The organism is Deltaproteobacteria bacterium (assembly GCA_016235345.1).
GTDB lineage: Bacteria > Desulfobacterota > Desulfobacteria > Desulfobacterales > Desulfatibacillaceae > JACRLG01.
Window position 1 is genome coordinate 1 of the sequence record JACRLG010000029.1, and the last position, 57,671, is coordinate 57,671.

Annotated in this window: 30 protein-coding genes, 1 tRNA gene and 1 pseudogene (1 of these 32 running past the window's edge); 7 read left to right on the forward strand and 25 right to left on the reverse strand. The window is 56.4% G+C overall.

What is annotated here, in order from left to right:
- The 9 genes from HZB23_15360 to HZB23_15400 form a co-directional block, all read right to left on the reverse strand.
- Nucleotides 1-1,526, reverse strand: a 1,526-nt coding sequence (locus HZB23_15360) for a hypothetical protein (protein MBI5846036.1), incomplete at its 3' end; no start/stop codon positions are given.
- 19 nt (nt 1,527-1,545) lie between these two features.
- A complete protein-coding gene (locus HZB23_15365; GenBank protein ID MBI5846037.1) occupies nt 1,546-3,645 on the reverse strand; it encodes a 6-phosphofructokinase in 2,100 nt (699 codons plus the stop codon).
- 27 nt (nt 3,646-3,672) lie between these two features.
- Nucleotides 3,673-6,024: a DUF1566 domain-containing protein gene (locus tag HZB23_15370; GenBank protein MBI5846038.1), complete on the reverse strand. Its 2,352-nt coding sequence runs from the start codon at nt 6,022-6,024 to the stop codon at nt 3,673-3,675.
- 385 nt (nt 6,025-6,409) lie between these two features.
- Complete coding sequence (gene mutL / locus HZB23_15375) at nt 6,410-8,338, reverse strand: DNA mismatch repair endonuclease MutL (protein ID MBI5846039.1); 1,929 nt, start codon at nt 8,336-8,338, stop codon at nt 6,410-6,412.
- Between the two features lie 3 nt (nt 8,339-8,341).
- Nucleotides 8,342-8,527: a hypothetical protein gene (locus tag HZB23_15380; protein ID MBI5846040.1), complete on the reverse strand. Its 186-nt coding sequence runs from the start codon at nt 8,525-8,527 to the stop codon at nt 8,342-8,344.
- Between the two features lie 217 nt (nt 8,528-8,744).
- Nucleotides 8,745-10,205 carry an Asp-tRNA(Asn)/Glu-tRNA(Gln) amidotransferase subunit GatA gene (gatA, locus tag HZB23_15385; GenBank protein ID MBI5846041.1) on the reverse strand — a complete coding sequence of 487 codons (1,461 nt, stop codon included), beginning with the start codon at nt 10,203-10,205 and terminating at the stop codon, nt 8,745-8,747.
- 22 nt (nt 10,206-10,227) lie between these two features.
- The gene (gene gatC, locus HZB23_15390; GenBank protein MBI5846042.1) at nt 10,228-10,527 is read right to left on the reverse strand and encodes an Asp-tRNA(Asn)/Glu-tRNA(Gln) amidotransferase subunit GatC; all 300 of its coding nucleotides are present in this window, start codon (nt 10,525-10,527) and stop codon (nt 10,228-10,230) included.
- A 136-nt stretch (nt 10,528-10,663) separates the two neighbouring features.
- Nucleotides 10,664-11,419, reverse strand: coding sequence for an SPOR domain-containing protein (locus HZB23_15395; protein ID MBI5846043.1), 756 nt, complete (start codon nt 11,417-11,419; stop codon nt 10,664-10,666).
- Nucleotides 11,420-11,423: 4 nt separating this feature from the next.
- On the reverse strand, nt 11,424-13,076 hold the full coding sequence (locus HZB23_15400) for an arginine--tRNA ligase (GenBank protein ID MBI5846044.1): 1,653 nt from the start codon (nt 13,074-13,076) through the stop codon (nt 11,424-11,426).
- Between the two features lie 308 nt (nt 13,077-13,384).
- Here HZB23_15400 and HZB23_15405 point away from each other — a divergent pair, with 308 nt between their 5' ends.
- On the forward strand, nt 13,385-14,770 hold the full coding sequence (locus tag HZB23_15405; protein MBI5846045.1) for a sigma-54-dependent Fis family transcriptional regulator: 1,386 nt from the start codon (nt 13,385-13,387) through the stop codon (nt 14,768-14,770).
- Nucleotides 14,771-14,821: 51 nt separating this feature from the next.
- Here the strand turns inward: HZB23_15405 and HZB23_15410 are convergent, their stop codons facing one another.
- On the reverse strand, nt 14,822-19,393 hold the full coding sequence (locus HZB23_15410; GenBank protein ID MBI5846046.1) for a response regulator: 4,572 nt from the start codon (nt 19,391-19,393) through the stop codon (nt 14,822-14,824).
- 304 nt (nt 19,394-19,697) lie between these two features.
- Between HZB23_15410 and HZB23_15415 the strand changes: the two genes are divergently transcribed.
- Nucleotides 19,698-20,126 (forward strand): DUF3783 domain-containing protein, encoded by a 429-nt coding sequence (locus HZB23_15415; protein MBI5846047.1) that lies wholly within the window; start codon nt 19,698-19,700, stop codon nt 20,124-20,126.
- 144 nt (nt 20,127-20,270) lie between these two features.
- Here the strand turns inward: HZB23_15415 and HZB23_15420 are convergent, their stop codons facing one another.
- The 3 genes from HZB23_15420 to HZB23_15430 all read right to left on the reverse strand — a co-directional run bounded on the left by HZB23_15420 (nt 20,271) and on the right by HZB23_15430 (nt 25,233).
- Nucleotides 20,271-20,678, reverse strand: a complete 408-nt coding sequence (locus tag HZB23_15420; GenBank protein MBI5846048.1) for a hypothetical protein — start codon at nt 20,676-20,678, stop codon at nt 20,271-20,273.
- 403 nt (nt 20,679-21,081) lie between these two features.
- Nucleotides 21,082-22,446, reverse strand: coding sequence for a YihY/virulence factor BrkB family protein (locus HZB23_15425; GenBank protein MBI5846049.1), 1,365 nt, complete (start codon nt 22,444-22,446; stop codon nt 21,082-21,084).
- 42 nt (nt 22,447-22,488) lie between these two features.
- A complete protein-coding gene (locus tag HZB23_15430; GenBank protein ID MBI5846050.1) occupies nt 22,489-25,233 on the reverse strand; it encodes a PAS domain S-box protein in 2,745 nt (914 codons plus the stop codon).
- Between the two features lie 917 nt (nt 25,234-26,150).
- On the opposite strand from HZB23_15430, the gene HZB23_15435 reads away from it, so the two are divergent.
- Nucleotides 26,151-26,226: transfer RNA gene (locus HZB23_15435), tRNA-Arg, on the forward strand.
- Between the two features lie 233 nt (nt 26,227-26,459).
- Here HZB23_15435 and HZB23_15440 read toward each other — a convergent pair.
- From HZB23_15440 to HZB23_15455, 4 genes are all read right to left on the reverse strand, one after another.
- Nucleotides 26,460-27,509: a site-specific integrase gene (locus tag HZB23_15440; GenBank protein ID MBI5846051.1), complete on the reverse strand. Its 1,050-nt coding sequence runs from the start codon at nt 27,507-27,509 to the stop codon at nt 26,460-26,462.
- A 375-nt stretch (nt 27,510-27,884) separates the two neighbouring features.
- The gene (locus tag HZB23_15445) at nt 27,885-29,255 is read right to left on the reverse strand and encodes a hypothetical protein (protein ID MBI5846052.1); all 1,371 of its coding nucleotides are present in this window, start codon (nt 29,253-29,255) and stop codon (nt 27,885-27,887) included.
- Between the two features lie 437 nt (nt 29,256-29,692).
- The gene (locus HZB23_15450) at nt 29,693-31,183 is read right to left on the reverse strand and encodes a hypothetical protein (protein ID MBI5846053.1); all 1,491 of its coding nucleotides are present in this window, start codon (nt 31,181-31,183) and stop codon (nt 29,693-29,695) included.
- An 81-nt stretch (nt 31,184-31,264) separates the two neighbouring features.
- Nucleotides 31,265-32,473, reverse strand: a complete 1,209-nt coding sequence (locus HZB23_15455) for a DEAD/DEAH box helicase (GenBank protein ID MBI5846054.1) — start codon at nt 32,471-32,473, stop codon at nt 31,265-31,267.
- Nucleotides 32,474-33,393: 920 nt separating this feature from the next.
- Here HZB23_15455 and HZB23_15460 point away from each other — a divergent pair.
- A pseudogene (locus HZB23_15460) lies at nt 33,394-34,556 on the forward strand (IS4 family transposase).
- Between the two features lie 67 nt (nt 34,557-34,623).
- Here HZB23_15460 and HZB23_15465 read toward each other — a convergent pair.
- The 5 genes from HZB23_15465 to HZB23_15485 form a co-directional block, all read right to left on the reverse strand.
- The gene (locus HZB23_15465; GenBank protein ID MBI5846055.1) at nt 34,624-35,208 is read right to left on the reverse strand and encodes a hypothetical protein; all 585 of its coding nucleotides are present in this window, start codon (nt 35,206-35,208) and stop codon (nt 34,624-34,626) included.
- 865 nt (nt 35,209-36,073) lie between these two features.
- Complete coding sequence (locus HZB23_15470) at nt 36,074-36,607, reverse strand: hypothetical protein (protein ID MBI5846056.1); 534 nt, start codon at nt 36,605-36,607, stop codon at nt 36,074-36,076.
- A gap of 444 nt (nt 36,608-37,051) precedes the next feature.
- Nucleotides 37,052-43,642, reverse strand: a complete 6,591-nt coding sequence (locus HZB23_15475; GenBank protein ID MBI5846057.1) for a hypothetical protein — start codon at nt 43,640-43,642, stop codon at nt 37,052-37,054.
- A 69-nt stretch (nt 43,643-43,711) separates the two neighbouring features.
- Complete coding sequence (locus HZB23_15480; GenBank protein ID MBI5846058.1) at nt 43,712-48,451, reverse strand: hypothetical protein; 4,740 nt, start codon at nt 48,449-48,451, stop codon at nt 43,712-43,714.
- Nucleotides 48,452-49,599: 1,148 nt separating this feature from the next.
- Complete coding sequence (locus tag HZB23_15485) at nt 49,600-51,690, reverse strand: hypothetical protein (GenBank protein ID MBI5846059.1); 2,091 nt, start codon at nt 51,688-51,690, stop codon at nt 49,600-49,602.
- 407 nt (nt 51,691-52,097) lie between these two features.
- Between HZB23_15485 and HZB23_15490 the strand changes: the two genes are divergently transcribed.
- Nucleotides 52,098-52,682 (forward strand): hypothetical protein, encoded by a 585-nt coding sequence (locus HZB23_15490; protein MBI5846060.1) that lies wholly within the window; start codon nt 52,098-52,100, stop codon nt 52,680-52,682.
- Between the two features lie 81 nt (nt 52,683-52,763).
- Here HZB23_15490 and HZB23_15495 read toward each other — a convergent pair whose 3' ends face one another.
- The 3 genes from HZB23_15495 to HZB23_15505 are packed head-to-tail and all read right to left on the reverse strand — an operon-like array spanning nt 52,764 to nt 53,916.
- Entirely contained in the window at nt 52,764-53,033 is a 270-nt protein-coding gene (locus HZB23_15495; protein ID MBI5846061.1) for a hypothetical protein, read from the reverse strand.
- Nucleotides 53,034-53,063: 30 nt separating this feature from the next.
- Complete coding sequence (locus HZB23_15500; protein MBI5846062.1) at nt 53,064-53,357, reverse strand: hypothetical protein; 294 nt, start codon at nt 53,355-53,357, stop codon at nt 53,064-53,066.
- Nucleotides 53,329-53,916: a site-specific integrase gene (locus tag HZB23_15505; protein MBI5846063.1), complete on the reverse strand. Its 588-nt coding sequence runs from the start codon at nt 53,914-53,916 to the stop codon at nt 53,329-53,331. Before HZB23_15505 ends, HZB23_15500 begins: the two co-directional genes overlap by 29 nt.
- A 587-nt stretch (nt 53,917-54,503) precedes the next feature.
- Here HZB23_15505 and HZB23_15510 point away from each other — a divergent pair.
- Together HZB23_15510 and HZB23_15515 are read left to right on the forward strand one after the other, a co-directional pair.
- Nucleotides 54,504-55,871, forward strand: coding sequence for an AAA family ATPase (locus tag HZB23_15510; GenBank protein MBI5846064.1), 1,368 nt, complete (start codon nt 54,504-54,506; stop codon nt 55,869-55,871).
- Nucleotides 55,871-57,671: the 5' portion of a tetratricopeptide repeat protein gene (locus HZB23_15515; protein ID MBI5846065.1), read on the forward strand. Its footprint extends 701 nt past the window's final position; the window shows 1,801 of its 2,502 coding nt (coding positions 1-1,801); it begins with the start codon at nt 55,871-55,873; its stop codon lies off the right edge, out of view. Before HZB23_15510 ends, HZB23_15515 begins: the two co-directional genes overlap by 1 nt.

A 57,671-nucleotide genomic window follows, 5' to 3' on the forward strand; every position in this document is an offset into this window, starting at 1 on the left:
CGGCGGGGTGCGGATGAATCGCGGTCCCGTCCACGGTCGTCACCTTCGCGGGGAGGCCCGAAGGATTTCTTCTCCCATGGCTTCTTGTCGCCGAAGTCCCGGCGCGGTGCGGATGAATCGCGGTCCCGTCCACGGTCGTCACCTTCGCGGGGAGGCCCGAAGGATTTCTTCTCCCATGGCTTCTTGTCGCCGAAGTCCCGGCGGGGGCGGTAAGGGGTATCACCCGTTTCCCTTACCCTGCCGGGCCTGTGATCGTCGCGGCGGTCCCTTTCCGGCTCACCGGAAAAATCCCGGCGCGGGCGGAATTCGGCCTCCGGCTCGCGCACCCTTGGCACAAATGTTTCCGGCGCGGGCGGCTCGAAAAAATTAGCCTCGGCGATTTTCAGATGCAGGAGCTTGCAGGGGATGGGGCCGTTATACAAATCCTCCTGCTTGTGGGCCGTTATGCCCAGAAACCGGCCAAGGGTGGGGTTGCCGGTGAACACCCCGGCGGAAAAACCCGGAAAATGCGCGCGCAAAAGCTCGCCAAGGCGGGCATGGAGGGAAGCGAGCTCGCTTTCCTCGCCCATGCGCTCGCCGTAGGGCGGGTTTACCACCAAAAGGCCCTTGTCGCTTCTTGGGTTTTCGGGCGGGCGCAGCTCGGAGAAATCCCTTGCCCGCACCCTTATCAGATCGGCGAATCCGGCCCTTATGATGTTGCCGGAAGCGGACCTTGCGGCCCTTGGGGAAATGTCGCAGCCCACCATGGGGCCGAGTCTTTCTCTGCCCTTTGACGCCCGCTCCAGGGCCTCGGCCCGGAGCATGTCCCACAGGCCCTGGTCGTGTCCCTTCCAGCCAAATGCCGCGTAGTATTCCCTTAAAAGCCCCGGAGCCGTATCCGTGGCCATTAAGGCTCCTTCCACCAGAAAGGTCCCGCTTCCGGCCATGGGGTCCACGAGGCTTGCGCCTTCCGCCGCCAGTCCGGGCCAGCCCAGGGCCATCAGAATCGCGGCGGCCAGGTTCTCCTTCAAGGGGGCCTCGCCGCCTTCCTCCCTGTAGCCCCTTTTATGAAGGCCCTCTCCTGCAAGGTCTATGGACATGACGCCCTGGTCCTGGGAGAGATAGAGATTGAGCCTCACCCTTGGGCGGATAAGCTCCACCGTGGGCCTTACCCGGAATTTGTCCCGGAACTGGTCGCAAACCGCGTCCTTCACCCGAAGGGCCGCGAAATGCGAGTTTGAGATGGAAGTCTCCATGGTTACGGCGTCCACCGCCATGGTGGATGCCTTGGACATGTGATCCGCCCAGTTGACTGATTTTACGCCTTCGTAGAGGCTGTCCGAATCGAAGGCCGGGAATTTTCCCACAATGAGAAGTATGCGGCTTGCGGTCCTGGACCACAAAAGCGCGCGGTAAGCCGTTTCAAGGGTTCCTCTAAAATGAACGCCGCCAGCCGACTCCACGGGGGATTGGGCTCCAAGGGCCTTCAATTCTTCCGCAAGAAGCGCGGACACGCCCTTCGGGGCTGAAGCGAAAAATTCATGCATCGTGTTATCCATGGAGTGATCAGCTAACCTTTCCTGCTGCTGTTGCATTGAGCGCTAAAGTGATGGGCATGGGTTCCGCCGCATCCCGGTTGAATACTATTGGGCCCGGTATGCGGAAATGATCCCCGCCCGAATCGGCGGCCAGCCATTTTTCCCTGAAGGCGGCGGCTGTTTTGAAGGCTTGGGAATTTACGTTCACAACTGTTCTTTCTATGACCAACTCCAGTTTTCCGCCCCGCTCCTCAAGGCGCATCAGGGGCGCTATGGGAATGCCTATGGGCTCCCATTTGTCGAATCCGTGTTCAAGGTTGCGGATGGCCGCCATCTGGCCGGTCGCGTTGTTGGCGATGAGTGAAAACGCCGTCATTCCAAGGTTGTAGGTGTAAACGGCGTCAAACCAGGTGGGGTCCGTGCCCCTTCCGTCGTAACCGAAAAAATGGACCTGGGTCTTGAAATCCGGCGTGGCCTTTTTGTGGACCTTGGCCACTGCGGGCGGAATTTGCATATCCGGCTGGATGAGGCCGCGTTTTTCCAGGGCCGCGCGCAGGGATTTGGGCGAGGAGATTTGCTTGTGGGTAAGGTAGAAAGGCCCTTTCGGGTAATTTTCAAAAAGCACAGGCCCGTAGACGTCGGGGGACAGGCCGGCCTTTCTAAGTGTTTTCGTGAAGTATTCGGGGCGGATGCCCACCTTGTAAAGGCCCTGTTGTTTCAGGGTTTTGAGGTAATCCTTCACAAGGCCGTCCAGCACCTTTTCCGTTTCCACCTGGCTGAAGGGAAAGTTGCCGTGGCTGTCCCGCTCCATCAAAAGCCCCTCCTGGAAAAAGGCGGGGATGTCGGAAAAAAGGTCGTCGTCCCGGGTGTTCCACAGGGTGAAGGCCTTGTCCTCCCGGCTGCGCCTGGCCAGGCGGGCCAGATAGGCCCTCTTTTCGCCAAGGGACGGGAAATCGATGTGGAAACCTGCGTCGTAGATGCGGTTGTACTCGGCTATGATGGCGTTCAGCTTGATTATGAACACCTGGATTTCATTGATGAACTCCAGTATCCCTTCGGGAAGGACGATGATGCCGAAGGCCTTGCCCACTGCGGCCCGGCGCACGATGGCGTCGCAGACCACCCGCGAGAGGTGCCGGAGGGTCATTCCATAGGCGGTGTAATCAGTCCCGGCCCCCGCCGCCTCGGCGGCCTCCAGGCGACGGTTGTCGATGTAATGGGCGAGGTCTTCGCCGACAAGGGTCATGCTGGCGTGGGTCTGCAAGCCCACCTCCAGCGCAAGATGGCTGGCCACCCTGCCCATGACCTTGCAAAGGTGCCAGTACTTGGCCCCGCTGCTGGCGTCCGAGCAGAGGCTGGATATCGAGTTGGCAAAGGCCCGTGCGGCGGAATGGAACCCGAAGGACATGGCGCACAGGGTGTTGCCGTCCCTGTCCCTCACCTGGATGTCGCCGTCTATTGTCTTGGGGACCCCGATCACCTGGACGGATTCGCTGTAAAGCTCCTCCGCCAGAAAGGCCGCGTTGGTGTTGGAGTCGTCCCCCCCCACCACAACCAGGGCGTCAAGGCCCAGCTCCTTCACCGTCTGGCGGGAGCAGCGCATTTTTTCACTGGTGTCGATCTTGGTGCGGCCGGTGCGTATCATGCCGAAACCGCCAAGGTTGCGATAGCGGTTGACCAGCTCGTCCGTAAGGATCACGGCCTCGTTTTCTATGACCCCGTCCGGCCCCATGAGAAAGCCGTAAACCTTGTTTTCCGGGTTCGCCTTTTTGGCCCCGTCGTAAAGACCCGCCACCACGTTGTGTCCGCCGGGGGCCGGTCCGCCGGAAAACACAACGCCTATGGTCCTCTTTTTCCCGAAACGAGCCGCAGCCTCCGGCTCTGATTCAACTGGGGCGGTGATGGCCACCACAGGGTTGTTGATTATTCTGGGAAGTTTTTCAGCCGCTTCCTTGTCAACGTCGAAACGGTATTCGGGCCTTGCCGAAAGGACCGTGTGGCAGGCATCAAAAACCGGGCACACGGGGATAACCGCGTTTCGCCTGTGCCTTGTATCGGGGCTTTCGTCATCGGTAAGGGCCGCTATGCGGGGATGCGACGCAAGGTTCGCATAGGTTTCGAGATCAATTCCGCTCACGCCTTCCTCCTTTCCTGGTCAGCGCCTGACGGCATGCACGAGGCCGCAGCGGTTGGATTCCCGCGTCTCCTCGGAGGATCCGCCCGCCACCGGGCTCACCACCTCCACCACGTTCACCCACTGGTCGGTGAAGGCGCGGTAGGACTTGGAGGACCAGTAGAACATGTCCGTGTTCCATGACGGAAAGGCGGGCTGGGCCTTGTATATGCCCTTCAGTTCAGCCGGGGTGGGCAGCCTCCAGTTGGAGAACCCTCCGGTGGTGAGTTCCTCGGCGTATTGTTTCGCGGTGGGGTAGTCCATGCACGGGCGGCCTTCCATGGCCGAGTCCAGAATGGTCCAGGTCAGGCCGGTCCTGCGGTCGGTTACGGTGCCGTTTCTGCCCGGAACGAACCTCGATCCGTTAAGCTGGCTCCTCACCTGGGCCTGGGTTGCCGCGTCCTTTCTGCCTTCCTTTTTTGCTGCAATTTCCTTCAGCCTGTCCTCGATTTTTTTCTGTACGCTGGTTCCGGGATAGGCTTCGAGAAATTCCCTGTAAACGGCCTCGGCGGCGTCGAGATCGCCGCCCTTTGCCTGGGCGTCGGCCAGAAGGCGCTGATAATGAAGGGCCTCTTTCTGGTAGGTGCGGTAGCTGTCCGCCAGTTTTCCAAGCTCAACGGCCCTTGGATTGTCGAAAAGCCCCACATAGGTCTCGCACAGGGTTATGGCCTCGCCCCATTTTTCGGCTTCGGCAAAAGCGTCGATATTCTTTTTCACCGAAAGGTAAAATTCCTCGGCGGTATCGGATATGAGCTTTTTAACCTCCTCAAGGTGCGCGCCCTTGGGATATTTCTTTATGTATCCGACATAGGCCACCATCCGGTCGTCGACGTTTCTGTTCACCATTGAAATCAGGGTGTTGAAATCACGGTCGTCGGTGGCTGCCCTCAAGCGGGCAAGCTCGGCCTGGGCGCTGCCGATCATCTGGCCGCCCTTGTATTTGGCGAGGAAAGCCTCCATAGTCTGGGCCGCCTTTTCAAACTCCTTTTTTCCCGAAAAGGCGTCCGCGCTTTTTTTGGCCTCGTCGAAGGCGGCCTTTTCAATGCGCACCGAAAGCGCGGCTATTTCCTCCCCGGCCTTCTGGGTGTGCTTGTTTTCCCCGGCGGCGTTTACGTATTGCTTGAGAACGGCGAGCTGCTTTTCGGGCGACTTTTCGGCATGGGCTGCTTCGATGGCGGTGTTGTATTCCTTTTCAAGCCTGTTGGCCTTAAGGAACATTAAAAGCGCGATGACAGCCGCAAGGACAAGAACAAGGCCGATACCGCCCAAAATCGCGTATTTTTTCAGGTCACGGGCCAGGGCCGCCCGCTTGGCCTTCTTCTCCTCGCCCTCTATGGTCCACCCTTTTTCCTTGACGTACTGGTGGATGTAGGCCAGGGCCTCCTCTTCGTCCATGCCGAAACGGGCGGCGGAGGAGATGAGGGTTTTCATGTACTCGGAGCGAAGGGTGCCGTCCATTCCGGCTATTTCGATGTCGTTGTCCAGGTCCTTCAGCTGGCTTCTGGCGCGGGATATGTCGTAGGAGGACCGTGATTCCTCGGTCTTGAAAATGGCGATGCAGTGGCCCACCAGGATGGTGCTGGCGGTTACGATGGCGTCCTTTTTGGATATCTTGCTTATTTCCGTCTGTTTGAACTGGGCCTTTTTCTGCAGGAGTTTCAGGCTGGCGTTGTGCTCCACCTCCAGAAACTCGTACAGGGAGGCGAGGCCCAGAACGGCCAGGTTGTCCTCTATGCCCCTTGCTATGGTGGATTCCAGGCTTTTTCCGGCAGGCCCTGCGCTTTCGCCTTCCTTCACCACCGGGCCGGTGATCCGGCGGCGTATGACATCGACTTCCAGGCCGTGCATCTTGGCGAGTTTCGCCACCTCTTCTTCGGTGACGTAGCCCTTGGCCAGCCTGACGCCGATCTGCTTATCGATCTCGGCGAATTTTTCGGCTTCCTTGTGGGCTATGCGATCCCGGATGTCCTTTTCGGCCAGCCCGTGGAGTTCGGCGAGCTTGGCGACTTCCTCGTCCGTGATGTAGCCCTTGGACATCTGTATGGAAAGATGCCTGTCAACGCTTACGAATTTCTCCTCGGCCTTTGCGGACTGCTGGATGGCGGCGTGCCTGGCTTCTTCCTTGCGGAGTTCCGGGTCCATCATGATGCGCCGTATTTCCGGCAGAAAGCCGATGAATTTTTTCGCCTGGATGCCCTTGGTGGGATGGTTCCTGAAACGGCTCCACTGGGCCTGCTTTTTCTTGATGGCCTCTTCGATTACCCTGGGATCCTCCTCAAGAGGATCCACGGAAAGTTCGAGAAGATCGTAGAAATTTTCCCTGTCGAGCGCCATATCCGTTCCTCGTTCGGTTCCCTTGTGTTAGATTTGTACTGAAACCGGCGGCCCGTTCAACGTTTCTCCGCCGGTTTAGCGCGAAAACAGTTGTCCACCGAAACACGAATACTGTTCCATCAGAAGATTTCTGTCAATGGTAAGTTGCGGACAGCACTAGCCGAATGCGTGTGAAAGCCAGTTGCAGACGGCCTGCGGCCCGCAGCCGGAAGTTTTGAAAATGAAGGTTTTCTGCCAGCTTGTGAGTCCGACGGAGATGATTTTCCCCCGATAAGGGGCGCTCCGCACGCTTTCCCCGGTAAAAAAAGCATGTTATCAGGGTCGCTGGCGCGTTTGTAAAACTATGGGCCAGGCGATTTTCCCTCTACCGCCCACCGCCCCTTGCTCACTTTCTTTTGAAATCCCTCTCGATTTCTGCGTTCGTCCATAAAATCCAGGTGGGGCGTCCATGAGGGCAGTGGGCGGGGTCGGGGCAGGACGAAAGGTCCGAGACGAGCCTTTTCATCTCTTCAAGGGACAGGTTCTGGTTGGCCCGCACAGCGCCGTGGCAGGCGGTGAGAGCAACGACCTCGTCCATTATGCGGGGCATGTCGTTTGCGGATTCGATTTCAAGGGCCTTTTCAGCCAACTGCCTCACAAGCTGCGCAAGGGGCCTTCCGCCCAGAAAGGACGGTGCCGCCTTGATAACGAAGGCGTTTCCGGAAAACGGCTCTATTTCGAGCCCCAGCCCTGAAATTTCGGGAAGGATGCCGACAAGGGCGTCGGCCTCCGCGTGGGAGAGGGTGAGGGTTTCGGGAAAGAGCAGGATTTCCGCCTCGATCCGCCCGGCCATAAGCTGCGCTTTGAATTTCTCGAACATCACCCGCTCGTGGGCCGCGTGCTGGTCTATTATCATCAGGCCCTGGCCGGACTCGCAGACTATGTAGGACGAGCGCATCTGGCCAATGACCCGAAACTGTTCGGGTCCGGCCGCCTTTTGCGGGAAAACGGAAGCCTGGACCAGGGAGGCGGGCGGCGCGATCCTGCATGGGGCCTCAAAGGCTCCCTCCCGTTCGATCAAAAAGGCCGCCACAGGCTCGGCCACCGATGCGCCTGATAGGGCGGGGGCCTGCTGCCGGTGGGTGTCCGTCGGGGCCTCGGCCTCTATTTTGCGGGCATGTGAGGGCAGGGGGGCTCTTGCCGGAAATTGCCCCAGGCCAAGGTCGCGTGCTATGGCTGCGGCCCCGGAGGCGCTTTCCGGGCCGCGCCCGCCGGACCCTGAAAAGGCCGGGCCGGAAGGCTGGGGAGGCGGGGCAGGGGAGGCCTCCCAGGGAACGCGGGCGGCCTCGGACTCCGAAAGCGCCTTGGACACCGCCCGAACCAGGGTGGCGTGGACCTCCTTCGATCTGGCGAACCTCACCTGGGCCTTGGCCGGGTGAACGTTGACGTCCACCTCGGCGTGGGGCGCGTCCACGGAGATCACGGCCACCGGATAGCGCCCCCTTGTGAGCCGCCCGGAAAAGCCCTCCATCACCGCGTGCATAAGAAGCCGGTCAGCCACCACCCTTTTGTTGACAAAAAGGTACAGGGATCGTGATGTGGAGCGCGAGAGTTCGGGAGGGGCCAGTACGCCGGAAATGGAGGCGGCGTCCGTCCCGAAGAAAACTGGAATCAGGTCCCGGCCCGTTTCGTAGCCCAGCACCGCGTGAAAGCGGGCCTCAGGGTTTTTTGCCGCTGGCCAGGAAAAGACCTCGCGCCCGTTGTGGATGAGGGTGAAGGAGACATCCGGGCGGCAGAGGGCAGCGGACGTGACGGTTTCCGCCACGTGGCCCATTTCGGTGGCCGCGCTTTTGAGGAATTTTTTTCTTGCCGGGACATTGTGAAAAAGGCGTGAAACGCTCACCACCGTGCCGACCGGAGCGCCGGTTTCGGCCACGTCCAGCATCCGGCCCGCCTCCACTCTTATTACGGATGCGCACTCGCCTTCTGCGCTGCGGCTAATCAGGGTGAGGGCGGAAACCGAGGCTATGGATGGCAGGGCCTCCCCCCGAAAGCCTAACGTATGGATTTCAAAGAGGTCTTCGTCGGTTTTGATCTTGCTTGTGGCGTAGCGCTCAAGGCAGAGGAGGGCGTCGTCCCGGTCCATGCCACAGCCGTTGTCCGACACCCGTATCAGGCTTTTGCCGCCATCCGAAACCTCTATGGAAATCCTGTCCGCGCCCGCGTCCAGGGCGTTTTCCAGAAGTTCCTTCACCACCGAGCCGGGGCGCTCCACCACCTCCCCGGCGGCGATCTTGTTGGTGAGGATTTCCGGCAGGATTCGGATTTCGGACACGGGTCATTTATCCGGCATGGATTTCATGTGGCGGCAGAGAAATTCCTCGTCCAAAGGCTTCAAGTCGTATTTGACGCAGGCCTCCTCGATGAGTTTTTCGGGGTCGGCGGCCGGGTCCGCAAGTTTCATTTCGCTTATCCACTTGACGGCCCGGCGTAAGTCTTCACCTTCAGGCATGATGGTGGTCATGAAAGCCTTCCTTTCAACAGCCCGTCTAAAAACGCGATACTTTAGTGTCACGCTTCAAAGCCAATTCCGCCACGTACGAACATCCTGATTTAGCCCAAGAACTCTGCGATTTCTTGGGCGGGTACGCTTGCTCATTGGCTTCTCGCGAACCTTAGCATTTCATCGCCAATATTCAAACTGTTATACGGGCTTCTTGGCCAGCCTTTTCAATATACTGTCAAAGGGCTGGTTTTTGTTGATATACGTTCAGGGCCTTTTCAAGATGTTGGGCCACGGTGAGGATGGTCTCCTCCGCAAACTGGTCGGCCATGATCTGAAGGCCTATGGGAAGGCCGCCTTCCGAAAAGCCGCAGGGCACCGAGATGCCCGGAAGCCCGGCCAGGTTCGCCGGAACCGTGAAGATGTCGGAAAGATACATGGTCAAGGGGTCGGAGCATTTTTCGCCCATGAGAAAGGCCGGGGTGGGGCACACCGGGGCCACTATGGCGTCGCAGGCGGCGAAGGCCCTGGCGAAGTCCCTCATGATCAGGGTGCGGACAGCAGAAGCCTTGCCGTAGTAGGCGTCGTAATAACCGGATGAAAGGGCGTAGGTGCCCAGAATTATTCGCCTTCTGACTTCCGGCCCGAATCCTTTGGAGCGCGTGTTGGTGTACATCTCCAAAAGATTCGACGGGTCCGGGTCCCGGAACCCGTATTTCACGCCGTCGTAGCGGGCGAGATTGGACGAGGCTTCGGCTGTTGCGATGAGGTAGTAGGCGGCCACGGCGTATTCGGTGTGGGGAAGGCTCACCGAAACAACTTCGGCCCCAAGGCCTTCCAGGGTTTTGACAGCCTTATACACGCACCTGGAAACGTCCGGTTCAAGCCCCTCGCTGTTGAAATACTCCCCGGGAAGGCCCAGAACCAGGCCCTTCACGTCCCGGCCAAGAGCTTCCGTATAGTCCGGGACCGGCTTGGGCATGGAAGTGGAGTCTTTATGGTCGTGACCGGCCAGCACGTTCATCAAAAGCGCTGCGTCCTCCACGGTTTTGGTGAGGGGTCCCACCTGGTCCAGAGAGGATGCGTAGGCCACCAGCCCGTAACGCGAAACCCGTCCGTAGGAGGGCTTCAATCCAACCACCCCGCAGTGGGAGGCGGGCTGCCGTATGGATCCGCCCGTGTCCGAGCCTACGGAGCCAAGCCCCATGTCGGCGGCCACGGCTGCTGCAGAGCCGCCAGACGAGCCTCCGGGGATGCGCGAAAGGTCCCAGGGGTTTTTGGTGGGCTTATAGGCGGAGTTTTCCGTGGACGAACCCATGGCGAACTCGTCCATGTTGTTCTTGCCCACTATCACCGCCCCCGCGTCCCGGAGTTTCTGCACCACCGTGGCGTCGTAGGGGGGAATGAAGTTTTCAAGGATCTTCGAGCCGCAGGTGGTGCGAAGGCCCTTGGTACACAATACATCCTTCACGCTTATGGGAACGCCGCAAAGTGGGCCGCCCCCGCCACTTTTAAGGGCCTGGTCGCAAAGCTCGGCCTCCTGCATGGCCCGGTCGCGGAAAATGCTCAAAAAGGCGTCAACCTTGGGTTCCACGTCATCTATGCGGGAAAGGATCGAGCCGGTCAGCTCGCAGGACGTAAGCTTTCCCTCGGCCAGAAGCCGGGCCGCCTGGGATATTGTGAGGCGAAATGGTTCCATGATGGCTTTCTTAAAATAAGCTCTAAATTACGCGGGGCACCAGAAAATTGGTTCCATCCTGCATGGGGGCGTTTGCCAGGGCGCTTTCCCGGTCTATGGATGGCCTTGCCTCGTCCTCGCGCAGGGCGTTGCAGATGGGCAGGACGTGGGACGCAGCGGGCACGTCTCCGGTGTCGGCGTTGTCCAGTTTTTTCACGTAGGAAAGTATCTCCCCCAACTGCCGGGCAAAGTCCCCGACCTCGTCCGGCAAAAGGTGAAGCCGGGCCAGCTTGGCCACGTAGAGGACCTCCTCCGGGGTGATCCTTTGTTTTTCTTCGCTCATCCGATTATTGCCGGGCTCAATGTCTTGTTCCATTTTTCGCTTTTCGGAAAAAGTTCAAAAAGTGGGATCGGGGAGTTTCTTCCGTGGCCGGATCCTCTTGAAAAAGGGATGAGAACCACGCCCCGAATAAGTTCTTTCACTCGATTTTCACCACGAGGCTTTCGGCGGAGGTCTCCGAAAGGGCCTTGCGCACCATTTCAGCCTTGGGGCGGTTGCCGTAGCGGCCCACCCTGACCCTGTGGATGTCGTCCTTGCCGGGCCTTTTGATCACCATGGCCCAGGCCGGGTAGCCCTTTTTCAAAAGCAGGCCGACGAGCCTGTCCGCTTCGTCCGCGCTTGTGACCGCCGCCACCTGCACCGTCCAGGTCGCCAGGCTTTCCGCCGCGCCCGGCGTGACAGAAGCTGCGTCCGCCCTGGCCGTGTCGGATTCGGCCTTTTCATCTTCGGGCTTCGATGCGCCAGGCTTATCTTTTGACTTTATCATTTCAGACAGGAACTTCAAAGCTGGCTGCGCCACGCTGCTCACGGACCGGGGGGTGTAATCCCGCGCGGCGGCCTCGGAGGGGGTGTATAAAAGGTGATCACCGGTGTTGTCCCCGGCTTCCTTTGTGAGGTCGGTGGGCCGGCTCCTCTGTTGCCCCTTTCGGAGTTCAATGGTTGAAAGGGCCTGCTTTATATCCGAGAACTGGCCCCGCATGTCCTGGTAATCGTACATGATGGGCCCCTGACGCCTTCCGGCGTAATGCCCCAGGCCGAACATGGCCGCCATGCCGACAAACACGATTGCGGTCAAGATCACAATGGATGACCTGCCAAGGGTCACCTGCTTTCCGGGCGGCTTTTTGACCGGTTTTTTGGACGAATTTTTGGCCGAATTTTTTACCGGGGGCATGGCTTCACATGGTTTCGGGTGCGTTTACTCCAAGAAGGCCAAGCCCGTTCCGGATGACCTTGCGGATGGCGGCCACCAGGGCGAGCCTGGCCTGCGAAAGGCCGGTGTCTTCGGATATTACCCTGTGCCGATTGTAATAGGGATGGAAAAGCGAGGCAAGCTCCAAAAGATAATAGGTGATCCTGTGGGGCTCCAGAAGCCTTGCCGCCTCTCCCACCGCCTCCGGGAAAAGGTTGAGCTTTTTCAGGAGCTTCAACTCTTCGGGCTCCAGAAGGGAGGCTGCTTCGGGGTCTGCCGCAAGCCCGGCCTCGGCGGCCTTTTTCTCTATGGACGAAATCCGGGCGTGAACGTACTGGACGTAATAGACCGGGTTGTCCGAGCTTTTCTGCTTGGCGAGCTCCAGGTCGAAATCCAGCGGGCTTTCGTGGTGCCGGGTGAGGAAGATGAAGCGGGCGGCGTCCGCGCCCACCTCGTCCACCACCTCGGAAAGGGTGATGAACTCCCCGCTCCGGGTGGACATGGCCACGGGGCTTCCGGCCCTTAAAAGGTTGACCAGGGTGACCAGGACCGCCCGGAAGCTCTCTTTCGGCTTTCCGACCGCTTCAACCGCTGCGGTGACGCGGTCCACGTAGCCGTGGTGATCGGCTCCCCAGACGTCGATGACCCTGTTGAACCCGCGCGAGAATTTTTCCGCGTGGTAGGCGATGTCAGCCGCGAAATAGGTGTTCAAGCCGTTCTGGCGCACCACCACCCTGTCTTTCTCGTCGCCGTAGGAGGAGCTTTTGAACCACCAGGCCCCGTCCAGCTCGTAGATCAGGCTGCGGGCCTTCATATCGCCAAGGGTCTTGTCCACGAAGCCCGAATCGTAGAGGGACTGCTCGGAAAACCAGTTGTCGTGTATCACCCCGAAATTTTTCAGATCGGCCCGGATGCCGTCCAGAATGATCCGGGCGGCCTTTCTGGCGCACAGGGCCACGGCCTCTTCTCCGGGAAGGGCCGCCAGTTCCGCGCCGTGTTCCTCGCTTATCCGCCTTGCGATGTCCCTTATGTAAGGCCCCTGGTAGGCGTCTTCGGGAAAATCGATGCTTTCGCCCTTCTCCTCCTGCATCCGAAGCCACACGGAAAGGCCTAAGGTGCGGATCTGGCGGCCCGAATCGTTTATGTAGTATTCCCGTGTCACGTCGTGCCCGGTGAAGGCCAGAAGGCTCGCCAGGCAGTCGCCCACAGCCGCCCCCCTGCCGTGGCCAACGTGAAGGGGGCCGGTGGGGTTGGCGCTCACGAACTCCACCATGACCTTTTCGCCCCTGCCGATGTTCGAGGACCCGTAGAGCGAGTCCCTGCCGTGGACCACGGAGAGGACCTTGCGCCATCCTTCGGGGCGGATGAAAAAGTTGATGAATCCGGGACCGGCGATTTCCGAACGGGCCAGGATGTTTTCCGGGTCTTCAATGTGATCGAGGATCGCAGCCGCGATTTTTTTCGGGGCCTTTTTCTCGTCCCTTGCCATGGTCATGGCGAGGTTGGTGGCGAAATCGCCGTGGGCCTCCTGCCTTGGTTCATCCAGAAGAACGGGTGAGGCCAGGGGGCAGGTGAGTTCGCCTGCGTTTACCGCGTTGTTCCAGGCGTTTGAAATTATTGCCGCCAGGGCTTCCTTCATGGTCAACTTTCGTTAAGCATTTTACAACATGCTGATTTGAAATGGGTTATCGGTTCGCATACCAAGCATCGGCATCCTTTTACTCATAATTGGTTTTGGGATTTTAGTCAAGAAATCGAGTTTGCCCGCCATTTGAACCGGCGCACCCGGAGTGTGAAACCCAAACTTTACTTTTATCAGGTCATTTAAAATGGTATAATTAAGAATACACATGCCCTGTCTTAAGGTGAAGGAGTTCTTGGCCCGCCGGTACAGGCTAAGACAAGCCGCCTCTACAAGGGCTGTATTTTTCCATGCAAGGCAAGACCATGAAAGACGGATTTGAAATTCGCGGGGAAACCATTCTGGTTGTGGATGACGAGGACGTCACCCTCTTGATGATGGACCTGTTGCTGACAGGCGCTGGTTTTGCAGTGAAAAAGGCGAAAAGCGCCGTGAAGGCCCTGGAAATGATAGGGGCGGAGCAGGTGGACCTGGTTCTCACCGACCAGGAAATGCCCGAAATGGACGGCCTGGAGCTTCTGGAGCGGGTCAAGGCCATCCGTCCCAATTTGCCGGTCATCATCTTCACCGCCCACGGAAGCCTGCCCAAGGCCGTGGCCAGCATCAAGAAGGGGGCGGACGATTACCTTAACAAGCTGGTGAACCAGGAAGAAATCCTGGCTGTGATCAGGCGCTCCCTGGAGTTCAGCCGGATGAGCGAGGCCAACTTAAGGCTCAAGGCCCACCTGACGGAACTCTACAGCTTTCACGTGATCCAGACCCAGTCGCCCCTCATGAAGGAATGCCTGGAACTCGCCGAAAAGGTGGCCAAAAGCGCCATGACCACCGTCTGCCTTTCCGGGGAGAGCGGAACCGGCAAGGAGGTCCTGGCCCGTGCCATTCATTTTTCCGGGGAGCGCATGGACGCGCCCTTCGTTGCCGTAAATTGCGCGGGAATTCCGGCGGGGCTTCTTGAAAGCGAGCTTTTCGGCCATGTGAAGGGGGCATTCACAGGGGCTGACAGGGATCACGCCGGACGCTTCGCCACCGCCGCCAACGGCACCCTGCTTCTGGACGAGATTGCGGACATGCCGCTGGGGCTCCAGGCCAAGCTCTTGAGGGTTCTCCAGGAGCGGGTTTACGAGCCGGTGGGGTCCAACAAATCCTTGCGCGCGAATTGCCGGGTAATAACCTCCACAAACAGAAAACTCTGGGACATGGTAAAGGCGGGCGCCTTCCGGGAGGACCTCTATCACCGCATAAACGCCTTTCCCATAATCCTGCCGCCCCTGCGCCAGCGCCGGGAGGACATCCCCCTTCTTGCCGGGCATTTTCTCTCAAGGCTGAGCGACGAGCTGGGCAGGCCGGTTTTCAGCCTTGCCCCGGACGCCCTGGCCACGCTTTCGGATAATTTCTGGCCCGGCAACATAAGGGAGCTTAAAAACTGCCTGGAACGCGCCGCCATAATATCGGACGGAAGCGTCATCCAAATCGGGCATCTTGGCATAAGTCCGGCCAAATCAGGGCCCAAGGAGGTGCAGACCGGCCGGGACGGAAGGATAATTCTTACCGTTTCGGTGGAAAAGGAGGACTTCGGGCTGGACGCCCTGGTGGGAAGGATTCTTGAAATAGCCCTGGAAAAATTCGGCAAAAACAAGAGCCGGGCAGCGGCCTGGCTCAAGGTGGACCGGAAAATGTTCTACAGAAGATAGGGACGCCTGCCCAAAAACGCGAACTGCTGTATTGTATGGAGCCACAATCTCCTATTCGTTTGCCGCCGCAATTTCGTCTATCAGCTCGGCCAGGGCCAGGGCCAGGGCGGGATGGAGCCGACCGGCAAGGGCCGAATCGCCTTCCTCAGCCGCCCTTTCCAGGCGTTCGGCTGCGTCTTTGGTGCGGCTTGCCCCCATCTGCATGGAAAGGCCCTTTATGGAATGGGCCATGCGCCTCAAATCCTCCAGGCTGCCCGTTTCAGCCGCCCGGTTCAATGCGTCAAGCCTTGCGGGAACCGTTTTCAGGAAAAGCTCGGTCACCTTTTTAAGCGAGTCGAGGTTGCGGCCCAGCCTTTCGAGAAGCCACTCGCGGTCAAGAATCGCGCCCGGCGCGGGGAGAACCCGGTCATCGGCATATTCGGAAAATTGCTGGGAGCCGGGCTCGCCAAGGCGCTCTTTCATAACCTTGGCTATGGTTTTCATCAGAATCGGCACGTCAACGGGCTTGGCCACGTAATCGTCCAGCCCCGCCTCAAGGAATCGCTCCCGGTCGCCTTTCAGCGAATGTGCGGTGAGTGCGATCACGGGAACGTCGTGAGGAGTGGCCCAGCCTTGGGCCATGCGCAGCCTTCGGGTGGTTTCCATTCCGTCCATGCCCGGCATCTGTATGTCCATCAACACCAGCTCAACCCGGTTTTCTTCCAGGAAGCGCAGGGCCGCTTCGCCGTCCTCCGCCGTGGACGGCCTGTAACCCGCCCTTGCGAGAAACAGGCAGATCATCTGGCTTATGACCGGGTTGTCCTCCACCACCAGAATATCCAGGCCTTCCTGCATCCTTGTTTCTGTAAGCGGCATTCTGTTTTCAGTCTCCCTGCCCGGCGTGAACCGCGATGTGAAAAAGAAGGTGCTTCCAAGGCCGGGAGCGCTTTCAATCCATATGGCCCCGCCCATCAGTTCAACCAGTTTCCTTGAAATGGAAAGGCCCAGACCGGTGCCGCTGTGCCTCCTGGTGAGAAATTCCTCCGCCTGGGTGAACTGGTTGAATATGAATTCGTGCTTCTCAGGGGCGATGCCGATGCCCGTGTCCCTTACGGAAAAAAGCAGGCTGAGGGTTTCGATGGGGGCCTGAGACGGATCGCCTCCGTTTTCGCCGCCAACGGGTGCGGGTCTGACCGACAGTTCGATCGAGCCGACTGCTGTGAACTTAACGGCGTTTCCAAGCAGGTTCACGAGCACCTGGCGAAGCCGGTAGGGGTCGCCCGACAGGATTGCGGGAATTTTCCGATCGATGGAGTACGACAGTCCAAGTCCCTTTTTATCAGCCACCACCCTGAAGGATTTGACCGTGCTTTCAAGAAGTTCCGGCAGCGAAAAATCCAGTTGCCGGATTTCCAGCTTGTTGGCCTCGATCTTGCTCATGTCCAGTATGTCGTTTAGCAGATTCAACAGGCTTCTGGCCGAATCCAGGACAGGCTCAAGGCATTCCCTCTGGCGAGGGTCGAGTTCCGACTCAAGGGCCAACTGGGTCATGCCCATGATGATGGTCATGGGGGTTCTTATCTCGTGGCTCATGTTGGCCAGGAACCTGGATTTTTCCTTGCTGGCCTCCTCGGCCTTCTCCTTTGCCAGCCGCAGCATATCCTGGGCGGTCTTGCTCTCATGGATGTCCACCGCCATCTCGTAGCGCACCATGCGCCCGTCGGGCCAGCGTATGGCCTTGTCAAAGCACCTGTACCAGCGCCCGGCCACCGGGTTCAGCATCTCCCACGTGTGGCTCCTGCCTAAATTTTCCCCGAATATCATTGGGTTTGTGCAAAAATCGCAGGGCGTCTCCCTGTTTTGAAACACCCTGTGGCATATCATCCCCTTGGCGTCGCCCATGACATCGCGCAAGGTCTTGTTCATATAAAGGATTTCATATGTGTCGGGATCGGAGACGTAGATTATTTCGTTTGAGGCGTCGAATATGGAGAGGAACTGCTGGCGCTCGAAATCGAGGGCCTGGCTTGTTTTCTTGTGGTTGTCGATTTCCAGGGTGAGCTTGGTGTTGACGCTGACCAAGTCCCTTGTCCGTTCGTCCACCTTTTTCGCCAGAGTCCTGTTCCGGCTTTCAACAGCCCTGACCCTTGCCTTGTATCCGCCGTAAAGGAACAAGCAGAACAATATCGCAATCACCAGCCTGAACTGCCAGGTCCCCCACCAGGGAGGGGTGATTACAATGGAGAGGGAGGCCCCGTTCCTGTTCCACATCCCGTCGTTGTTGGACCCCCTTACCCGGAAAACGTATTTGCCGGGATGAAGGCTGGTGTAAGTGGCCAGCCTGTTCTGGCTGTCGGTGTTTATCCAGCGGGAGTCGTAACCTTCCAGGATGTAGGCGAAGCGGTTTTTTTCAGGCACGGCGTAGTTCAAGGCTGAAAACTCGATGCTGAAAACCGACTGGTCGTGGCTGAGCACGATTTTTTCCGTAAGGCCGACGGGTGATGAAAGTACGCTGTCCCTGCCGGGCCCGACGCTCTTGTGGAACAGGAGAAAATCCGTGAATACGACGGGCGGCGCTGTTTCGTTGTGGCGTATGGCAGCCGGGTCGAAGCGGTTCAGGCCCGCGTTGCCGCCGAAATAAAGCTCGCCGTTTCTGGTCTTCAGATAGGAAAGGGGAGCGAAGGCTGAGGCCTGAAGCCCGTCCCTCCGGTCGTAGGTCTTGAAGTAGCCGGTTTTTGGGTTGTAGCAAGTCAGCCCCGAGTTGCCGGAAAGCCAAAGGTTGCCAGCATCGTCTTCCAGGATGCCGAAAATGGGCCCGTTCAAGGCGGGTTCCGCCGAATCGGGGCGAGAGAACCTGCATGTCCTGGGGTCATACCGGTCAAGGCCTCCCACGGTTCCGAACCAGATGATCCCGGATGAGTCCTGGTGCATGCAGTAAATGGTGTTGGCCCTTATGGACGCCGGATCGTTTTCCCGGTGTTCGAAATGATCGAATACGCCGGATTCCGGGATGAACCTGTCGACCCCCTTTCCGATGACGCTCACCCAGAGGAAGCCCCCGGTATCCGACAGTATGGCCAGCAACCTGTCGTCAGCGAGGCTTGCCGGGATCATGGGGTCGTGGCCGTACCGGATGAAAATCCCCGAACTTCTGTCATACCTGAAAAGCCCGCTGCCGAAGGTCCCCACCCAAAGATCGCCCCTTGGGTCCTGGTGAAGGAACAGTATCAGTTCCTTTCCGGCTGGCGCTCCGCTCCTTATGTCAAGGGGAACCTGCCTGAAGGCGCCTTTCTCCCTGTCAAGGATAAGAAGCCCCGCGTCCCACGATCCCACCCACAGCGTTCCTGTGCGGTCCTCCAGCACCGACGTGGCCATTCCGGCCCTGACTCCACCCTGGGATGCCAGGCGCCGTCCGTAGTTGGTGAATCTGCCGGTCTTCGGATCAAGGCGGTCCAGCCCGCCGTCTGCCGAGGTTATCCACACCATGCCGGAGGAATCCTCGAACATTCCCCGCATCTTGTTGCCGCCCAGTCCCTGGGTTACCGCCGGATTGTAGCGGTAGGGTATGAATTTTATGGCGTTGGGGTCGATCTTGTTGACGCCGTCCGTCATGGTGCCGACCCACAGGGCCCCGGTCCGGTCCTCGCATATGCTGATTACGGAGTTTTCCGTGAGGGAATAAGGATTCGCCGGATCGTTTAAGTAGCGCCTGAAGGTTCCAGAGGCCCGGTCCATATGGTTGAGGCCGCCGCCCCTTGCGCCCACCCAGAGCCGACCCGTCCGGTCTTCGTGTATGAAAGATATGGTGTCGTTGCTTATGCTTGCAGGATTGCCGGGATCGTGTCTGAACCTCTTGAATTTTTTAGTTTTATTGTCGAAGCGGCAAAGCCCGCCGAGCTGGGTGCCCGCCCACAGGACGCCCGCGCTGTCCGCAAAAAGTGCGACCACCGTGTTGTTGGAAAGGCTTTCGGGGTCTTCGGGATCATGCCTGAAGGTTTCAAAGGCGCGTTTTTCCGGGTCGAAACGGCAAAGACCTTCATTGGTTCCAGCCCACAAGCGCCCGTCTTTGTCCCTGCCCAGGGACCTCACCTGGTCGTTGGGCAGGCTCGCCGGGTCATCGGACCTGTGAGTGAAAACCGTGAACCTGCCTGTTTTGGGGTCGAGAAGAGCCAGGCCTCCAAGCGTGGCCACCCAGAACCGTCCGTCCTTTTCTTCCGCAAGGGCCTGGACGCGGTTTTCGGGAAGACTTTGCGGGTTTTTCGGGTCGTTTAAAAAGCTGATGAATTTTTCGGTTTTGGGATTGAACAGGCTGAGTCCGCGCCCTGTCCCTATCCACAAAAGCCCGGCCTTGCTTTCCGTTATGCAGTTGATTACGTTGTAGCTGATGGAGGATTCGTCGTCCGCCCGGTGGGAAAAACTTTTGAACCTGTATCCGTCGTACCTGTAAAGGCCGCTTTCTGTGCCGAACCACATGTAGCCGTAGCTGTCCTGGAAAACAGAGGAAACCTGCTGGCCGGGCAGCCCGTTTTCGGCGTTTATGCGCTCGAAGGCCAGGTTGAACTCGTCGGGCTGGCCGGCCGCCAAGGTCAGGGAGGGCGAAAACAGAAAGGCGGCTATGGCAAGGACTGTCAGAACCTTACGCATAAGGTTTTTCCTGAAAACATGGATCGGGGTTACGAAATTTAACGGCCTGTACCATAAACGAACATAAAAAAGAATATCATAAAATCAATGAATTAAGAAACAAATTTTTTAAGCATGGCCCAAAAAGGTACAGAGGCGGTTTTCTGGAGCCTTATGGAAAAGCGCAAGCCCTGCCTGTGGCCGAGCTCAGGGGGACGGGTGCGTAATTTTTCTGACTGGCGGCCAGCCCGCCAACTACGCCTGCGTGGGCGAATGGTTTTTCGACAAATCCGCCATACGGTTTACGCAGTGAAAGGAAAAAACCATGACGGACGCAAAGATGACCAGGGTGGGCAGTTCGGAATGCATAATGCACGGGCCACGCAAGCTTTTCGTGTGCGGCTGTCAGCCCCTGGAACAGGAGGCTGTCTGCGAGATGCTCGAACACGAGGGCGTTATTGGAGTGGATGTGGTGTTTTGCCTGCCTTCGGACGCTGAAACCAAAATGAGCGAACTTTTCGCCCTTAAACACAAGAGCGGGATGGGAGACGAGAGCCGGATGCCCCGCGCCACAATCATGGGCGGGATCACGGAGAAAGAGCTTCACCAGATTATGGGCGCATGGCGGGAGTTGGGCCTGCCTTCCCAGTTATGGGCGGTGCTCACCCCCACGTCCGAGGCGTGGACCTTAAGGCAGCTCATCACCGAGCTTCAGCGGGAGAAAAGGGAAATGGACAGGCGGCCCCGGCAGTGACCGCGAGAAAAACTCAATATCCTCCAGGGCGGTCAGCACTCCTTATTAAGAGGCATCCCCGACCAGTAGGGAGAAGCAAAAAGGGCCTGTCGGCAAAAACCGGCGGGCCCCGCACAAGCACTCGGACTTTTCTATGAACCGGACTTATTCTTCATCCAGGCGGACGCAATGCTCCATTACCATGTCCAGGCGCTGGGCGAAGTATTCCGGCAGGCCGATGAACTCAACCCCGCAGTGGCGCAGGCAGTAACCGTAGGCGAGGGAATCTGGCTGATCTGCTGCCTGATCGTGAACCGTCCGGCAGGCGACGTCCCGTAAAAGAAAACCCTGGCCTGCCAGAAAAATCGTTATGCGCCCTTCGGGCGGCTCCGTATCTCTTTCGATATGAACGCCTTCGTCAGCCAGATATTGAAACATCAGACCCCCGCGACTGATGTTGCAGATGGGCCCCACCCTTTCGGCGGAGTCGGGCATGGCGGCATAAACGCCTTCGGGTGCGCGGTAACGGGCATAGCGGCGTCTTTCTCGTCCGGCTGAGTCCCCCCGAAACATGGATACCTCCACAGGCCCAAGCGTCATGGAATTTTTTGATTTTTTAATGGGAGTATTGTCTTTTAAAAATGACATAAATTTTATATCTTAGCAAGACTAAATTCTCACCCATGAAAGAAAAGCTCCACGCAAAACACCCCGAAAACCGCATAAAGGCCCAAATTGCTTGTAATATTACGTATTGTAAACGGAACCCCCTTCTTCCGCCAAGACATGTATTAAGCGAAGCATGGTTCTTTTCCATTTTTAAAAAACCGGCAAAGGGAAGAAATGCCCCGATCTTCCTCCCTCCGCCATTTTCGGGAAAACAAAAATGGAAATAATTTGCGCTCCTGGTAATAATGGGATGCGCCCTCCTGTCGCTATAGTCGCCTTGCCCCAAAAGAGGTTACAGGCTTGGAGATTATCCGTCCTGACCGGAACCGGGCGGCAGATCTCCAAGGCGCAGGTTCGATCCGGCCCCCCGCCACAGGCCCTCCAGATCGTCAAGAAGTCTTCTGATCTCGCGCTCCGCCGTTATTTCGCGATGGGGCGGCAGGTTCTTCACGCCTTCGAGTTCAAGGGCCAGCAGGACCGAAACGATGGTCAGCCTGTCGGGGGCCGTGGCCGGGATATAGCTGCAATGGCCGTCCTTTCCAGGCCGGGTGGCGGCGAGCACCCCGGCTGCGGCAAGTTGCTCAAGGACATCGGCCACGCTCCGCCAGGGAAGGTCAAAAGCGTCCGCCATTGAAACGGCGTTTTCCGGCGAAAGTCCACGGGAAAACCGGTCCATGGCGCGATGAACCAGGCAAAGGGCCAGCACGGTTCTCTCGCGGGTGCAGAGCCTTTCAAACAGAGGCTCGAAGGCGTAGGTGCCAGCGTGTCGGATGGCGAAAGCGAATTCCGCGCCGAACAAAATGATCATCCAGGAGGTCTGGACCCACAAGAGGAGGAGGGGCAGGGCGGCGAAACTGCCGTAAACCGCGTTGATGCGGGTGACTCCCACCTGCAATCCGATGTAAAAGAACTGGAACATGAGATAGAGAGTGCCCGCCACGATGCCGGCAAGCACCCCGGAAAACCACGGGATCCGACCGTTGGGCATGAAGATGTAGATGAATGACAGAAGCACCCAGATCACGCAGTATGGCAGAAAACCCAGATAATAGAGGATGAACGGGCTTATCTCGCTTATGGCATCCACCGACATGAGCAGGTTTTTTACGTGGGTGGAAAAGACCACGGCAGAGGTTGACGCGGCAAGCCACAGGATGGGCGCGAGTATTCCGGCAGCGACGTAGTCGGTGGCCATTCTTACCAGCCTGCGGGTTTTCCTGATTCCCCACACGGTGTTGAAGGCGATTTCCATGTTCCAGAACACCCGGAAGGCGCTCCAAAAAAGGATGAGGAGCCCGGTGCCCGCTATGATGCCGCCCTGGGCGCTTTTGAGCGTCTCAAGGGACATGCGGATGACTTCCGCCACCACCTCCCTCTGGCCGGTAAACCAGCCGTAAAGCTGGCCCTCCACCGCTTCCTCGAAGCCGAAGCCCTTGGCTATGCCCAAAACAAGGGCCAGCATGGGCACCAGAGACATGACGGTATAATAGGTGAGCACCAGGGCGCGTTCCGAACACCGGTTTTCCATGTAGCCGCGCACCGCAAGCGCCGGCACCCTCAAAAGATGCAGCGCAACGGCCCGCCCCACGGAAAGGTCCCGTGCCCTTATCTCCCATATGCCCTGGGCGAGAAATCGCCATGCCTTTCCGGGTGCGGATGAACCCTTGACCATATAATGATTCCCCTGTCGCAGCGGAGTTCCGTTTTACGGACTCTAAGGCCGATCCTCATCAAGAGCTTCCCGCACCTTTGCGGCAAGGTCTTTGACGGAAAAGGGCTTCTGTATGAATTTCACGCCTTCTTCCAGCACGCCCTGGTTGGCAATGACGTCGTCCGTATATCCCGACATGAACAGGCACTTCAAGTCCGGATACAGGCGTTTCAGCTTGTTTGCCAGGTCCAGCCCGTTCATTTCGGGCATCACGATGTCGGTAAGGATCAGGTGGATCGGTCCGGCATGTTCTGCGGCGATGCGCATGGAATCATTGGGTGTGCCAGCCGAAAGCACTGTGTAGCCTTGCTTTTCCAGCATAATCCTGGCGACCTTGGCCATGCCGGGTTCGTCCTCGACAATCAGTATGGTTTCCTGTCCTTTAAGCGCCGGCGACGCAAAGCCCTCCTCCCCCTCCCGGCGGTCCTTGCCCCCGTATCGGGGGAGATAAATCCTGAAAGCGGACCCCTGGCCCGGTTCGCTACGGACATCGATGAAGCCGTTATTCTGTTGCACGATGCCATAAACCGTGGCCAGGCCCAGGCCAGTGCCCTTGCCCACCTCCTTGGTGGTGAAAAACGGCTCGAAAAGCTTTTCCAGGGTTTTCCCGTCCATGCCGCAACCATCGTCGCTGACGCTCAGCATGACATATTCCCCGGGCGCGGCCCCCTCGTGTTCGGCGCAAAAGTCCTTATCGATCGCGGCCTTTCCGGTTTCAATGGTCACCCTGCCGATGCCTGAAATGGCGTCCCTGGAATTGACGCACAGGTTGGCCAGCACCTGGTCTATCTGTGAGGGGTCCACCCTTACCGGCCACAGGTTGGAGCCGGGGCTCCAGATCAGGGTTATGTCCTCGCCCATGAGCCTCCGGAGCATCTTCAGCATCCCCTCCAGGACCTCGTTCAGGTCCAGCACCTTTGGGGCCACCGTCTGCTTGCGGGCGAAGGCCAGAAGCTGCCTGGTCAGGTCAGTCGAACGGCTTCCGGCCTTTTGGATTTCCTTGAGATCGTTATAAAGAGGAGAAGCCGGGTCAACCACTTCCAGGGCCAATTCAGTGTGTCCGAGGATCACCCCCAGCATGTTGTTGAAATCATGGGCCACTCCGCCGGCCAGCCTGCCCACGGATTCCATTTTCTGGGCCTGGTTCAACTGCGCTACAAGTTTTTGCCGTTCATCTTCCGCCCTTTTGCGCTCGGTGATGTCCCGGCAGATGCTCATAATGGCGGGCTGGCCATCCCAGTTGATCACTCGCGCGCTGACTTCGACTGGGATGGGCGAGCCGTCCTTGCGCAGATGCTCGGTCTCAAAAGAAAGATGTCCGTGTCCCATCAACCGGGCCATCCGTTCCGGCACCTGCCGGGCGTGCGCCGGTGAGTCAACCTGATTTATCGTCATGGAAATCAGCTCTTCGCGGGTGTAGCCGAGCATTTTGCAGGCTTCGGGGTTGGCCTCCAGTATCCGCGCTTCCGTGTCGTGGATGAAGATGGTGTCTCCCGCGCTCTCGAACAGGAGCCTGTGCTTTTGTTCGCTCTGTTTAAGCGCCTCCTCTGCACGCTTGTTTTCGGTGACGTCCCGGATGATGCCGCGATAACTGGAAATCACTCCCTGCTCATTTTCCACCGCCGTCAGGGCGCAGTGCGTGATCATGTGTTCGCCGTTCTTTTTCTTTACCACAACCTCGTATTGGGCCGTTCCTTGTTCGTGGACCATGGCCAGTATACGCGTTCTGTCCGGCGGATGCGCGTAGACATCCCGCTCCAGATCGAGGCTCAATATCTCCTCTTTGGTGTCATAGCCGAACATCCTGACACCCTTTTTGTTCATGTCGAGAATTTTTCCCTCGGGGGATGTAACGAAAAGCCCGTCGAAGGATTCCTCAAAAATAGCGCGGTATTTTTCCTCGCTCTTCCGCAAGGCGTCCTCGGCTTCCTTGCGTTCGGTGATGTCCAGGGTGATGCCCTGGTAGTGGGAGACTTGGCCGTCCGCGCCCTTGCGCACCCACGTGCGGTCGTCTATCCAGCGCGCCTGGCCTTGGGCCGTGATTATGCGGTACTCCTGGGTGAACTCGTCGCGGCCCAGAGAGGTGAAGCGCTTTACCTCGCAGGTGATCCTGGCCAGGTCATCGGGGTGAACGATGGAGGCAAAATCCACCCGCCCGCTCGTGAAATCCTCCGCAGTGTAGCCGAAAGCCGAAACGTTTTCCGAGACAAACTCCACCGGCCAGCCGGGGACCGCTTTCCAGAGCCAGGCCGTTGCCGGGCTGCGGTTGACGATGAACTCCATCTCGCGGCGGGCGTCCTCGGCCAGCTTGCGGACGGTGACGTCCAGGAGCACGCCGTTCCAGAGAGCGCCGCCCTCGGGAAGCCTCCCGGGGTTGGATGAGCCGCTAACCCATATAATCCCTCCATCGGGTTTTACTAAACGGAATTCGCAGGCCCAGCGTTCCACCCGTTCCACCGCCAGTGCCACGGACTGACTGAACATGGCCCTGTCATCGGGATGAATGTTTTCCAACAGGCGGTCCATGTCGGTCAGCTCGGCAAGCGGCCTCCCCAGCAATCCCTCGGCCCCGGAGCTTAAGTATGGCAGGGAAAAAGACCCGTCCGGGCTTACCAGAAACTGATAAACCACCCCCGGTATATTGGCCGTGATGTCCATCAGGTGCAACTCGCTCTCCCGGCGCGCCGCATCGGCAGGGCTGTCCCCTTTGGCGTCATTGGCCGGCATCGCAAATTCATTGTTTTCCATTGGGCACCTCGGCCGGGGGTTTTCGCAAAAAAATCTCCATCAAATCCACGCTCTGAAAACGGCCCGATATCACTCCCGAATCATATGCGAAAAGGCAACGGGCAAATGCAACTGTTAAGCGGAGCATGGTTCTTTTCCGTTTTAATGGAACCTGGCCGAGGGGCGAAACACTAGAAGCCTGCTCCTACGCCGTTTTTGGGAGTTCAAAAAATGGAATTAAACCCTGCTCCCAGTAATATCGCCGGGAAATGGATCGGGTATGATTTTGGCGTTTCCGAAAAAGCCGGAGGAGGAAGGCCGGGACATTTCCCGCCTAGCCGGATCGCCTCAGTAAGGGAAAAGAACCTTGCCTCGTGTAACAGCGCGCCGGAAGGAACCGGCCTTGAAGCGCAACGCCCGGTTTTGCCTTTGCCGGTGGGTAGGGAACTGCATTTTTCCATCATGGCTGTGAATTGTTTTCGGCAAGGCGGTTTTTCCCGGGAGCGCAGGGTGAAAGGCCCCTTTTACTTTTTCGCTCATGCTGAAAATTGTTGCGCTCCGTATTTTTCATTATAGCATACGGGACAGAAGCGAAACTTGTGGAAATTGAAACACGAAAAATCATACATAACTTAATTGTGGACTTACAAGGCCTTTATGGCCGCCTCAAGACGGCCAATGCGGCCCGCAGTTAAAAAATATATGTGGCTTGAACTATTTACAGCTCGGTCAAGCTCCCTCACCCGGCCTTCGTCCACCCTCTCCCAGAGGGCGAGGGTAGGGTTAGCTATGGTAACTCAACTCTCCCTCTCCCTCTGGGAGAGGGCCGGGGTGAGGGAAAAATCGGCCCGACGTGCTGAGAATAGTATAGAGTCACAAAAATATATGAATTTTTGTTGATTCTCCGCCCGACATTGCCTATAAGCCACGAAACGAACGCGCTCGTAGCTCAGGGGATAGAGCACCAGCCTCCGGCGCTGGGGGTCGCAAGTTCGAATCTTGCCGGGCGCACCAAAAAATGCAGTGAAATGAAGGGGTTACGGAGTCGGTCCGTAACCCCTTCGCCTTTGTAAAACCAATCGTGCGGGACTTTATGCGGGACTTTTTTCAAATGCTGTGTTTCCGGGCCTCCGTTGGCAGTGGTCGCAAGGATACGGTTTATTTTCGAGTGGTTGAAAAGGCCAAACCCGAAAATATCCGAAAACGACCATCCAACAAAAAGAGTTCCAGAACCGTCCAGCATTTATCTATCCCTTGTGGTTTGCAGCCGCCTCGAAAACGTCCATCGCGTCCCGTTCGGACTGCCCCAAGCTGTGAAGGTAAATCTCTGTCGTCAAGCGGTTCTCGTGGCCCAGGATGCGCTGGATCGAGCTGACGGGGACGTTATTCCCCTCCATCAGTGACGCCCCTGAGTGCCGGAAGGCGTGGAACCGGAAGTACGGAACCCCTGCCTTTTTACAAAGCCCCTGCATGATCCGCTTCCGATCCAGAAACGGGCCTTTGATAATCTCACCCGACTTCTTCTCCCGGTAGGTGTGCCAGAACACCCAAGGAACGCTTTGATCCCGCAAGACCTTCCGACGGGCCATGATTACATAGAGCCGACTCGTCAACGGGACTTTGCGGGGCGTCCGGTGGCCGCCCTTCTTCTTCCGGGTGTAAAGCACCAGGAACCGCTTCTCCAGGTCCACGTCTTCCCAGATCAGGCCATTGATCTCGCTGACGCGGGCCATGGTGTCCCGAAGGGTCCAAAGATAATCCTGGTCGTCGGGGGAAGCTACGGCAATGACTTTGTCCAGGTCTTCGGAGTTGGGGACGTACCGGATCGACTTTTCAGCCGGGAAGAAATCAATCCCATCGGTGGGGTTCACCTTTATAATGCTTCGTTTCTTGGCGAAGTTGAAGGTCGCCCGAAGGCTGCGAAGGTCTTTGTTCGCGGCGGAAGCAGATACGGCTGACAACCTATTTAAAAGGTAGTCTTCCACCATGTCCCGGTCAATTTCGTCGGCCTCGAAATCACCCCATGCCCGCCCCCACCTTTTGGCTATGTACAAATATTCCTGATAATGCCGGGGGCAGTTATAGGCCTTGACGTGATCAAGCCTTAGATTGACCATCTCCAAAAATGCCGTGCCGGTTGATGGGTTTTCCTGGGCGGGGTTCAGGGCCTCCTCTCTTTGTTTTGCCTCGGCTTTTGAGGCTTGACCCTTTGTCCCGTACCAGGGGCTTGTGTAACGAATCCCCTTCAGGACAAAGTCGAATCTCCATCCCTTCTTTTTGTCCGAATAAACGCTCATATAGGTTCTCCTTTGATGGAAATACCAGAGAACCCCCAAGCCTTCTGCCGCCCACTTCCTGCCAGTGTTCATAAACCCAACTGGTGCTTTTCTTCAGGAAAAGGGCGACCTCCCTGGGAGTCATTATTTCCAAGTCGGTTTTATTGTCAACTTTTTGATTTTCTGGTTCGTTTTTGTACAATGTGTTCATGGTTCAAGCTTTTTCTTAGTTTTTGTCTGACAGAAACTGATAAAGCTATTCCTGCCAGACAATGTGCTAAGATAAGCTTTTACATGTCAACCCGAGGTGTGGAATGATGGCATAACAAGCTTAATTAATTATAATTATAGATATCTATTCTGAATATTCCTACGAAAATCAAACATATCACCCTCCTACAAATGGCAGGTCAGACAGCCATAAACGCCCTTGTCCCATTCATCCCAGTCGCCCATGGAATACCTGGAGCGGGCGAGGTCGGTCATCAGCGTCGCGCAACCAGCCTTGGGGCCGTTCCGGTTCTTTCCGACGTACAACCGCTGGACTCCGGTTCCCCGGCCAGTTGAATCGCGCATGGCCAATTCTTCTTTGGTCTGGGACATCCCGACGACGTAATCGGCGGTGAAGGCTTTCGAGAAGTCTTCGGACAAAGCATCCAGGTCGACGTTCTTTTTCCAGAGGTTCGCCCGGTTCGCCTGGGAAGCGGTGAAAACGGAAACCTCGAACTCCTTGGCGATACTGCGGTCGTCCACGTAAATGTCGCCGGTGTCGAGACGCTTATCGTCGTTCTTCCTGTCCGACGCCTGGATGTCCGCGTAATCAATAATGACGACGGAAACGGGTTTGAGGCCCATCTTCACCCTGGTTTCGTTGATGCGGTGCAGGTCGGCGCGGATATGGGAAGGCTTCAGGGTCATGGGGAGCTTGTCCAGCAGGATCAGCTCTCCGACAGGCGGAACGCGGCGGTAAATGTCCCACTGGGCTTTGGCCTTCATGAAGTCCATGGCCAGATTGTCGAAAGCGATCCCGGTTACGCAGGCGTCGGAGCGGGCCATGACGATTTTCCGGTCTACTTCCAAGGTGTAATACAGAACGACCTCTCCGGCGTGGGTTGCCCGCAAACCGATGTTTCCCAACAGGATGGACTTTCCGCGACCGGCTGCACCACAGAAAACGATCATTTCCTTGGGCGCGACACCACGGCTGAACAGCATATTGTCCAGTTCCCGAACTGAGGTGCTGACTCCTTCGGCAAAAGCGGTACCGGCTTCATACTCGGCGATGCGGTCTTCTATCCCGGCAATCAGGTAGAATTCCTCATGGACGGCACACGCCGAAGTCTTAGCCTGGGCTGAATTGATGCGCCGGACGATTTCGTCGTACTGGCCCTTCTTGAGCAGGTCCACCGAATTGATGATCTCGGTTTCCAAAATCTTGTGGGTTGCGAAAGCCTGGAATTCTTTTCGGATGTAGGGTTCGGAGGCAATGGGGACTCCGAACAGCTTGATGATGTCGAGGACTCCGGGCAGGTCCGCCTTGTCCATCTCCTTTTTGGCTGCGAGCTTCTTGACCTCGTTGACGACGACGGCCTGGGTGATGACAATGCCAGGATAGGTTTTCGAAAAGTTGATCAGGATGCCAGCGATCTTGGCTTCGACCTTGCCGTCGAAAAGCGGCGGGGCAATAATGGCCGAGGCCATGTCCCGGAAACTGGTGTCCTGAAACATGAGGGCGATCAGGCTTCTTTGAAAGGCGGTCGGGAACATTCAATACTTCCTTTGTGACGAAGTGAGAGGGGTCAAGGACCGTTCAAAAGGGCTTGAAACGTGTCCGAGTGAGTTTCAGGGTTTGGACGCCAAATTGAGGCTCGTTGGCAAAGCTCCGACACGCGGAAACGGGTTAAGGCTTCAAAACTACATCTTGTGGTGGCAGTTCTGTTTTTTCCTTTGCCAATTTTGGATTTTCAGGCCACAAGATGTAGTGTCGGGCCAAAAGGTGAGGGGTTCATTTTCGGATGCCAAATCCCGTTTTCCGGGGTTTGGAAAGCTGTGGGTCAAATCGCGTGTTAATAAAAAGTTTCGGATATGGTTTCTCGGAGCTGAGAGGGGTCAAGGATCGTTTCCAATGGGTAAAGTGGTAATTGGATGAAAGGAAAACGCTTCCAGGCCGTTTAGGGGGCTTAGAAGCGTTTTCCGGGAAAGATTCACACAATTGGCTTGAACCGCATTTCGGACAGGGGCGGGAGTTTGTAAAATCGAAGGTCTTCTCGCATGTGCATCCCGCCCGGCCCCCAACCTTCGACGTATTCGAGGGCCAAGAGGCCATCCAAAATGGCGTTGGTGACAGCTTGGGGGCCGCCGAAGGTGTTGAGCCGCGCGCCAGGGTTTGATTCGCTAATGTAGCGGAGCAGTTCGGGGATGAGGTATTCTTCGTACATCTTGATTCGCAGGGAGTTGGCTTTCCTGGTTTCCGCAACCCAGTTGGGGTCGGTCCGTGGAATGGTGATCCAGTTCTCCGGGCAAAGCCTTGGCGAGTCTTCGATGTCGGCCCGGACGATAAGGACTTTCATATTCCCGCCTTCGCTGACCCATCTGGCGTAGGCTGAGTCATCGTTCGGAGCGAGGTTCTGGAGCGGGGGCCATTGTTGCTCGCGCCAGCCGCCTTTTTCGGGGACCATGATTCCTTTGCTTCTGTAATACTTGAACATCATGTCCAGGTGGGTTTCGTAGGTGTAGGCTTGTTTATCGGCATATTCGCGGGCTCTGGTATAATCACGTCGGGTTTTGGCCGGAAGCGACCTCATCTCGGCTTTTGTCGGGAACAGCGCGTTCTTGAAATGCTTCAGCCCGAACTCCCCAGGTTTGACGGTGAGAAGCTGCTTCAGGTAGGCTTTGAGGAACTCGTAATCCCGTTGCGCGGGTATCATCCTCCAATACTTCGGGTGGCCGCTGTACAGGGCTTCGTCGAAGGCTTCGTCTTCTCTGAACATATCCTCGATTTCGGTATCACCTGGAGATGCGGGCTTGCGAAACGGAAGCGAGATTCCCTTTTTCGGGGATTTGGAAGGTTTCGAGCTGGCTCCCTTTTTTGGGGGTTCGGGTGACTTAACTTTTACTACTTCACTCGGAATCAAAACGGGGAACCTTTTTATCGGGGGTGAAAGTAAAGCCATGTTAAACACCAAGTGTTCGGGAACTGTTTCTTCGTTCCCGAACTTGGATTTGAAAAGGATGGATTCGGAGGTGATTTCTTCTGGAGAAAATGGAGATGGAATTTCTCCCAAAACCTTTCTTTTAAGATTAAATAAATATAGGTTTTTGGAGGAACCTAATTCTGAATTAGGTTCGGGAGAATTAGGTTCTGAATTAGGTTCTGAACCTAAGTTAGCCACCTTCGCCGCAAATACCTCCGAAGTTATGATAAACCTCCGAAATTGCATGATTTCATGTTTAAACGACGGCGGAATCGGGTTTTTCAGGCTGTAGAGGATTTCCCGACCGGTTCCGGCTCCTTCTCGAACAATAAATGACTTCCAACCAGTGTTTTGAGATAAATCATTCAGCCGTTCTTTTACGGCTGAGATAGTCGTTTTCGGCCTCAGCACCTTCACCATTTTTGTTGCATCTTTTGCTGTGACCAGATAAGGTGCTTCGTGAAACAGAGTTAAAAGAAGTGCGCCAAGTTTCAAGCTCATATTGTGGTTCCTTTCCGACGGGAAGGGGAAGCGGCAGTCACCGAGTGGGTCGGTGACTGCCGCATTTTTATTGGGGGTGATTCAGAAAAACGGGTCAAAGGTTCCGACAAGCTGGAAAGCTGGCTCGTCGCGGATGATTTTGATACGGGCCAGGGAATGTTTGGCCAGATACCGGTTGGTCAGGTCCGCAAAATCCACGATAAAAACTCGATTTTCCTTCCCTTCCCCTTTTGGACGCATACCTCGCCCGATTCTCTGAAAATGCCGAATCTGTGACATCCAACCGCCTGCCAGGACAATCGCCGAAAGGGCCGGGATGTCGACACCCTCGTCGGTGATCGTCGAACTCACCAAAATGTCGAGGTTGCCGTTCTGGATGTCTGCAAGGGCCTTCTGGCGGGTTTCGATGTCTTTTTTCCCGTGGATGTAAGTCGAGCGGAATCCGCCATCAATAAACGCTTTCTGTAAAATCTCCCCGTGACGAATTTCATTCACCAAAACCAGAACCTGACACCCTTTCCGAACCAAGTCGGCGGTTTCGGCTATAATCAGGGCGTTGCGGTGAGGGTTTTCAACGACGCCGTCGCGGTAGGCACTCTGCCACGTCATTGACCGTTTCATGGCGGCTTGGGTTTCAGATACCCGAACGAACTTGATGAAGGGTTGCGCCAACAATCCCCGGTCGATCAATTCCTGCAAAGTGATTCGGAAGATCACCCCGCCTGTAACGGCCATGAGCTGCATATCCTCGATCTCGCCCTTCATCATCGGGGTGGCGGTCAAACCAATCCGATAAAAAGCGTCACAGGCATTACAGACGGCCTGGAATGATGCAGTGTCTCCGTGGTGCGCTTCGTCGATGATGAGCATGTCGACGTTATTAAGAAGGTGAAGGACGGCGGGGTCTTTTTTTGCAAGTCGCCCGGAAAGGGTCTGGATCATCCCGATGTTTGCAGGCTTCATCAGCGGGGATTCTCCGTCACCGAAAATGGCGGCCTCGATCCCAGTGGATTCCCGGAGCGACTTTTCGGTCTGGTATAGAAGCTCCTGCTTGTGGGTCAGTAAGAGGGTCTTCAACCCTTTGGTGCGGATCGCCCAGTTCATGGCGGCAACGGCGATCTTGGTCTTACCCGATCCAGTGGGGGCCTGGACGATTCCGCGAGTGCTGTCGAAAATGGCCTGGACTGCGGCGATTTGATAATCACGAAGGACCGTCCCGATCAGGCTTTTCTCGATAACAGCATCGGGCGGGGCCGGGGCGGTGTTTGAGTGGTTCCGAATGTCACGCACGGGGACTGAAAACTTCTTCTTCGCCAGGGCGGTCTGGACGTGGGGGGACAAGCCCGGCAGGGAAGGTCCAGCCGGGGCCGGTGAGGAAGCACTTTTTTCCGTCCCATCTTCCGGCTTTATATAATGGTGAATATTTGGCGCCTGGAACTGCGAAGGTGAGGCTCTTTCTTACTGTGTCGTAAACGAGCCTATCACCAGTTGTCAGGCTCGCTGTTTTGTTCTGGAAAGTGATTTCATTCATTTCCTACCTTTCTGGTGTGAATTTGCTTGGAAAAGACCTGTCGGGGATAATGGGATTCAATTCTCTGTATTTTTTGGGTTGGAGGACAAAGGGGATGCCTCCGGCGGGAACTACCGACAAGGATTGCCTGTAAACCTGACCCCAGCCTTTGAACTGGACCCTAAAGTGGGTGCGGGCGGGGAACTTTTCAGGTCAATTTCCTTGAAAACCAAACAATCAGCACAGCAATCCTTAAGGGTTCAATTTCTCAGGTCACCAAGGGGCAGTCTCGAATGTCGATTGTTAAGGCGGGCGGCTGTTGCAGGATCACGTTGGAGTTTTAATGGCTCTTGGTTGTCTGAGCGGGGGGCGTTACCATCCACTATCCCATTTAATATATTGCGTACGACGGTGCAAAGCCCCCGGCCCATCTCGAACCCATTGATTAATAACATTTATACATGGGTGTAATCCCTGCTTTATCAAGTAGTTCCAAGTCTGCAGATTCCTTTTTAGATCTGTTCTTATTGGCCAGCCAATCAGACACGTGCCATTTTTGAACTTCATCATATTGGCTACGGACAGGATCATATTGTATCACTGCTGTCCGGTTAAGAAATCAAAAAAATGGGCCTGAATCATCGAATTGTGTTATAGTGAGTTCACGACAACGCACTGAACACAAAGGAGATTCAGACCCATGGCGCACCATAGCACAATCCTTTCGCAACTGCTACAACTTGTTGACAGACATGATTTTCGCCAAATCGAGCAAGCCGGGTTCGCCCCGAAGCGCAAGTACCGCACCCTTTCCAGGTGGAGCCAGTTCGTCGCAATGATGTTCGCCCAACTCGGCAACCGCCAGAGCCTGCGGGACATCGAAGGGCATTTCGACGCCCATTCGGCGAGGCTTTATCACGCAGGCGCAGGCGCGGTCCGTCGTTCGACGCTGGCCGACGCCAACAACGACCGCCCGGCTGAGTATTTCCAGGCCATTTTCGACCGCACCTACGCGCGATGCGCCGCCGTGGCCCCCAAAAAGCGGTTCCACTTCAAAAACAAGCTCTATTCATTCGATTCCACCGTGATCGACCTGTGCCTCAGCGTCTTTCCCTGGGCGTCTTTTCGCAGCACCAAGGGCGGCATCAAGGCCCACACCTTGCTGGACCACGACGGCCTGATCCCGGCCTTCGTCGAAGTCTCGGACGCCAAAACAAGCGACATCGAAATCGCGCGCACGCTTTGCCTGCCGCCAGGCTCAATCGTGGCGGTCGACCGCGCCTACACCGACTTCAAATAGTTTGCGCAGATGGAAAAAAACCACTGTTTTTTCGTCACCCGCCTGAAACGCAACGTCAGTTACCGGATCGTCGAACGCCGCGCCGTCCGCAAAGAAACGGGCCTTACGAGCGATCAGACGATCATGCTGGACGGTCCGAAATCGGGGGACTGCCCGATCCCCCTTCGCCGCGTGGGCTATCGCGATCCGCAGACCGGCAAACACTATGTTTTCCTGACCAACATCTTCCACCTCTGCGCCAAGACCGTGGCGGACATTTACAAGCAACGCTGGCAGGTGGAGCTTTTTTCAAGTGGATCAAGCAGAACTTGCGCATAAAGAGCTTTCTCGGAACCAGCAAAAACGCGGTTCTGACGCAAATCTGGATCGCGATGATCACGGTCCTGCTCCTGGCCTTCTACAAATGGCGCGCCAAACTCGGACAGTCCATCACCGAGATCTTCAAGTTGCTGCAACTGACCCTGTTCGAACGCCGGAATCTTTATGAACTTTTCGAACCGCCGCCGACTCGACAAACCATGGCAACTTGTGGCCAATTATCTTTTGATTTCAACAACTTTTAACCGGACAGCAGTGACCTCGAAACCATTGTATAACACGCTTGCTGCGGAGACAGCGTCAACGCATCAATCATTTAGATAGCAACTTTTCTTTTGTATGCTGAATAATAGTCGATATAAGGTCAGCAATCATAATTAAGCCTTTGCTGCCACCTGCAATAAGCCCTGCAGTGATGACTATATCAGCAGTATAATAAAAGCAGCGTTGGAAAGCAGTTACTGTAAGTTTAGGTGTATCTATAAGTAGAAGGCTTCCAAGTGTCCGAACACCCACGGCACTAACAGCCAAGGCCATAAACAGCGAAAGATATAACCTCATTTTGCTTTTCTTGGCCCGCCAAGTAGCCAAGTTCATAGACGAGTCACTAAGTTTGTTGAGCCGTTCGGTATCTTCAGGCTTATCTTTTAGTGCCTTCCGAGCGCTGTTTTCTTCTGCCGATGCTTTGTCGATATCATCATCGAACCATATTGAGCCTATAACAGCTGTAGTGCGCTCGACGAAAGCTGTAATCACGATGAGTGCTCCAACTAGCTTAGTTGCTACGTCAAATATGTTTTCTGCGAATGGTATGCCAATCAACATGTTATATCCAGCCAGTGCGGCCAAAGTTACAAATATGATAAAGCCAATTGCGTCTCGCCAATTCAGCTTCATATACCCCTCCATTCGTTAAGAGTAAAATCAAATGCGATGATTTCCGAGAAGATGTGGTCGTGCAGATCAGAAGCAAGCATCGTAACATTTTCACCAACACGCAGGCGTGTTGATACATCTACAACATCAGCCGTTCCAGGTAGTTTTTCGTTTTTTTCAAAACGAAGTTTTCAGCCTCTTGCTCTCCTCCATTACGTAACTTGATTTCGGTGAGAAGGGATAAGAGGTTTGCAAGACCCTTAAGCATGACATTCTCCCAGGATAGCGACCCTCCGGCCTCAAGGTCCACGCAAGGCTGATCTGCCGGCTGTAACGAGCCTTCCAAGAACTTAGACAACTCTGCCTGTAGCGACCATCAATGTGATCGGAATCCATCAGCCTTGCCTCGCGCAGGGGCGATTCGAGAAAGGCACCTATACAAATTAAGCTGAAAAGGGCTCAACCCTCGTTACTCCACATGAATGCCCCGTTGTGCGGCAGCCTGGAGGCGATATGACAGCTCCTGGCCAGATTGGCGCCGGCAAAGGCTGCGTCTTTGGCCAGAACGTGTGTACGTGCAAAACGTCGCCTTCTGGGACTGGGGCTCCCTCTCAAATCATGACGGTTGCTTCTCTGAAGTCTCCTTTCCGGCAGGTGCAGCCTCCAATAGTTTCGCCAAAAACAGTACTTGCAGGATGGATAAGCCCCGAGGCCTGTATGATGAAGTGAGCCTTATCGATATATTACGGGGCAACTTCGATTTCCATGTGCCCAGGCATGGAAGCGGGCTCAACACTTGACTTCCTCCGGCTGCCAACAAGCCCACGGAAATATTTTCCGCTCCCGGTAATATGGGGCATTCTTTTCGCTTAACCCCGCACAATCTCTATTTAACAATTATCAAATTCTTTTTTACCAATTCCTCTATAGGGAATTGTTTACCACCTGTAACAATTACGTCGACACTCCTGGGCGGCTTATCTAGGTTCCAAAGGTAATTCATTATTTTTCCCGAGCGATCACAAACGCATCCATGGGTCCAGTCCCCTGCTCTTTCCTTTCCATGAAGGTAGTACCCGTGATCGGTGCCGCTTTGCGGATTCAGTCTGGCGCGGATACTTCCCCATTCTAATCGGGGATACCCGGTAGTGCCATTACAATTGGCTATTTCCTCAGGCAAGTTTTGTATGCCATAGTAAGGTTTGAGGGCACCTTCATTATCACACACGGCAGTACCTTCATCGCCTCGAATATCGAGATGAATACGATAGTTGCCATCATCAAGCGGGTGGTTGCCGTTTCCGCCTGAAAATGCGGTAACCGTATGAACGACCTTTGTTCCGTTAAAAAGAGTTAGGTCACCAATTAATGCACTTTCGGAGTTCGCTCCTGTTTTATGAAATGTAATTTTTAATGCCATCTTCTAACTCCTTTGCCGCGCCCAGTTGTTAGGGCACAAGTTGTTTGTTCATGCGGACTTTTGGTTAGGGTCGGAGAGCCCTCTATGCAGGCCTGCCAGGGACTCAGAAAGCCGACTTTTCGTTACCAGCCTCTCTTAATTCCGGTGCTCCATGGTGCTTATGATCCAGACATGTCCGGCACCGACAGTGAATGCCTTCATGTCGCCCATCCCCCATATTGATTCGCCCTGGTTGTTATCGTGCCTACGTTTGATCGTGGCTGCGACCACGATCGACAGCTCCCTTCGCTGTATATGCCTTGGCGATGCTCAACTATGTAAGGCCCGCCTCGTAAGGTATTTGGGTGAAGGAAATTTCAGCGTTTTCCATCATGCGGAATAGGTGGGAAGGCTCATCCCGCCCGGCCCCTCCTATGCCAGGATATGTTATGCCTCTATCTGGCTTCAATCTTGATTCCAATCCAGTTCCCAATTTTTAACCTCCATGATGACGTCGCCTGAGGCCTCAGCTTTTTCACCTTCATCCCGGGCCAGCGGCGGCGCCTCCCATCGTATGGTAACTGCAACCGAGGTCGTGGGGATGTGCGCTTTGATCACGCCCTGAAAGAGCTTGTGGGACTCATTCGCGGGCACGCTCCGATTCGTTCCCAGGGCCCGGCTCATGTACTGGTCCCGCGTGACGTCCGGACGGGCTTGTCCCGATTCAGTGCCCATGGCGATGGGATGGGTGTCCCTGTCCAGGCGGGAGTATACGATGTTGACCCTGATAGTTTTTTCGGACTCGATCCCACGCTGGCCTTGCAGCAAAGGGCTCCAGAGGTGGACCCCTTTGTCGGGCTCGCCCGGGGGCTGCATGAAGGGCATGCTGAAGGCCTTTCCCAGCCGGTCTCCCAAGTCCCTTGCGGTGAGGTCCTCGGGCCCGGCGGCCGCCCATTGCGTAAGCGAGCAGGAGACCTCTCCGTTGATCATGGGGGCGTGGGGCAGCCGCTTGAGGCCTTCGGGCATGCTCGCGGCCGTATGGGTCACCTTGACGTTCTTGAACTCGGCCCACGCAGAATAGGCGCTCTCCATGAGAAAGCAGGGGTTGATGTCCGAGTCGCCGTCGTGGTCGATATCCCTGTAGTTGCGAAGGGTGCGAAGCCGCACCCGGTAGTTGAAGGCTGCGTCCAGAAGAAAGGTGAGCCTGAGGACGAAAAGGGGCTTTTTCCCGAACCCCGTGCCGGACGCCGCCGGCGCCTCGGGCTTCGCTTCCATGAAGCTTGCGCCGATGACGCTCCCGAAGTAGTTATTGGGGGCCTCCCGCGTGTCCAGGACCAGGTCGCCCTTGTAGCCATCCACGCCCTTGATGAGGGTGTAAATTTGGCGGATCTTGCGCGGCTCCCTGCCATCGGCGGCCAGCTTTTGCCCTCCGCCCTTCGTTGCCGGAAAAAGTTCGGCGCAGGCGGATCTAAGGCCCTTTTCCAGATCCTCAAGCTTGACCTCGGGCTTTTCGCCAGCTTGGTCCTGGGTGTCGACCTGTGTTTGCCGCCAGTACTGGAAGGCCGAAACGAGATCCTTCCAGGGCTCGTCCTTGCCATCTCCTGGCCCTGGGGCTGGGGCCTTTCCCCCGGTATTTTTTTCCCCAATCCACCCATCCCTGGGGTGCTCCTCCACCTCGATGATGAAGCGATCGTTGACGAAGCTTTCAAGCCCTCCACCGGCGGCAGCCTCCTCGTCGGGCTCCACCAGGAAGTGGCAATGCCCCATGTAGGCATGGCGCTTGATGGAGGCCTCCGCGAGAAAAGCCATGCTGTCCGACCCAATGAGGGCCGTGGGCACCGTCACGTCGCTTTTTCGCAAAACCCGGCTCACGCCTTCCAGCCTGGGCGGGAGGCCACTGTCGCCGCCCTCCATCGAGCGCTTGATAATGTCGTCGATATGGTTCTTGAAATATTCGGTCACGTCATCGTGCCTGGAGTCTTCCGTCCATCCCTTCAGGGAGTGGTAGTCGGCAGGAAAAAGCTCCACGTTGGTGTTGTCCGGCCTTTCCACGGATTGGGAAGGAGTGCTTTGGGCCACGAGGTTCACGTGCACGGGCGCGCTGGGGGGCAGCCGGGAAGGCAGGAGGTAAAACTCTTCCCTGGTGTTGGTCGTGGGGTCCTTTATCACCCACTCGGGGTTATGGTGCAGGATTTTCACCCGCATGTCCCTTTCCTCTGCCTCGGCTGATGGGATCAGTCGGGCGGCTTTTTCGTCCCAGGCCGGGTAGAAGTTCGCCTGCTCCAGGATATCCTCGCCCGAGCGTCCCAGCACTGTTTGGGGCATGATCTGGAACTCGTTATCGTAGGTCTCGTCGTCCAGGATATCGATGAGGAATCGTTGCTTCGACTCTCCCAGGAAGGAGGTGAAGGTGAAGCGGTCCATGTCCACCTTGGGCTGGGAGGCCTCATCCTTGCGGCCACTTTCCAACGCGTGCATTCCCGCCTCGTCCTTTGCGCGCTTCCGCGCCACGTCCTCGACGAGCTTTCCGATCTGCAGGCTGTAAAGCCGGCTGCTGTAGCTGGGTTTCAGGTAACCGTCACCCACCAAGTCCTCGCCGTGGAAGAGGTGGAGGGCAAAGCCCTTGGCCCGGGAAAACCAGGTGATGTCCTTGGCCAGAATGGCGGCCACGGCCTGTCGGGCCGGCCCGGGATCCCCTTGGCCGCCCAGAGCCCTGAAGCGGAGGTGCCTGGCGGTATTGAGCCGCATGGGATAGTCGTCGTCGAGTCTTTTGTTTCTTATGCGCTGGGCGAGCCTTTCGCGAAAGCGGTCCTTGCGCAGCTCCCCCACATTTTCCTCGTCGTCCTCCACCATGGCGAGGAAGTAGTAGGCAAGCCGCTGGGCCACTTCCCGGCGCAGGGTCCTGGCCTTTTCCTGCCACTGAACGGCATCCAGGGCTGAAAGTCCACACTCTGAGCCTGGAGCCTTGTCTCGACCGGTGATTTCCATTCCAGGGGGCATGCCCCCCCGGCAGAGCGCTTCCAGCACCTTGAGGCAGAAGCATGCGAAGTCATAGACGGTGCGGTCGTCGGACAGGGCCTTGCGCAGCTTGCCCTGGCCCAGGGCCAGGGGCCGGAAGGCCAAGGGAACGGTGAAGAGCAGCGTGGACCTGTTCTCCTCCGATGCCATGCCCATGTGCCCGGCCGGTTTCCAGCAGAACGGGGCATGGGGCCCCAGGAGCTTCGAAAACCTTTCCGGGTCCTTTTCCGGGTTCTGCTCCTCAGCTTTCCCTGGCTCCGGCTTTTTCTCGAACCATGTGAAGCCCTTGCAAAAGGAGCCTTTGTCAAGGAAGGCCTTGGCCTCGGCATGGGCGATCTTCCTGACCTGGTTGTCCTCGCCGAGGAGAGGGGCGGTCCAGTCCGCCTGGTCCAGCCCTCCGGGCAAGGTGACCAGCGAGCTATTTTTGTCCACCACCGCGGGAAAAAGATCGCCGACGGCCACGGTTCTTGCGCCCGTCACCTCGGAGCTTCGGGCGATGAAGAGGCCGACCCGCACTATGTTCGCGGTCTTCCCAATCTCCCCGGGCCCGATGGGGACTTTCCCGAGGCTGTTTTCCGTTTCGGTGCTCCAATTCTCCGTGTTTAAGGTGAACTTGAAATGAAACTTTTCGTCCCAGTGGCTGTTGGCGGTGGCGTCTTTAAGCTTGCCGATGAATCCTTCGTAGCCTGACTGTGTACCCTCGGGAGCGGGCTCCAGGAGACCGGCCAGGGCCGCCAAGTCCACGCGGCCGTCCATGGTCTTGTACCGCCGCTTGGAAAGGCGAAGGGAGCCCAGGAGGCTGGGGTTTTCGTCCGAGCTCCAGGACTGTGCGTCCACCTTGTTCAAGGTGTTGTCGAAGTTCCATTCCTCCAGGACGAGCTCCAGGGCAGAGTTCGCGCCCTCCGGAAACATGGCCATGAGAGTCTCGTAGGCCTCCCTCAGCCGCGTGACTCCGGCCGTGTCCTCCTGGTCGGCAGCCGTGTCCTTTGCCCGGCCCTGCTCCACGGCCTTCAGGCACAGCTCGAAGTACTCCTTCTGGAAGTGCAGGCAAAGCTCCTCCTGGCCGTCCCCGGCGGCCTTGAGGGAGAAGATGGCCATGGTGAAGCGTTTGCCTACCTCCGGCGTCTCTCCGCTGGTCTCGGGAGGCAGGGGGTTGCCGTGGGCTGCGGCGGGGTGGGGGACCGGGTTGTAGAAGGGAAGCTTATGGTGGTCGAAGCCCCGGACCAGCATGCGGACCCCGGTCTGATGGTCCAGAAACAGGGAGAAATACCAGGGGGTGGAGGCACGCCGGTGCACCGCGTAGCGCCACTTTTCGTTCTTTACAAGCTCCTGGCGCTGGTCCTCCCGGCTTGCCGAGGACTCCAGGCCGAACTCGTGGGTGAAGTCGTAACGGAACCGGATTGTGCTCGTATCTGCGGACTCGCACGTATTCGCCAGAAGATGGCCCTTCTGGGTGAGCCTATACCACGAGGCCTGCTCTTCAGTTTCTTTGTGCATCCACAGCCAGGCCTTGTTGAAGTTGATGAAGTCGGTCCAGAGGATCGAGACATCCGGGTCTGAGCTGCTTCGATCGAATGTAAGGGAGATGGTGTCCGAGAGGTGCTCGGTGGACCGGAAAAAATCGAGGATCATGGCCTTTTTGAGAGCGATCACCGCGGCGGGCTCGTCCTTCTCCCCGCTTTGGGCCAGGATCAGGTTGAAATCCATGTCCGCGCCATCCTGGACCTTGGGCTTGAGAACCAAAAAGGCCAGGGCGCCGGCCGGAAGCCCAGCGCGCCGGAGGGCCGCGGCCGCCCCGATTTCGCCTCCCCCTGTCCCGTCGCCTCCCTCTCCCGTGGCCGGGGTTGTGCTTTGCAGGGAGGAAAGCCAGTTGGACACTGCCTGGAGCGAGGAACTTTCCTGTTTATCACCGTGCAGGAGGCCCCGGCCTTCCCCCATGGCCGTTAGCTTGGCCTTACCCAGGGATAGCATGTTCACCTCGGTCACCTTCTTTTCCGGCTTAGGCGCCGGCTCCGCTGTGCCCTGGGCCGGCTTCGGGGGCTCCGCCATCCACAGAAAGGCCTTGTCAAAGGCCTGGGTTCGGGTTTCGGCCTTCAGGAAGTCTTCGAAATAGCGCGCCATTCTCTTGGCTTCAACTGCGTCCTGGCCGTCGGTCACCAAGCGGAGGAAAAAGCCTGTCTGGCCGTTATTGAGAAAGGGCTCGGGGGTGGGCGCCGGGGCCTCGCCTTCACCCGTCCTTTTACCCCTCTCGGGAGGGGCCACCGCCTGGTGGATGATTGTCACCTCCACCTTGAGGCCCAGCCGGACCATGTTCTTGAAGTCGCCCTTGCCCCACGTGCCCGGGAGGAGCTCGGAGCGGCGCAGGCTTTGCCTCTGGGGCGTGGGCACGCCCAGCACCGGATGGCCTTCGCGCGTGTCCAGGTGGGCAGGGGTGAACTTCCCCATCCGCCACAGAGGCGACTCCAGGCGCCCATCCTCCTCCAGGGCGTCCAGGATGGACTCCGGCACCTGGAAGGCCTTGTTGTCGCTTCCCTCGGGCTTTTCCGGCGCGTCGCCATAGGGCTGGGCATAGGCCAGCTTGGGCTGGTAACAGACCGGGCCCGCGCCTTCAGCCTCCGATTCAAGCTTTGTCTCTACCTGGAAACGCTTCTTGGACTCCGGGGAGTATTGGAGGTATTTTTCGCAAGCCTCCCAGTAGGTTTTAAGGCTCCGGCAAAGCCAGTCGTTCTCCTTCGGATGAGTCTCCCTGGAAAGGATAATTTGTTTTGTATTGATGGAAATTTTCAGTGAAAGATTATCCCCATCGAGGATATTCTTGAGATCCGATCCTCTCCATCCCAGGGTCAGGCCCAGGAGCGAAACGGCGGGCACCCATTGGGCATCGTCGCCCTTTTCCCCGGAGTGCGCCTCGGGGATCCGGAGTATCTTTCCGTCATCATAGAGGGAGGTGCCGTCTTTCACGGGCCACAGGAGCCGCTCCCCGAAGAAGAAGAGGTTCCGGAGGCCCAGGATTCTGGAGTCCGTCTTTAGCAGTTCCTTCGCATGGGAATCTTCGGTGGGCTTGGGGATGCGCCCGAGCTGTGCCGCCAAGCCCTCCCACATCACCCGGGCATAGGGCTTGTCCTTGTTTTCGTCGAAGAGCTCCCGAGCGTGGCCTGTCATCTCCTTGGACCCGTACTCCACGCGCTCGGGCAGGAGCCGCTCCATCTCTTGGCCGTCCACCGGCCATTTCGGAATGCTGATGGAGTGCTTCTCGTTTATCAGCCACCTGGCGATGCTCAGGACGTTTCCTGCGTCGTCCATGTCACCGGTGCCGTCGATGTCCCCCACGTCGTCGAAGTTCCATTTATCATCCAGCCCTGCCGAGTTTCGGATATCCAAGGTTTCGCACACGTATCTGAGGGCCGTCAATAGGTTCCCTTCCACGCCGTCTGGAAAGCCTTTGTCCAGGTGCAGGCGCAGGAGGGCCCGGGCCCAGTGCAGCAGCTCCAAAAGCTGCAGGCGGGTGTAGACGCGTTTGGCTGGCTCCGAATCCCAGGTCCAGGGCCCGATCCCATCGGTTTCCGATGAGAAGCGGAAGGGCTTGACCAGCCTGAGGTTGTTGTCGATCCAGAACTTGGCCCATTGGCCGGGGTCGGGGGAGAATGCCATGTCGCCGACCGTGCGGTTCACTGTTTTTTCCCCCGCGGAGGAGCTGAGCGTGGCCGTGATCTCCGTGTCCGGGGCCAGGGGCACGGGGACCCAGAGGTTGTGCTCTCCGTTGGGTTCCGCGCTCCAGTCCGGGGGGGCCTCCCCCTCGTTCTTGCCGGGCACCGGGGCCACCTCGTAGATCCACGCTGACTGATTCTGGAAATAGTCCCAGGGCCAGGGCGAGCGATTGTCGTCAGCGAGAAAAGGCACTACGGTCAGGTGTACATGGAGATCTTCCGGCGTGCTTTTTGCCAGGGCTGGCTCTCCTTTGGCGTTCTTGAAGCCGGCCAGGAGGATCTCCGGGCACAGAATCTCCGGGTTGATGAACACGATCCTGCCGTTTCCCATGATAAAACCCCATTCCTTGGCGTTGGTTTGACAACCCTGGATTCGCGCCGGGTAGTGAAGCTCCCCGCCTTACCGGCTGATGGCGAGCTGTTTTCTCACGGGCACTGAAACGCTGCCCTCCACCGTAAAGGTGTAGTGGAACCAACCCTTTCCGATGGTGACCGAGGCGTAGTAGTTGGCGGCCATGGTGGCCTCAGCCAAAAACCGCATGGGCGCGCCGCGCTTCCAGGAAAGACTGGCTTTCGTCACGAACTGAAGCTCCACGAGAAACCGGGCCGAGATGACCCAGACGTCGATGCCTCCCTCGCCGTAGGCGTAGATGCCCAAGGCTACCGTCAGGTCCACCTTATCGATGGCCTCGGAGAACGTTTTGTCCAGGGATAGTGTTATGGAGCCTTCCATGACCGCCATGACGCCGATGCCCGCCCGGACCCAGGCCACGCTGTTTCCGGCCGCGAAGCCTAGGCCCGCATATAGGGCGATTCCCCCACCGAGTTGAAGGGATTTGTCGGCCCCCTGGGAGAACTTGGATACGTAAAAGCCGAACTTGCTCTCGTAGCCGCTGGCCATCACGCTGAAGCTGCGGGTCATCTGGTACATCCCGTTGGCCCACCACGGAAACCCGAAGCCCATGAGGAAGTCCAGACTGCCCGGGGTGAAGGAGAAGGTGAGCCATCCTGCCTGAAAGCCCGGCGCGAGCATATCGAGCTTGGGCATGGGGATGTCCAGGTAGAACTTGTCGTCCTTGCGGTTCCGGCCCGGGATGAAAGCCATGGTGATAGTGTCGCCATCGAAGGCCTTTTCGATCCAATTGGCGGACAGGCTGATCCCGTAGAAATGGTCCTGGTGCAGGACCAAGCGCCCGCTTTCGATTATGGAGGTGCCCAGGGTGAAGCTGATGCCGAAGAGCCAGTCCTTTTCTCCGGTCAGGGCGGCCTTGACCTTCTTACAGTCCTTGTCCACGAGGCCCGGTTTTGGCGGGGAGGCGTGGGGATCGCCCATGATGGCATTGTCGGCGTCCTCCTTGGCCTTGCGGGAGGTACCGCTCATGAGCAGGCACGTGAGGATACTGGGATCCACCTCCATGTTGTAGGCCACCAGAATCCAGTCCACCCGAAGCAATTTTGAAAGGTCTTTGGAAAAGTTCAGGTAGGCCAGGACCCCCGAGCCTCCCCCTTTCCGGTGCAGGAACAGAAGGTAACCGCCCTTTTTGTTCCGGCCGCCGATGAGGTCCATTCCCAGAAGGGAGAGGCGGAAGTCATTCACCAGGAGGACCGTGTACTCCTCTTCATTATTCAGAGAGCTCTTGTATCCAGGCTCGAAGGTGAGGCTTTCGAAGCTGAAGGTGAGAATGCCGAAGAGATCGAAGCGGAAGCGCTTGATCTCCACCGCGCCCAGGGCCACGCAGGGGGTTATCTCCGGATCGCCGGCCGTGAGCTTGACGCGCGCGCCGATGAGGGCGGAGAGGGAGAGGCTTCCCACGCTCACCGCGCCCAGGGCGGGCAGCTTGCCGAAGGATACGTCGAAGACCATGTAGGGAAGCGAGTAATCGCCCCCGGCCAGGGAGGGGATCTCAAAGCCGCTGAGCAGCACGGGAAAGCGATCGGCGAGGTCCTGGACCGCCGTCAAGAGGCCCTCTGCGTTCTCCTTGATCCGCAGAAAGCCCATGGACTTGAGCCGTAGATCCAGGAACTCCAGGCAGAGCTCTAGCGGCCGCCCAAGCTTGAACTCGATGGAGTCGAAGTCGAACTCCAGGGACCGCTGGGTCCCCATGGCCATGTCGTTCTTGCCCTTGGAAGAGGGGAGCATCAGGCGGAAGGACTTGAAGAGGATCTTCGTCTCTCCGTTGCCGGACGGCCCCTGGAACTTCAGGTCAGGCACATTGAGGCGGGACGCCTCGATGGCCCGCAGGATGAGGTCCGCGTCTATCTCCAGGGTGGCGCGGCCATGTCTTCTGCCGGCCCGGAAAGAGCGTACGGCCACCTCTTTGATGAAGAGCACTTCTATGGGCAGCTTGAGTGCCTGGTCGAACACCACCCCGAACTCCAGCTCGGACGAGGAGCCGTCGGCGGCCTGCCGGACCTTGCCGAAGATGGTGATGCTCGAGAACCTGTCTTTTCGGTGTCCCCACAGCCGGTCGATGTCCAGACGGAGCTCGATCAGGGTGCGGGTGGGCACCAGCCGGGTGTTCCGGATCCAGGCCTCGAACTTGACCAGGGAAAGGCCCGCATCCCGCCCAGCAACGGGCGTCAAATTCGCGTCTCCATCTTCGGATGGGGCTTCCTGGAAGACGGTGGCCATGATGTCCAGCTTGTCGGCGAGGCGGCCGCTCTTGGGTTTGTCGATCCTGACCCCCCAGCCTGCGAGGGCCACGTACTTGACCCGGATGAAGCGGAGGCCGCAGAGATCCGAGGTCATGGGGTCCGAGGAGAGGTCCGCCAGGGGGTTTAAGATGATGAGCCCCAGCCATCCGGGCTTTTTCACCTCCTCGTCCACGAAGCGCTCCAACCAAGCGTCCACAAGCTTTTTCGGCCAGGCGTCATTACCGGGCTCGAAGTCGACCTTGTCCTTCAAGGCACTGCTCCAAAGTCCCAGGGGATCGGGGAAGTCGGGCAGGCGGGCGTAGCGTTGGTGGAGTTCCAGGAGGATCTCGGACAGGCGGATGGACTTGCTGCGCTTCAGGATGACCGTGGTCTCGCCGTTGTCCAGGTTCAGGTCCCAGGCCTTCTCATCCATGAGGGAGCAAAGCTCCAGGCGCTCGCTCATGAACTTTTGGATGTCCTTTATGCATCCGGCAAAGGCGGGGGAGTACACCGCCTGGAAGCGGCTGCTCACCGCCACGTAGGGCGGGTCTGGGTTGGCCAGGGATTTCAGGAGATGGCCTGCGTCCCTGGCGAACCCTTTTTCTTCCTTAACCACGCCGATGGCTTGTGCCAGGAGGTCGAGGTTGACGGGGCCGAAGCCGGGGATCTCCCGCAGGTTCACGACCTTTTCCAAAAGGTCGGGCGTATAGCCCATCTGTCCCAAGTGCCCGCGCAGGGCTTCGAACTGGGCCGTCATCTTCTTGTACGTATCCCCCAGAGGTGGAAACTGAGTCGCGAGTTCACTGTAATCTCCTTCCCAGCACTTTGCCAGCCGCTGCAGGCTCTCGTCCCAGCCCATGGGGACCGTGATCTTGAGCTCGGAGGCCAAGGCCTTCACCCTTTGGTCGAACTCGGCCTGGATGGACTTGGCCAGGAGCTTTTTCGCCACGTTGGCTATCCCGCTGTTGTCCCCGGCCATGGATAGAATGAAGTCCGCTATGCGGACGTACATGTTCATGTCAAAGCCGGCCGCCAGGGCCGCACAATCGCAGAAGTCCTTCCACAAGTGGTTTTCAGCTCCGGCTCCTTCCAGCCTGGCGGATTGGATCCACTTTTCGCTGAAGAGCAGCAACGCTTTATCATCGCTAAAGATTGTCTTGGCGTCCTCTATGAACTTGTTCCACTCGTCGGTGTTTTTAAAGCAGAGGGCGACGGCCTTCTCGCCCATGAGAAGCACACCCTCTACAACCTCCTGCATGAGGGATGTGAAGGGAAGGACCTCGGCCTCGGCCTTGGTAAACCCTTTTCTCTCCGCGGCCCCCAGGGCCCGGCTCACCGCCGTTGCCAGGAACCGGAAATCGAGCTTTCCGCTGGGCTTCTGGAAGTTTTTCCGCAGATCGTTCCACTCATCTTGGAACTTCTCCGGTGTCCAGGAAAGGATCTCCAAATAAAGATCCTTCCATTGATTTTTGATGTTGCTCTCGGTTACGGCACCCAGCTTTTTTCGTACTTCGTCGACCACTCCCAAAAGCACCCGAGCCGCACGGTAGACTCGCAGGCAAGGCTCGGTTTTCCGTTCCAGGTCGCAAAGGCTATCCATGACCTGATTACGAAAGGATGCATAAAAGAGCTGGAGGTCCTGAGGGGTGCCGGCCCAATTAAGAATCTCCAGGAACTCCTGGCCCCCGTCAGGAACCCAGGCCCGCTTCCAAAGGGCCCCCACGTCGGCCATGGCCTTCTCCAGAAGGTCCCTGGGCGTCTCGACGCCGACAAGCCTGGCGGCCTCTTTTGAGCCGGACTCGAAGCCGAAGGAGTAGTTGGCCCTTTCCATCTTCATGGCCATGGGCTGGGGCTTGGTGTCAACAAAGCCGCCTTGAAGCCCCGTTAGCCGCCCCAGGATGGTCTGGGGTTTTGGCTCTATGGACCCGGACTCGGATTTGGATTCCTCCTTGATGTGATTGAGCCGAAATCCAGCCAGGTGCTTCTGGTTATGGCTTACGGTTTGGGTGAATCTCTTAAGGAAGCCTTCATCCAGCCCTTTGTACCATATGTCCAGCGCATTTCCGGCTTTAGCGACCAATTCATCGCGCCCCATGGCGTCCGGCGACAGAAGCCAGGAGGCCGAGGCCCGGGCGTCCATGGCGGGAAGCTCCAGGGGTTCGATGACGGCCGCTGTTTTCCTGGTGAGTGTGCGGGTTCCCACGGCCTTGGTGGAGCCTTGGCCGGCCAGCGCGACCGCGAGATCCTTTTCGCTGGGCAGAAAGTCCTCTTCCAGGTAGGGAAATGCGATTTTACAGTCATCCTGGCCGACGATCTTGAGGCCAAGACGCTGGTGGGCTACGTCCGCCGGTGGGCGAAGTATTTGGTCGATCACGAAAATGCTGGTTTTGTCCGCCGCGGTGGCGAGGACGAATTCCGTCTGGAGAAAAGCATTGGAGGCGATTCCATGGATCTCCCGTGGGAAATTAGATTCCGGCTCAAGAACGAGGATTCCCTGGGAGTTCACCCAGTCGCGCGTTTCCCTACTGTGGACATGACTTTTCTTTTCAACCTTGATTTTCCTTATCGTTACCGGGAGGTTTCCGTTCTCTCCCTGAACATCCAGAATAATCCCAGGTGAGGAGGGCTTTTCTGGTCTGTATCGCAAGTCGAATTTCTTATCTGTATCGTTTGCGGTTAAGCACAGGGGCAAGGAGTTTTCGTCTTTCAGAGCGTGGATCAGAAGTCCGGGCGGGTTATTCTCGTCCCTCGGCACCCAGGCACGGGAGAGCGTTATTTTATTCCCATTGGGTTGGAACCGGCTTTCTAACTCCCCGTTGATCAGGGTGTGGTTGAACAGGATAAGTCCCGGGTACTTATTGCCAGCCCGATCGCAACTGTTCCCCCTGAAAATTTCTGGAGTAATATTCAGCGAGTGGCCTCGGGGAAAAAAACGCATGAGTCCGCACCCGGAGTTTCCCCAGTCGAATCGCACTCTGTAAAGCCACAACTTCTGAATGGCCAGCGTGTAAATCGCCTGGGCTCTGATTACGAGTTGTGCATCAAACTGGTCCGAACCAGACTTCTCTATGTTTGGTCCTGGAACTTGGTCCCGGAGAATCTGCCAGGCGCGCCCGGTGGCATCTGAACCTGCAACCCCACCACTAAAAAAAAGACCGATCTTGAAATCGTCTTTTGAATAACTGCCTGTGACCCAAGAGAAGCCAGGTCCATGGAGGTTATTAGGTAGTTGATTTATGGCGACATTTTTTACCTGCAGATGTGTTACCTGGAATACAACAGTGTGTTCTTCGACGACCTGGGGCGTGGCCTCGATAGAAATAAAATCCTTGCCCCAAACCTGTCTTCCTCCTGGCAAGCTTAGGCTTAACTGAATTGAATTGTTATCCGCAGGGCTCGCCAGCACTATTCTTTGGTCCCCGGGATACCCTTCCAGAGTAGCCTTGAAGGAGATTGGGCATTCGACTTTGAACAAGCCATCGGCAAAGCCGTTCGTGGTTAGGATTAGCTTACCGTCCTGGAGGCTTAACCGTAGGCTGTCTTCAAAGTGGTGGCTTATACCGGAGGGATCAGGCTTGAAGGCCAGCTTTTTACCGAATAGATTTATTGTTATACTCATGACGTCTCTTTCCACTCGCTGCTTTTAATGTTAAACTATCTTCGCGACAGCCTGTAGATGTCAGGGAATCCCGGCAGAGGCGAGCGCCCCAGGCCCTCCACCTCCAGAACCGTGAAAGGAGTCATTTTTGCAAGATCGGCGGAGTGGATGAAAGCCCTCCCGCCTTCCGGGATCGCTCCTTTGATATGCACACGCCCGGACCGCGAGTCGATTTCCACGATTTGACTGGCCGTTTTGTCATCGCTCACTACTTCCAGATATACGCCTTCCAGGGTCCGGACGCCGGTGATGTTCTCTTTCACTGCTGGGCTCTTGAACCGATAATGATCCCACGAGTACACGCTTGCCGCCATCTGCCCGAGGAGTATCCAGAAATTTTTAGGCTGGATGATTGGGCTCTGCAACGCTCCTACCTCCGGCAAGGCTGAAACTCCCTCTTCCTCAACCCACTTCAAGTCTGTATCCTTGTAGCAAAGGCCGGGCTCCCTGATCGCCACCTTGGTTTGCCGGCCGCCCTCCTCAAAGACCATGGATCGCAGGTCAAATGCGGGCAGTACGAGCGGATCATTCTTGTAGCTGTCGTACAAGCGGTAGAGGCGATAAAAGGACTCATAGGAAATAAATAATTCACCGCCCTGGGCACCACCAGCTTTAGTGTCCCCGTAGGTAGCCAGGCAGACGTCGGGGTGCTTCTTTAAAGACATGGTGGTCTCTGCGAAAACGGCATTGGGTGCTCCGGGGTCTCCAGGCCAGAGGATGTTCAGGACGATGACATTGGAGCCGCCAGCGGCCAAGAGGCCATTGCTGTCCTTTGCGCAGTTCCGCCCCGGAGGTGATTTGAGGATTAACTGACGGATAACGGGGTCGACCCGGCCAAATATCCGAGCGGCCTCCCAGTCCCTCAGGGACCAGGATGACTCAGGCCAAACGGTGGAACCCCAGAAAACAGAGTTTCGTTCGAGAGTGACCCGTTCGTCGAACCCCCACTGGTTAGCTTCCATGGAATAGTCGCGATTCGCGAACCAGGATGAATCTTTACGATTAACGGTGGCGGTCACACATGCCGCGTTGGCGGGGCAAGTCAGGTCTGCGGGCGGATAATCATTACTGTGCGGGATCCCGCCAAAAATTCGTTCGTAAACCCCTCCATTAACGCGGAGACCGGAAAGGTTGAAAAAATTTTCGGAAAAGGTTTTCAAATCCTTGGCCAGTGAGGTCTTTTTATCGCGGGATGATCCTGGCGCACTAAACTCCACCTGAAGCTCCGCTGCATTCATCACATATAGGAGACGCGCCTCCAGATACGCGTGGTGATTGTTAAAGTCATGCGGTGCAGCCGCAAGTGACAGTGCCCCCTGAAATGGACTGAGAAGAGCATTCCAGGCTTTGCTTTCGTTCCCTAATAAACTGTTGGCGGCCCCCCCGCTGAGATCTATGTATAGGTTTTGGTGATCTTTGTTACTGTAATTACCCATATTGGCCGCGAAAAACCTGGCCAGTACGAAGCGTTCCAGGTCGTTGGGCCAGGCGCAGGGCTTCTTGCTCTGGTCTGAATCCGCTGGCTTCTGAGCCTCTGCCGACTCAGCTGGGACGGCAAGATACCTGAGAGGAAGCCGCCAAGTGACGATTCCGGGCGGGAAAGGAGTGTAATTCTCACCGCCTACCGTCTCAGAAAATTCTCCCATTTGCGTGAAATGCAGGACGTCTCCGGGCAGGAGAAGCACACGTTGACCGGTGAAAATCAGCTCATCTAGCTTTTCCAGAACCGCAACAAGCCTGTCAGTTGTGAATGAAAGTCCTTCTTTGGGAGAAATCAAAATATCCAGATCTTTCGGATATGTGAAGCAACCCCTTGGATCCGAGTCCATGGCTCGGCGTATGTTTTCGTAGCCAAGGTCCGGGGGCCTGACGGCCCGTAGGGGAAGCATGGTCTTCATCGTCAGGCCTCCCAGGCCCGTCTCAACAGGTGCTGCGGCCAGCGCCCCTGCACCTTGGACTGTCATGGAGCCATCGAGTGGACGACGAATGCAAGGACTTTGCCCTTCTTTTCCTGATGTCGTTCCCCCTGTCAAAAAGAGCAAAAGAACCAAAACCACGATTCGTTTCATGGCAGAAGTGGCGACCATTTTCAGGCTCCTTGGAAAAGCGTGACGAAGAAGTTTCGTCATCTTCCATTGAATTTTTATTTAAGTCATGTTAAGGGGGAGTATATTCACTGTAGCCTAATAACTGTCAAATTGTCAAGCATTTCATGGTTGACAATTTGGTCCCGCAACCCAAAAGGTACCAAACTGCGCTCAACGCGAAAATTGCTAAAACCCGCTTCCCAGCATGCCAGCGCCCCGTCCTGGGGTTCTGTAACCCGCCTTTTCTTCAAGCCCGAAAGCTACCTGAAAACCGCTTTTCAATGACATGTGATATCAACACGTTATGAATGGCCGGATCTTTATGATTTCATCACTTTTCATAAGGACATCAACCTTGGAATAGTTGCTCGAATGAGGACCAGATTGCGCTGGCCGTGGCGGGCATCTTGGACATCATCAAAGGGGTCCGGGCGTTGGGGCTTCCGGTTCACGTTCGCGGGTGCCGGGGGAACCACGGGCGTCAGAACAAGTACGCCCCGATGGAGAACAACTACGATTTCATCGTCATGCAGATGCTTCGGATGCTGTCCTATTATGAAGACCCGACCGGGACCAGCGTCGAGTACGCCACGACAACGCCTTACCTGAATTTCAAGATCAAGGGCTGGAACATCCATCTGCGGCACGAGGCCCCGGTTCAAACGGAAACGCCTGCGGCCAGGGCAAAGTTCGGGGGCTGGAAAGCGATCCACGACTTCGATGTCATGGTCTACGGACACCGGCATCACCCCGGAAACGGAACCTACCTGGACTGCGACACCGTCATGAACGGCGCTCCGATGGGCATTGACGACCTCGCGGAGTCCATGGGGACGTACTCCAGGCCATCACAGGTCTTGTTCGGGATGTCGCCGGATCAGGGTTTCTCGTTCAAGTACAACGTCTATCTGGATCGGTTCGGGTGCGGGGGTGAATTGCAGTATCTCATCGAGCGGTATCCCGCTCTTTTCAAGGAGTGCATAATGAACTGAGGCCTTGAGTCTCATCCGTTAACGACAAACCCCGTTGTGGCTCATAAATCGGAAAATATGAGCCACAACGGGGTTTTGTTATTAATCGGGCTTCGTTCCGTTCAAGACCGCTTTTGCCGCTTTCAACGCGGCCTTCCGAGCTTCAACGGAGCTGAGAAGGGTCGCAAGCTCTGACCATTTCAGCTCGACCCCGTTGGCTCTTGTTATTTTTCCTAAACACCAAGTCAGGCCCGTCATGGTGACGTAACAATCTCCCAGTTGTTCTTTACCATTCGGGGACCGAACTTCCAATTCAAGGCCGTTCTGCTTGATCTCCATGTTCACTTCAAATGATTTGATCCAGACTTTCATGGCAGTCCTTTCTACGGTCGAGATTCAAAGCTATTCTTCCACCGGAACCGCCTCCGGCAACAGGCTGTTCTTCAAAATATGGTGCATCGCCTGTTGCAAAAGGTTTTCCTGAATGACCCGGCCAGGGGCCAGGAACCGCCACTTGTCGTGCTTCCCGTAATACCGAACCTCGTCGATATTTTCGCACAAAAGGTTCGGACACCAAAAGAGGTCGAACGCGGGCAGGGCGAGCTTGTCGCACTCACCATGGCACTTGGTGCAATAGAGTTCGTGCCTTTGGACATCAATCAGGAAATTACAGGCGCGTGAGGACGTTGCGTTCATACTGCTCCTGAACGGCTTCGAAGTCTTGGGTTCCGTACATATCATAAGTGGTTTTGAAACTGGCATGGCGCATCAATCCTTGTGTGGTTTCGATGGAGCAACCAGCGTCCTTGCAAAGACGCGCAAACGTATGCCGCAAAAGGTGCGGGTGAATGTTTCCCGTTTTGCTTTTGGGGTTTGGGTTCTTGATCGCTGCACGTTTACCAACCTCGGTGACGATGCGGTTCACTTGGACAAGGGTGATATGGTCCATCCGCTTCTTGGCCGGGAAAACCCAACCAGAGTCGCGCCCGGTGAGAAAGAACTTGATGTCTTGGAGCAGGTCGGGCGGCATGGGGACGACGCCGGGGAGCCTGCCCTTGCCGACAAAGGAAATGCGGTTCCGGGTCCAGTCGATCTTCTCGGCCCGGATAGAGGCGACTTCTTCCCGACGCATACCGCAATGGGCCATCAGGCGGATTATGATGCGCTCACGCAGATTTTGACAGTTGAAAATTAGCGCCTTCACCTCAGTGGGTTTGAGCGTGTACGCCGATGTTCTCTGGGGAAGTGATGCCATTTTTCAGGCATAGCACAAATCGTGACATGAATGTAAACAAAAAAATAGCCCCAGCCTGGAAGACATCTCCAGGCGGGGGCTATTTTCACGAAGCGTTTACTATAAAAATCATCAATGTTACATTTTGGTTATAAATTCGATGGGAAGGTATTCGGGATGAACTGGAAAAGCACAATCCTGGCGTTTCGATGTAACGCTTTGCTCAAAGTGTTACATCGGGGGCTTTGAGCTTGATTTCGTGATGTTTGCAAAGGAACCGGTCAAGATAGCCCCGCGATGTCAGCGTATGTCAGCGGGTGCCGGGCAATTCGCCCATGACGAGAACCTTGATCGCCCGGTTGGTTTTCTGCGGACTCTCGTCGCGCCAGTAATCGGTGGTTTGGCTGTGGCTCGAATCCAAATTTTAGGCAATCCAATATTTAGCCATTGATGGAACATCACAAAAATGATAATTGTTCAAAATGATGATCACGCAGAAGTTCCGATTTACCGAATTCCGACACACTCTGCGGACAAGGTAAAATTTTACTACCCTATACTTCAGGCCACATGCCCTAAGTGCCAGCGTTTCGTAAAGGACACGCGCGATGAATCCTGTATTGAAAAAAGCCTATAACAACTGCAAGCCCGATGAATATCTGAAATGGAACGATGACCGGTATGTTTCGCTAAGCGCCATGGGACTTCGCGGAAGCGACGGCGATATCGTCGCGGAACTGGAAGACGCCATCGCCATCGCTGACGGGGAAGCGCACCTTCTGTTTTCGGGCTTTCGGGGCAGCGGAAAGACAACGGAGCTTTTAAGGCTTCAGCATCAACTTGAAAAAAATGGATATGTAGTGGTCTACGTTGATACCGATGAATACCTTAATCTGACTGTACCCGCAACGGTTTCTGATCTGTGGATTTCCATTGCAGCCGGATTCAGCCGTTTTCTTATGGATAAAAAATATATCGATAATACCCAAAGCTTTTGGAAAAGATTACAGTCTTTTCTGGAGCAGGAAATAAAAATTGAAAACTTCAAGTTCGGCGTATCCGGGGTGGCTGAACTGGAGTTAAGCCTAAAGCAGAATTCCGAGTTCAGGGATAAACTGAATAAGGCCCTGGAGGACAAGAGACCCCGGCTGGTGAAGGAATGCCGTGGGTTTCTGGATGAGTCAATCGGAGAAATCGCCAGGAAAAACCCCGCGACGCTGGGAACCGTTTTAATTCTGGACAGCTTTGAAAAACTGCAAGGGGACGCCAGGAATGAGGATGAGGTCAGGCAAAGTGTCGAAACAATGTTCATCCGCGACTGGAAACTTTTAAAAACCCCCTGCCACGCCATTTACACGGTGCCTTCGTGGCTTTCCTTCACCGAAACAGGTGCGGACTGCGACCTGGGAAGAACCTATTTGCTTCCCATGTGCAAGGTATCCGAAAGAGAGAAGAATGATGATGGTGGATACAAGATATCGCCCTACCAGGGCGGCATTGACGCAATGCTGGACCTGCTTGGGAAAAGGATGAACCTTGAACAAATTTTCGGAGGCCGCAAGCAGGTAGAGCCTTTGGTGATTCTGAGCGGAGGTTATCCGCGCGACCTGCTTCGCATGATCCGGGAAGTGATACTGCGCAATACAAAAACCGAGGCTTTGCCCATCTCGCCGGAAAAGCTCAGGTCAGACATTGACAGGGTTATAGAAATTTATACAGAATCTTATGAACTGGGCCTGGACGGCGCTGATTTGCCTCTTTTGTGCAAAGTCGCCATTAACCACAGCTTGAGCGGCTGGACCGGTAAAGACAAGTTACGACTTGCCAGGCTTTTTGACAGGCATTTCGTGCTTTCGTACCAGAATGGGGAAAAATGGCTGGACCTTCATCCCCTTCTCAGCAATACCTCGGTAATGAAGAATGCTCTTGAAGAGTGCAAGGCTGAAAAGGACAAGGCCAAAGAGGGCGAGCCTTGATGAGTACCGAAAGAGGGACCCCTGTATTCCTCGGAAAGGAAGGGGAGGAGCAATACTCTCTCCTTCGTGACGCATTGGAAGTGGGGGAGGGTTTCGAGCTTTTTTTTGTTTGCAGTTCTTCCCCGAACGTCCTCAAGGAAATTGACAACCGTCTGAAGTACAGCGACATTCCCGGAAACACCCACCTTGATTTTTTTTACGAAAATCCGGCAGACCTTTCCCGTCTTTTGGAAAAGCTTCTTCAGGTTCAAAGCCCGGCGGAAGGCAGGCATATTATAGCCGTAAGGTCGGAAGGCCGTGAAGACGAACTTCGGGCCGGCTGGACCAATGCCCTGATTTTATTGAATGAGCAGCGGAACAGGCTAATAAGGGCCTGTCCTTCGGCAATCCTTCTTATGGGGCCTCCGCTTGTTTTTCTTCTTGCCCAATCCGTAGCCCCCGATCTTTGGTCCGTTCGCTCATCGAAGTTTGTTTTTCCCGCAATTGCCGGTGATCAGACTCCATTTCTTTTCCAAAACATACGGTCAAGTGGCGGCTCCGACATCCTCCCCCATGAATTGAAGGATGGGGAATATTACGATGGCCTTGCTTCGGCCCTTGAAGCAAGCGGCAACAAGGCCGAGCGTATGAGCCGGGCCAGGCTGCTTCGGTCTGCGGCGGACGCCTGGGCCATGCGGGGAAGGCCCAGGGATGCTTTTGCGGCGCTGGACAAGGCTCTGGCCATCCATGAATTGCACGATAACCCGGAAGGAAAAGCAGGGATTTTAAATGATCAGGCGTGCATTTTGGCCACTATAGGCGAAATTGACCGGGCGAATGACCTTTGGAACCAAGCCTTGCTGCTTGCCGAAAAAGCGGGTGACGATAAGCTCAAGGCGGAAACTCTCAATAATATGGCCGGAGTCATAGCCCGACAGGGCGACGTTACCCGCGCCATGGAGCTTTGGGAGGAGGCTCTCAGAATTAACGAACAGCTGGGAGAGGTTCGGGGCAAGTCGGCGACACTTCACAATATGGCCGGAGTTTTTGCTCAGCAGGGGGATGTACCCCGCTCAATGAAGCTTTTGGAAGAGTCCCTTATATTAAAGGAGCAGATTGGAGACGTCCAAGGCAAAGCGGCGATCCAAGCAAACATGGCCTTGGTAATAGCGAAGCAGGGCGACTTAACCTTCGCAATGAAACTTTGGGAAGAATCATTGAAAATTGCTGATCAGATCGGCAATGTTAATGGAAAGGCAGCGGCCCTTTCCAATATAGCTGGACTCATTGCCCGACAGGGCGACGTTTCCCTCGCAATTAAACTTTGGGAGGATTCCTTTAAGTTATTTGATAAGATGGGTGATGTTTCCGGCAAGGCTGCAACCCTTCACAATATGGCACAAGTAATTGCACTCCAAGGAGATGTTGTCCATGCAATGAAGCTTTGGGAGGATTCTTTTAAGCTAAGGGAGCAGGTAGGCGACATTCATGGCAAGGCCGCTTCACTTCACGAACGGGCGAAATTCATTGCTCAGCAGGGCGATATCCCCCGTGCCATGAAACTATGGGAAGAGTCGCTAAAGCTATTTGACCAGATCGGCGATGTTTCCGGCAAGGCTACAACCTTAGCAAATATGGCAGGAGTGATAGTGGAGCAGGGTGATGTTTCCCGCGCAATGAAGCTTTGGGAGGAGTCGCTTGAGATAAACAATCGTCTTGGAGATGTTCGGGGCAAGGCAGCTACGCTTCACAATATGGCAGGGGCAATAATGAAACAGGGTGATGTTTCCCGTGCAATGAAGCTTTGGGGGGAGTCACTTG

Coding starts and splice junctions, on each gene's coding strand:
- HZB23_15370 (MBI5846038.1), bottom strand. CDS start 6,024: ATGGCGCTCGACAGGGAAAATTTCTACGATCTTCTCGAACTTTCCGTG.
- HZB23_15380 (MBI5846040.1), bottom strand. CDS start 8,527: ATGACCACCATCATGCCTGAAGGTGAAGACTTACGCCGGGCCGTCAAG.
- gatA (MBI5846041.1), bottom strand. CDS start 10,205: ATGGAACCATTTCGCCTCACAATATCCCAGGCGGCCCGGCTTCTGGCC.
- gatC (MBI5846042.1), bottom strand. CDS start 10,527: ATGAGCGAAGAAAAACAAAGGATCACCCCGGAGGAGGTCCTCTACGTG.
- HZB23_15395 (MBI5846043.1), bottom strand. CDS start 11,419: ATGCCCCCGGTAAAAAATTCGGCCAAAAATTCGTCCAAAAAACCGGTC.
- HZB23_15400 (MBI5846044.1), bottom strand. CDS start 13,076: ATGAAGGAAGCCCTGGCGGCAATAATTTCAAACGCCTGGAACAACGCG.
- HZB23_15405 (MBI5846045.1), top strand. CDS start 13,385: ATGAAAGACGGATTTGAAATTCGCGGGGAAACCATTCTGGTTGTGGAT.
- HZB23_15410 (MBI5846046.1), bottom strand. CDS start 19,393: ATGCGTAAGGTTCTGACAGTCCTTGCCATAGCCGCCTTTCTGTTTTCG.
- HZB23_15415 (MBI5846047.1), top strand. CDS start 19,698: ATGACGGACGCAAAGATGACCAGGGTGGGCAGTTCGGAATGCATAATG.
- HZB23_15420 (MBI5846048.1), bottom strand. CDS start 20,678: ATGTTTCGGGGGGACTCAGCCGGACGAGAAAGACGCCGCTATGCCCGT.
- HZB23_15425 (MBI5846049.1), bottom strand. CDS start 22,446: ATGGTCAAGGGTTCATCCGCACCCGGAAAGGCATGGCGATTTCTCGCC.
- HZB23_15430 (MBI5846050.1), bottom strand. CDS start 25,233: ATGGAAAACAATGAATTTGCGATGCCGGCCAATGACGCCAAAGGGGAC.
- HZB23_15440 (MBI5846051.1), bottom strand. CDS start 27,509: ATGAGCGTTTATTCGGACAAAAAGAAGGGATGGAGATTCGACTTTGTC.
- HZB23_15445 (MBI5846052.1), bottom strand. CDS start 29,255: ATGTTCCCGACCGCCTTTCAAAGAAGCCTGATCGCCCTCATGTTTCAG.
- HZB23_15450 (MBI5846053.1), bottom strand. CDS start 31,183: ATGAGCTTGAAACTTGGCGCACTTCTTTTAACTCTGTTTCACGAAGCA.
- HZB23_15465 (MBI5846055.1), bottom strand. CDS start 35,208: ATGAAGCTGAATTGGCGAGACGCAATTGGCTTTATCATATTTGTAACT.
- HZB23_15470 (MBI5846056.1), bottom strand. CDS start 36,607: ATGGCATTAAAAATTACATTTCATAAAACAGGAGCGAACTCCGAAAGT.
- HZB23_15475 (MBI5846057.1), bottom strand. CDS start 43,642: ATGGGAAACGGCAGGATCGTGTTCATCAACCCGGAGATTCTGTGCCCG.
- HZB23_15485 (MBI5846059.1), bottom strand. CDS start 51,690: ATGGTCGCCACTTCTGCCATGAAACGAATCGTGGTTTTGGTTCTTTTG.
- HZB23_15495 (MBI5846061.1), bottom strand. CDS start 53,033: ATGAAAGTCTGGATCAAATCATTTGAAGTGAACATGGAGATCAAGCAG.
- HZB23_15500 (MBI5846062.1), bottom strand. CDS start 53,357: ATGAACGCAACGTCCTCACGCGCCTGTAATTTCCTGATTGATGTCCAA.
- HZB23_15505 (MBI5846063.1), bottom strand. CDS start 53,916: ATGGCATCACTTCCCCAGAGAACATCGGCGTACACGCTCAAACCCACT.
- HZB23_15510 (MBI5846064.1), top strand. CDS start 54,504: ATGAATCCTGTATTGAAAAAAGCCTATAACAACTGCAAGCCCGATGAA.